The sequence below is a fragment of the Mesorhizobium sp. M0077 genome, from assembly GCF_040322955.1.
In the GTDB taxonomy this organism is placed as follows: Bacteria; Pseudomonadota; Alphaproteobacteria; order Rhizobiales; family Rhizobiaceae; genus Mesorhizobium.
On the sequence record NZ_JAMYUL010000026.1, the window covers coordinates 1 to 57,671 of the forward strand.

46 protein-coding genes are annotated in these 57,671 nt (G+C 59.4%); 21 read left to right on the plus strand and 25 right to left on the minus strand.

Going from position 1 to position 57,671, the window contains the following annotated elements; translation table 11 throughout:
- The 6 genes from NKJ57_RS29620 to NKJ57_RS29645 form a co-directional block, all read left to right on the plus strand.
- Window positions 1-1,940, plus strand: a 1,940-nt coding sequence (locus NKJ57_RS29620; protein WP_352513660.1) for an SPM autocatalytic domain-containing protein, incomplete at its 5' end; no start/stop codon positions are given.
- 72 nt (window positions 1,941-2,012) lie between these two features.
- The gene (locus NKJ57_RS29625) at window positions 2,013-2,381 is read left to right on the plus strand and encodes a hypothetical protein (protein WP_352513659.1); all 369 of its coding nucleotides are present in this window, start codon (window positions 2,013-2,015) and stop codon (window positions 2,379-2,381) included.
- Window positions 2,382-2,417: 36 nt separating this feature from the next.
- Window positions 2,418-3,173 (plus strand): lytic transglycosylase domain-containing protein, encoded by a 756-nt coding sequence (locus NKJ57_RS29630; protein ID WP_352573802.1) that lies wholly within the window; start codon window positions 2,418-2,420, stop codon window positions 3,171-3,173.
- 98 nt (window positions 3,174-3,271) lie between these two features.
- Window positions 3,272-4,471, plus strand: coding sequence for a type 1 periplasmic-binding domain-containing protein (locus NKJ57_RS29635; protein ID WP_352513657.1), 1,200 nt, complete (start codon window positions 3,272-3,274; stop codon window positions 4,469-4,471).
- Between the two features lie 13 nt (window positions 4,472-4,484).
- On the plus strand, window positions 4,485-5,192 hold the full coding sequence (locus NKJ57_RS29640; protein WP_352513656.1) for a thermonuclease family protein: 708 nt from the start codon (window positions 4,485-4,487) through the stop codon (window positions 5,190-5,192).
- Between the two features lie 165 nt (window positions 5,193-5,357).
- On the plus strand, window positions 5,358-6,110 hold the full coding sequence (locus tag NKJ57_RS29645; RefSeq protein ID WP_352513655.1) for a GGDEF domain-containing protein: 753 nt from the start codon (window positions 5,358-5,360) through the stop codon (window positions 6,108-6,110).
- Between the two features lie 319 nt (window positions 6,111-6,429).
- Here NKJ57_RS29645 and NKJ57_RS29650 read toward each other — a convergent pair whose 3' ends face one another.
- Window positions 6,430-6,840, minus strand: coding sequence for a hypothetical protein (locus tag NKJ57_RS29650; protein WP_352513654.1), 411 nt, complete (start codon window positions 6,838-6,840; stop codon window positions 6,430-6,432).
- 670 nt (window positions 6,841-7,510) lie between these two features.
- Entirely contained in the window at window positions 7,511-7,732 is a 222-nt protein-coding gene (locus NKJ57_RS29655; protein ID WP_023744445.1) for a hypothetical protein, read from the minus strand.
- 97 nt (window positions 7,733-7,829) lie between these two features.
- Between NKJ57_RS29655 and NKJ57_RS29660 the strand changes: the two genes are divergently transcribed.
- Window positions 7,830-8,090 (plus strand): SOS response-associated peptidase family protein, encoded by a 261-nt coding sequence (locus tag NKJ57_RS29660; RefSeq protein ID WP_352573804.1) that lies wholly within the window; start codon window positions 7,830-7,832, stop codon window positions 8,088-8,090.
- A gap of 2,163 nt (window positions 8,091-10,253) precedes the next feature.
- On the opposite strand, the gene NKJ57_RS29665 is transcribed toward NKJ57_RS29660, so the two are convergent.
- Window positions 10,254-10,499 carry a hypothetical protein gene (locus NKJ57_RS29665; RefSeq protein WP_352513652.1) on the minus strand — a complete coding sequence of 82 codons (246 nt, stop codon included), beginning with the start codon at window positions 10,497-10,499 and terminating at the stop codon, window positions 10,254-10,256.
- Here NKJ57_RS29665 and NKJ57_RS29670 point away from each other — a divergent pair.
- Both NKJ57_RS29670 and NKJ57_RS29675 read left to right on the plus strand, forming a co-directional pair.
- Window positions 10,483-10,881: a hypothetical protein gene (locus NKJ57_RS29670; RefSeq protein WP_352513651.1), complete on the plus strand. Its 399-nt coding sequence runs from the start codon at window positions 10,483-10,485 to the stop codon at window positions 10,879-10,881. The genes NKJ57_RS29665 and NKJ57_RS29670 overlap by 17 nt on opposite strands.
- A 352-nt stretch (window positions 10,882-11,233) precedes the next feature.
- The gene (locus NKJ57_RS29675) at window positions 11,234-11,746 is read left to right on the plus strand and encodes a response regulator (RefSeq protein WP_352513650.1); all 513 of its coding nucleotides are present in this window, start codon (window positions 11,234-11,236) and stop codon (window positions 11,744-11,746) included.
- A 1,076-nt stretch (window positions 11,747-12,822) separates the two neighbouring features.
- On the opposite strand, the gene NKJ57_RS29680 is transcribed toward NKJ57_RS29675, so the two are convergent.
- Both NKJ57_RS29680 and NKJ57_RS29685 read right to left on the minus strand, forming a co-directional pair.
- Entirely contained in the window at window positions 12,823-13,059 is a 237-nt protein-coding gene (locus tag NKJ57_RS29680) for an aminotransferase class I/II-fold pyridoxal phosphate-dependent enzyme (RefSeq protein ID WP_352573806.1), read from the minus strand.
- Entirely contained in the window at window positions 13,032-13,349 is a 318-nt protein-coding gene (locus NKJ57_RS29685; protein ID WP_352513649.1) for an aminotransferase class I/II-fold pyridoxal phosphate-dependent enzyme, read from the minus strand. The genes NKJ57_RS29680 and NKJ57_RS29685 overlap by 28 nt, the downstream gene beginning before the upstream one ends.
- 483 nt (window positions 13,350-13,832) lie before the next feature.
- Between NKJ57_RS29685 and NKJ57_RS29690 the strand changes: the two genes are divergently transcribed.
- Window positions 13,833-15,263: a coiled-coil domain-containing protein gene (locus NKJ57_RS29690; protein WP_352513648.1), complete on the plus strand. Its 1,431-nt coding sequence runs from the start codon at window positions 13,833-13,835 to the stop codon at window positions 15,261-15,263.
- A 289-nt stretch (window positions 15,264-15,552) separates the two neighbouring features.
- Here NKJ57_RS29690 and NKJ57_RS29695 read toward each other — a convergent pair whose 3' ends face one another.
- From NKJ57_RS29695 to NKJ57_RS29735, 9 genes are all read right to left on the minus strand, one after another.
- Entirely contained in the window at window positions 15,553-16,848 is a 1,296-nt protein-coding gene (locus NKJ57_RS29695; protein WP_352513662.1) for an HlyD family type I secretion periplasmic adaptor subunit, read from the minus strand.
- A gap of 71 nt (window positions 16,849-16,919) precedes the next feature.
- On the minus strand, window positions 16,920-18,632 hold the full coding sequence (locus NKJ57_RS29700; RefSeq protein WP_023681048.1) for a type I secretion system permease/ATPase: 1,713 nt from the start codon (window positions 18,630-18,632) through the stop codon (window positions 16,920-16,922).
- Window positions 18,633-18,967: 335 nt separating this feature from the next.
- Window positions 18,968-19,882 carry a class I SAM-dependent methyltransferase gene (locus tag NKJ57_RS29705; RefSeq protein WP_352513647.1) on the minus strand — a complete coding sequence of 305 codons (915 nt, stop codon included), beginning with the start codon at window positions 19,880-19,882 and terminating at the stop codon, window positions 18,968-18,970.
- Between the two features lie 71 nt (window positions 19,883-19,953).
- Entirely contained in the window at window positions 19,954-21,213 is a 1,260-nt protein-coding gene (locus NKJ57_RS29710; protein ID WP_023706595.1) for a polysaccharide biosynthesis/export family protein, read from the minus strand.
- Window positions 21,200-22,477: a hypothetical protein gene (locus NKJ57_RS29715; RefSeq protein ID WP_352513646.1), complete on the minus strand. Its 1,278-nt coding sequence runs from the start codon at window positions 22,475-22,477 to the stop codon at window positions 21,200-21,202. Before NKJ57_RS29715 ends, NKJ57_RS29710 begins: the two co-directional genes overlap by 14 nt.
- Window positions 22,474-23,478, minus strand: coding sequence for an SDR family NAD(P)-dependent oxidoreductase (locus NKJ57_RS29720; RefSeq protein ID WP_023748029.1), 1,005 nt, complete (start codon window positions 23,476-23,478; stop codon window positions 22,474-22,476). Before NKJ57_RS29720 ends, NKJ57_RS29715 begins: the two co-directional genes overlap by 4 nt.
- 44 nt (window positions 23,479-23,522) lie before the next feature.
- Entirely contained in the window at window positions 23,523-24,197 is a 675-nt protein-coding gene (locus NKJ57_RS29725) for a sugar transferase (protein ID WP_023681043.1), read from the minus strand.
- Window positions 24,194-25,345 (minus strand): DegT/DnrJ/EryC1/StrS family aminotransferase, encoded by a 1,152-nt coding sequence (locus NKJ57_RS29730; protein ID WP_023706592.1) that lies wholly within the window; start codon window positions 25,343-25,345, stop codon window positions 24,194-24,196. The genes NKJ57_RS29725 and NKJ57_RS29730 overlap by 4 nt, the downstream gene beginning before the upstream one ends.
- A gap of 49 nt (window positions 25,346-25,394) precedes the next feature.
- Window positions 25,395-26,123, minus strand: coding sequence for a nucleotidyltransferase family protein (locus NKJ57_RS29735; protein ID WP_023706591.1), 729 nt, complete (start codon window positions 26,121-26,123; stop codon window positions 25,395-25,397).
- A gap of 620 nt (window positions 26,124-26,743) precedes the next feature.
- Between NKJ57_RS29735 and NKJ57_RS29740 the strand changes: the two genes are divergently transcribed.
- Window positions 26,744-27,421 carry a LuxR C-terminal-related transcriptional regulator gene (locus tag NKJ57_RS29740; RefSeq protein WP_023681040.1) on the plus strand — a complete coding sequence of 226 codons (678 nt, stop codon included), beginning with the start codon at window positions 26,744-26,746 and terminating at the stop codon, window positions 27,419-27,421.
- A 101-nt stretch (window positions 27,422-27,522) separates the two neighbouring features.
- On the opposite strand, the gene NKJ57_RS29745 is transcribed toward NKJ57_RS29740, so the two are convergent.
- A complete protein-coding gene (locus tag NKJ57_RS29745) occupies window positions 27,523-29,241 on the minus strand; it encodes a sensor histidine kinase (protein WP_023706590.1) in 1,719 nt (572 codons plus the stop codon).
- 253 nt (window positions 29,242-29,494) lie between these two features.
- On the opposite strand from NKJ57_RS29745, the gene NKJ57_RS29750 reads away from it, so the two are divergent.
- A complete protein-coding gene (locus NKJ57_RS29750) occupies window positions 29,495-30,172 on the plus strand; it encodes a helix-turn-helix transcriptional regulator (protein ID WP_023706589.1) in 678 nt (225 codons plus the stop codon).
- 160 nt (window positions 30,173-30,332) lie between these two features.
- Complete coding sequence (locus NKJ57_RS29755) at window positions 30,333-31,469, plus strand: NAD-dependent epimerase/dehydratase family protein (protein WP_352513645.1); 1,137 nt, start codon at window positions 30,333-30,335, stop codon at window positions 31,467-31,469.
- A gap of 33 nt (window positions 31,470-31,502) precedes the next feature.
- On the opposite strand, the gene NKJ57_RS29760 is transcribed toward NKJ57_RS29755, so the two are convergent.
- The 6 genes from NKJ57_RS29760 to NKJ57_RS29785 all read right to left on the minus strand — a co-directional run bounded on the left by NKJ57_RS29760 (window position 31,503) and on the right by NKJ57_RS29785 (window position 41,851).
- Window positions 31,503-32,708, minus strand: coding sequence for an acyltransferase family protein (locus tag NKJ57_RS29760; RefSeq protein WP_352513644.1), 1,206 nt, complete (start codon window positions 32,706-32,708; stop codon window positions 31,503-31,505).
- A 220-nt stretch (window positions 32,709-32,928) separates the two neighbouring features.
- Complete coding sequence (locus NKJ57_RS29765; RefSeq protein ID WP_352500538.1) at window positions 32,929-35,097, minus strand: polysaccharide biosynthesis C-terminal domain-containing protein; 2,169 nt, start codon at window positions 35,095-35,097, stop codon at window positions 32,929-32,931.
- A 69-nt stretch (window positions 35,098-35,166) separates the two neighbouring features.
- Window positions 35,167-37,368, minus strand: a complete 2,202-nt coding sequence (locus NKJ57_RS29770) for a GumC family protein (protein WP_352513643.1) — start codon at window positions 37,366-37,368, stop codon at window positions 35,167-35,169.
- 1 nt (window position 37,369) lies between these two features.
- Window positions 37,370-39,367 carry an asparagine synthase (glutamine-hydrolyzing) gene (gene asnB / locus NKJ57_RS29775; RefSeq protein WP_352513642.1) on the minus strand — a complete coding sequence of 666 codons (1,998 nt, stop codon included), beginning with the start codon at window positions 39,365-39,367 and terminating at the stop codon, window positions 37,370-37,372.
- Between the two features lies 1 nt (window position 39,368).
- Entirely contained in the window at window positions 39,369-40,628 is a 1,260-nt protein-coding gene (locus tag NKJ57_RS29780; RefSeq protein WP_023681031.1) for an O-antigen ligase family protein, read from the minus strand.
- Complete coding sequence (locus NKJ57_RS29785) at window positions 40,625-41,851, minus strand: glycosyltransferase family 4 protein (protein WP_352513641.1); 1,227 nt, start codon at window positions 41,849-41,851, stop codon at window positions 40,625-40,627. Before NKJ57_RS29785 ends, NKJ57_RS29780 begins: the two co-directional genes overlap by 4 nt.
- 1,004 nt (window positions 41,852-42,855) lie before the next feature.
- Here NKJ57_RS29785 and NKJ57_RS29790 point away from each other — a divergent pair.
- Both NKJ57_RS29790 and NKJ57_RS29795 read left to right on the plus strand, forming a co-directional pair.
- Window positions 42,856-44,334: a M10 family metallopeptidase C-terminal domain-containing protein gene (locus NKJ57_RS29790; protein ID WP_023681029.1), complete on the plus strand. Its 1,479-nt coding sequence runs from the start codon at window positions 42,856-42,858 to the stop codon at window positions 44,332-44,334.
- Window positions 44,335-44,422: 88 nt separating this feature from the next.
- Window positions 44,423-44,635 carry a DUF768 domain-containing protein gene (locus NKJ57_RS29795; protein ID WP_023670889.1) on the plus strand — a complete coding sequence of 71 codons (213 nt, stop codon included), beginning with the start codon at window positions 44,423-44,425 and terminating at the stop codon, window positions 44,633-44,635.
- 60 nt (window positions 44,636-44,695) lie between these two features.
- Here the strand turns inward: NKJ57_RS29795 and NKJ57_RS29800 are convergent, their stop codons facing one another.
- Window positions 44,696-45,442, minus strand: coding sequence for an AAA family ATPase (locus NKJ57_RS29800; RefSeq protein WP_352513640.1), 747 nt, complete (start codon window positions 45,440-45,442; stop codon window positions 44,696-44,698).
- 342 nt (window positions 45,443-45,784) lie between these two features.
- Between NKJ57_RS29800 and NKJ57_RS29805 the strand changes: the two genes are divergently transcribed.
- Genes NKJ57_RS29805 through NKJ57_RS29825 form a run of 5 tightly spaced genes read left to right on the plus strand, consistent with a single transcriptional unit; the run spans window position 45,785 to window position 53,414 of the window.
- The gene (locus NKJ57_RS29805) at window positions 45,785-48,535 is read left to right on the plus strand and encodes an AMP-binding protein (protein WP_502902077.1); all 2,751 of its coding nucleotides are present in this window, start codon (window positions 45,785-45,787) and stop codon (window positions 48,533-48,535) included.
- Window positions 48,532-49,512 (plus strand): NAD(+) synthase, encoded by a 981-nt coding sequence (gene nadE / locus NKJ57_RS29810; RefSeq protein WP_352513661.1) that lies wholly within the window; start codon window positions 48,532-48,534, stop codon window positions 49,510-49,512. The genes NKJ57_RS29805 and nadE overlap by 4 nt, the downstream gene beginning before the upstream one ends.
- Before the next feature lie 6 nt (window positions 49,513-49,518).
- Window positions 49,519-51,546, plus strand: a complete 2,028-nt coding sequence (asnB, locus tag NKJ57_RS29815) for an asparagine synthase (glutamine-hydrolyzing) (protein WP_352513638.1) — start codon at window positions 49,519-49,521, stop codon at window positions 51,544-51,546.
- The gene (locus tag NKJ57_RS29820) at window positions 51,536-53,092 is read left to right on the plus strand and encodes a class I adenylate-forming enzyme family protein (protein WP_023753026.1); all 1,557 of its coding nucleotides are present in this window, start codon (window positions 51,536-51,538) and stop codon (window positions 53,090-53,092) included. Before asnB (NKJ57_RS29815) ends, NKJ57_RS29820 begins: the two co-directional genes overlap by 11 nt.
- A 55-nt stretch (window positions 53,093-53,147) precedes the next feature.
- Complete coding sequence (locus NKJ57_RS29825) at window positions 53,148-53,414, plus strand: acyl carrier protein (protein ID WP_023670883.1); 267 nt, start codon at window positions 53,148-53,150, stop codon at window positions 53,412-53,414.
- A gap of 54 nt (window positions 53,415-53,468) precedes the next feature.
- On the opposite strand, the gene NKJ57_RS29830 is transcribed toward NKJ57_RS29825, so the two are convergent.
- Window positions 53,469-54,161, minus strand: a complete 693-nt coding sequence (locus NKJ57_RS29830) for a N5-glutamine methyltransferase family protein (protein ID WP_023689767.1) — start codon at window positions 54,159-54,161, stop codon at window positions 53,469-53,471.
- 486 nt (window positions 54,162-54,647) lie between these two features.
- Between NKJ57_RS29830 and NKJ57_RS29835 the strand changes: the two genes are divergently transcribed.
- Window positions 54,648-55,019 (plus strand): response regulator, encoded by a 372-nt coding sequence (locus NKJ57_RS29835; protein ID WP_023670881.1) that lies wholly within the window; start codon window positions 54,648-54,650, stop codon window positions 55,017-55,019.
- 746 nt (window positions 55,020-55,765) lie between these two features.
- On the opposite strand, the gene NKJ57_RS29840 is transcribed toward NKJ57_RS29835, so the two are convergent.
- Together NKJ57_RS29840 and NKJ57_RS29845 are read right to left on the minus strand one after the other, a co-directional pair.
- A complete protein-coding gene (locus NKJ57_RS29840; protein WP_023681021.1) occupies window positions 55,766-55,951 on the minus strand; it encodes a hypothetical protein in 186 nt (61 codons plus the stop codon).
- A gap of 638 nt (window positions 55,952-56,589) precedes the next feature.
- Window positions 56,590-56,781, minus strand: a complete 192-nt coding sequence (locus tag NKJ57_RS29845; protein WP_352513637.1) for a hypothetical protein — start codon at window positions 56,779-56,781, stop codon at window positions 56,590-56,592.
- Window positions 56,782-57,671 lie beyond the last annotated feature (890 nt).

Sequence of the window (57,671 nt, forward strand, 5' to 3'; positions counted from 1 at the left end):
CCACCAACAGCCTGTTCGAGAACCTTGCCGTCTCGCTCACCGACCAGGACGGCCAGAACGCCACAGGCACGCTGTCCGTCAACATCGTCGATGACGTGCCGACATTGGGAACCGTGCAAAGCCAGCAGGCAAGCACCGATACGTCGCAAACGCCGGCCGTTGGAACACTCCACTTCGTCGCCGGCGCCGACGGCGCCGGGGCCACCATGACGATCACTGCCAACACAACAGGCATCACTTCGGCCGGCCACAACCTCATCACGGAGCAGTCCGGCAGCGTGTTGACCGCCTATGCCGACAACAACAACAACGGAAGCCATGATGCAGGCGACACGGCGGTCTTTACCATCACCGTCACTCCGAATGCCGGTACGTCGGGGCAGTACACGTTCGACCTTTTGGCACCTTTGGACGGCACTGTCAGTAATGTCTCCGTTGCATCGAGCGGCGCCTTCGGCTCCGGCCCCAGCAATTCCATCGTGGTGACGGCGGGCGGTCAGAATGTCGTGATGGTGACCGGATGGGCGCCAACGGATGCCGGCGGCTCCTTCACCTCACCACACGAGACGGCATGGCTGGCCGGCGGCATGCCATCGTTGACACAAACAAGCAACGTCAACGGTTCGTCAGCAGGTTGGGGCCTCGGCAACAACAATTTCGACGGAGGCGAGTTCATGCGTTTCGATTTCGGGACGCCGGACGACTATGACGGCCCGGGCGGCTATACGGCTCCGGCCATCACCCTCGCGACTGTTAGCTATGCCAAGTTTTCGTTCGATGCGGTTACCGCCGGCGACAAGATCGAGTTCGTCGCCCACTACACCAACGGAACCACGGCTTCCTTCACTCCGGCGGTCGGTGCGACGTTGCTGACGATCACATCGCCTGCCGGAACGCAGATCGCATGGGTCGACGCCTATGAGTCGTCGGGCAAGACCAAGCTGAACCTGACGGATGTCGGGGTCACGAGCACCACGGTCGACCATACAATTCCGGTCGCGTTGCAACTCACGGATGGCGACGGGGACACAACAACGACGGCGAATTTCACTGTCCACGTGGCGGCCGGACTGATACCTTTTGCCATTGCCGCTCCGGTCGTACTCGACCTCAACCATGATGGAATCCACACCACCGATCTGACGCACTCCACCGTTTCGTTCGACTACAACGGCGATGGCGTCGCTTCGAAAACCGCCTGGGTCGATACGCATGACGGTATCCTGGCGATCGATCTCAATGGCGACGGCAAGGTGAACAACGGTTCGGAGATCGTGTTCACCCAACATGCCGCCGGCGCTGCGACCGACCTTGCCGCGCTCGAGCAGCTCTATGACACAAATCATGATGGCAAGCTGACTGCCGCCGACCACGACTTTGCGCAATTTGGTGTCTGGCAAGATGCCAACGGCAACGGCGTGTCGGATTCGGGCGAGTTCAAATCTCTGGCCGCCTTGGGTATCGTCGAGATCGGCCTCGATAGCAACAATCAGCACTCGGTTTCGGCGGACGGCTCGGTCTTGACCTATGGCGAAGCCACCTTCACGACCGCCGACGGTCAGATAGCCGCGGTCGGCGACATCGGCTTCGGCAACTACGATAACGCTAGCTCCGGAAGCACGGCCGCCATCGCCGGCACTTCGGGAGCCGACACGTTCAAGATCGACAATCTAAACATCAAGGATCTGATCGCCGACTACCATGCCGGTGAAGGGGACAAGATCGACTTGAGCGCGTTGTTCGACAAGGCGCCGGCCGGCAACATGGCCGACTATGTGCATTACGACACCGCGACCAGCACCGTGAGCGTCGATACCAGCGGCTCGGGCAACGCGGCCAACTTCGTGGATGTCGCCGTTCTGCAGAATGCGCCTGCCACCGGCACGATCAACATCCTCTACGACGACACACAACATCAACAGCACACGGCCACGATTTAGCACTTATGCGTGGCCGTACTCTCATGCTACATATTAGCGAAACATAAAACCGCAGTTTGGAGAGGGACTTAAATGAAGCGTTGTGCAAGATTGCTGGCTTCGGCCGCGGCGCTGCTGTTGGCTGGATCGACTGGCTTCGCCGCCGACATCATCGAAGGGCCGGTGGCCGACTATTGCCGGACCGTCGGCACATCGAACCTGGTCCTGACCGACAACATCGTCGATCTAAAGTCCGAGGTGGTGAAGCTGATGGACGAGTCGGTGGCCGTCGCCAACAGCTCGGAATGGATCAATTCTTCGCGCCCCGCCTTCATCTGGGCGTCGGAAGCCAAGGTCGCCTGCGGCATGGCCTATGGCTACCTCAAGACGAACTACAAGGACGAAGACACCCTCAACAAGTGCGAATGCTTCCACGACCGCATGGTCGAGTACATGAACTGACCGGAAGGGATCCGGCAGTGCCGGTTGGCTGACCCGATGGTCGGCGGACGATTGACGAGGGCGATCGCCGGAGCGATCGCATTGACCGGTTTTGGCCAGCTTGCCACGCAAGCCCGCGCCAACTGGCTGGAACGACCTAGCCTGGAGAGACCAGCACCGTTCGGCTTGAGGCGGCCGGTTCGCTGCGACGCCGCCTCCGAATGGACTCGCGCGACATTCAAGGCGTTTGCGACATGCCAGGCATCGCTCTACGGCTTGGAACCGGTGCTGGCGCACGCGGTGATGGAGATCGAAAGCGGGTTCGATCCCGATGTGCACGGCGCCAATGGTGAGGTCGGGTTGATGCAGGTAATGCCCGCGACGGCCCGAATGCTGGGCTTTCGCGGCTCGCTCGACGAGCTTGGCGCGCCGGCGACCAACATCGCGCTCGGCGTCAGATATCTGGCGCAGGCAAACAGCCTTGCCGCAGGCGATCTCTGCACCACCGTCATGAAGTATCGTGCCGGGCACGGTGAAACCCGGTTCTCCGAACTTTCGGTCCGCTACTGCCGGCGTGCGCGTGCAATCCTGGCGAGAGAAGGTTTTGCGGTGGCCGGGCCATTGCCGGTGGCGACGTTCGGATTCTCCGCATTCCCGACAGCAGGAGACGATGGTGCCCCTGCCCCGGCGAGGCGGATTTGTGTGCGCCGACTGTTCGTGCCGGGCCCGCGATACATGAAATGCGCGGACTATCGAAGCGCCGGGCAAGCGAGAATGATCAAGGCGCTCCGGGCAAGACTTTTCGACGGCTGAGCCATAATCCAGCAATTGCAAAGAAGGCGAGGCAAGTCTGCCGTAAGATGAACGGATGAGACCGGGACAAATACCCGGCGGGATATGAGGGAGGCATCATGGATTCTGGCCGGCAGCGACACGGTTCGTGGACGTGGGCGATCGTCTTTGCGTTCGCGGGCATGGTGTCGGGCTGCCAGTCGAAAGGCAGCGTCTCGGACGCGCTCGATCCGGCGGCGATCGCCGCACCCGGAGCGCCGGCCGCCGGCGCTGTTGCCGGTCCCGCCCAGGCGACGCAATCGCTCGGCACGGGATCGACGAAGGTCACGATGCTGCTGCCTTTGTCGGCCCCGGGCAACGCCGGCGAAAACGGCAGGAAGATGCTCGATGCGACCAAGCTGGCGATGGCCGACCTTGGAAATGTCCTGCTCACGATTACGGTCGAGGACACCAAGGGCGACAGCGCGCACGCCAGCGAATTGGCTGTGAAGGCGATCACCACTGGAACCAAGATCGTCATCGGCCCGGTCGAACTCGCGGCCGCGCAGCACATAGCCAAGCTGTCGGGATCGAAGCGACCGCCGGTGCTGGCGTTGGCCGACAATTTCGCTGGCGGCCCGGGCGTCTATGCGGTGCGCCTCAACGAGGCCGACAGCGCGGCCGCGGGCGCAGCCGGCCTGGCGGCCAAAGGCAGCAAGAAGTTCGTGTTGCTCGTTGCGGCGGGCGCGAATGCCAGCGTGGTTGAAAAGCGGGTCGCCAACAGTCTCAGCATCTATGGCGCGACGCTCGCCGTCACCGTTCCGTATCGGGCCGGCGATGGCGGCACCAAAGTGGTCAATGATGCGGGCTCGCTGGTCGAGGCTCCCGATGCCATCATCATCGCCAGTGGCGACGACAATCCGGCGCCGATCCTTGCGGCGCTCAAAACGAAAGGCATTCCCGGAAAAGCAGTCGCCGTCGTTGGAACCAACCGCTGGCTGGAACATCCGATGGAGCCGCTGTTTGAAGGCTCCTACATCGCCACGCTCGACCCAACGGAAACCGGCCCGATCGCCGACCGCTTCAAGACGACCTACAATTATCCAGCCGACGCCAATGTCGCCTACGCCTATGATATGGTCGCCCTGACAGCAGGAATTGCAAGTTCGGCCGGGCCTGACGGCTTCAGCAAGCAGGTGCTCGAAAATCGGAGCGGATTTCGCGGATCGACCGGCCTGTTCCGGTTTCGGGCGGATGGCTCCAGTGAGCGATCCATGCCCTTCTATCAGGTTCAAAAAGGTGCACTCAAGCTGGTCGCCAAATCGACATCGGGGTATTGAGGGGCAAGGAACCTTGCTTGAGTTGATGGGCTGGCTGAGGCACAATCGCTTGATAGCGCTCGGAAGCCTGCTCCTCCTGGCCGGGGTCTTGTTGATCATCCGGGCCGCAGATCTGCTTCCGAACAATCGGCCGGCGCCACGTCAATCCATCGATCATAGCCAGGCAATGCGACCACCTCCGAGCGCCGCCAATACGCCATGGCGAGGACGGGCACGCAAGATTGCTCAGGACCTTATCGCGCCGCCACAGCTTGATCCGGCGCAAATCGAACGGGTCGAGCCGCGCCCGCCGCTCAGCGACCTTGGTCTGGCTTCGCCTGCAGGGATGCGGATGCCAAAGGATTGGAAAGAGGTCCTGCTGTACCAACCGGTTGCCACCTCGTCGGCAACCTTCGAATCGATGGGGCGCAAGGTAGCCATCAGCGGGATCCAAGGCATTGACCTGGATGAGACCTGTTCGTTTCGTGGCATCGCCTGGCCTTGCGGCCAGCGTGCGCGCGCGACGTTCAATTCCTGGCTGCGCGGCCGGGCGCTGAAATGCGTCGTGCCGCCGGAAATCGATCGTTTTGCCATTGCGGCACCGTGCAGCTTGGGCAAGCAGGATGTCGGCGCCTGGCTTGTTTCCAATGGCTGGGCGACGGCCCTGGCGAGTGGCATCTACGGCAAGGCGGAGGCAGTGGCCAGAGACGCGCAGATGGGGATATTCGGCCCGCCGCAATAGCCGATAATTCGGTGTCGTCCCTTTTACCGCCGTAGCCTTGCTTTTGAAGGCCTGATTTCGGGCCGATGGTAGGTGATTGCGCCATTACTAAAATTGTATGTTTCCTCGAAACTGAAAGTGCAGCACCTTGGCCTTATGACAGCCGATCAGGCGGGAGATTGGCTAATGATGACACCAATGGCGAATAGCTCGCCCCGGCAATGGAAAGATATCGCATGGCTGACTGCCCTGGGATCGGCGGGAATTCTGCTCCTCTCGGTTGGCCTCAACTATCTGCTTCTGTTTTCGGAAGTCTTGACGCCGTTTGGCCGCAGCATGGTCACAGCGATCCTGTTGCCGGTCATGGTCGGTGGCCCGCTTTTGCTGTTCATTGGCCTGCAGCGGACCGAGCTCGTCCGTTATCGAAGAGAACTCAACAAGTCGGCGACCTTTGACAGCCTGACAGGCTGCCTCAACCGGACGGTCTTCACTTCGATGGTCGAAAGGAGAGCAACCAGGCCAAAATCGTCTGGTCCAAGATCTGGCGCCTTCCTGGTCATTCATCCCGAACACATCAGGTCCATCAATCTGCGCTTCGGCCTTGGCTGGGGTGACGAAGCCTTGCGGCTCATAGCCTCGACCATCCAGTCATCGGTACGCAAGGAAGATCTGGTGGGCCGGATCGGAACCTCCATGTTCGGGGTCTTTCTGCCCGGTGCGACAGAAGACGACGCCAGGGAGATCGGCGAGCGTATCCGGGCGCGCGTGGCCCAAGCCTATTTCGCGCCAAAAGGAACCGCGGACACGCTGACCATCAGCGTCGGCGGCGTGGTGTTTGAAAACGAGTTGGAATTCGAGGACATGTTCCGATCGGCGGAATCGCTGTTATCCGGCGTGGAGCACCAGCCTGGACTTCAACTGTCGCACCTCCACAACTAGCTGAGACGACTCGTTGCCGGAGGAACACCGCCGCAAATATGTCTTGCCGCACGGCTGCGACAGCGATCATCTTGCCCTTGTTGCCAAACCGGACGATTGACCCATGGGGCGGTTTCAACCCGTGGGAGGTCTGGCTCCTGACGGTGCTGATGGCATCGGCCGCGCATCGCTGGCAGTATTGCCGGACCGATCAAGTTCTGGTTGCCGCTGGTTGCAGCAACCTTGATCGCCTTGATGGCCGGCTATGGGACCATGCTCCTGCCGCCGAACTCCTGACAGGTCGAGACACCCGCCGCGCGAGTAGCATCAGGTTCGGCGCTCAGGGCACGAGCGACAAAGCTTGAGGGCGCACAGATAGCAGCTGGATCCCCACGGCTCTCTCTTCATCCGTGGGGATCACAAGCACGTCGACGTCGGAACCAGCAAGGCTGATGACCTCGTCGCCTCGTCCATTCAGCTTGTGGTCGATATTAACCGCAAGCCAGCCGGCCACAGCCCCGGCCCTCTCTCGAATATATGGCGCGTTTTGGCCTATGCCTGCCTTGAACACCAGCGTGTCCAGTCCGCCTATCGCAGCGGCCAGCGACCCGATCTCGCGTGCGATACGATAGACGAAGAGATCGACTGCTTCGGCGGCAAGAGGATCATCGGAGTCGATTAGCGTCCGCATATCACCGGATATCCCTGACACTCCGAGCAGGCCGGATTGCTCGTAGAGAAGGGTGACCAATTGTCCGTCTGCAGCTTCCGGTCATTCAAACTTTGAGAATTAAGCGTAGTCCATTGATGTAGTAAGTTTGCAGGCCCGGAGGGTCAGCGTTTTCTACAGGAAATCAGTACGTTAGTGGATGGTTCGCCAAGCCGTTTCTCTCGTATTATCTCGTATGGTCTGGCGAACCAAAGGACCAAGAAGACAACTAGTTCCATGCGAGCTGCATTTGACCATGGTAGTATGAGCGCGGCCGCGTTTGGCCGGAAGTTGACTGGCCGCTTCTGGCGCAAAACGATAACGGACGTTTAACCTGGTCTGGTTCAAGCACCGTTGTCGGGTTCAAATCGCGTGACCACCCCAATGGTACTCCAGTATGGCGCTTCGGAACCTCCAGGTTGCGGGGCCTTGTGATCGCAAGTAAACAGTCGCGGAATTTGGTCACACGAAATGGCCAATGACCGGTTTCGAACGTCCGCAATTCGTGGCGTCAACGATATATTGCACACCGACGGGACTTTCTGACCGATGCCGGCCTGCTCGCCTGGAGGCTGGCGAGGAGCGGCCCGGGGAGTCTCTGGGCCGGCGTCGGTCACCGCTGGCATTACGCTGTTGCCGGCGGAAGCTGACAGTCATTGTGATGAGGGCAATTTGCCCACCATCGTCGTCGAACTGCGCGGCCGTGAATGACCTACTGCATTCCGCGGAGGGAATTCACGTCGGCGCAGAACTCGGCGTAGGGCTTGCTCATTGCCGCGTCATTGCATTCGCGCATGATCATTTCGCGCATGGCCTTAGGCTTGGCCATGAAGACCGCCTTGAACTCGGGCATGGACTTCAGTGTCTTCATCGAGGCATCGGTGTAGAATGGCACGATATTGTCGACGACATCAACCGCGCCGGCAACTGCCATGCTCCCTAGATTGCCGGCCGAGCACCCGCCGCGTGAACGTGCTGCTCAGGGAGAACAATAGCGAACGCGCTCATTGCCTCTCCCTTCGCTGCGCGCTTTGCCCCAGCCCGGCCACGCGCCTTTCTCGTTCGCCGGGCTTTGGGCTTACAATTCCAATCTCGACATAACCAGCTGCACCATCATCACAGAGCCTGCCGCAGAACCGATGAAGCAGTTGCATGATCAACAGCCTGTCATTCTCTACCAGGCATACTATGACGCCTGGCTGGACCCGGGGACCAAAGGACCAGCCTCAAGGACATTCTCAGCCACGACATCGACGGTCAGCTGCAGTTCAACCGCGTTGGACGTGAGGTGAACACGAGCGCCGTCAACAAATTTCCCAACGACCATCCCGGCCTGGTCGGGCGGAGCCGGCGACTTTTTCTGTTCGCCGAAATCGTCAAGCACGCCCCTGCTGGGGCGAAGCTTTCTAAAGCAGCTCCGACCACATATTTTAGGAGGGCGGGATGACAGAGCGTGAGCAAGAGATCGTCGCGAATGCATGGGCACTGGCTACGGGCGCACAACAAATCCTAGAGGCCCTTCTCATCATGCTGAAAAAGTCGGGAACGTCGCGCGACCTTCGATTGCCGGGTAGTGGACCATCAGTTAAGGGTCCGTAGCTAGAGCGTGATAAAGCAGCAAACACACTATCATAGAAACGGCGCTCTGCCTAGCAGCTGGTCTGCCGTCAGGCCGGAAAATAGACAAGATGAAACGCCACCAACGCTCTACCAATCACTACCAATCACTGCCGAAATAACCGTTAGTCGGCGCTAATGTTTCGGTCTGGACTCGCTACCGCTTTGGAAGCATTCTGCACTCGGGGGAGAGGGCGTGGGCAAAGTCCAGCGTCATCAAGGTGCGGATCAGGCCGACCGCTGGCGCAAGAACGCAAAGGGGCGGTGGATGTGGCGACGGCAATATCTGCCGGCGCTGGTGATGGTTCCCTGACCGGTTTTCAAAGTGAACCCAAGCTCTCGACAAGCTCGTCGGGCTCATCCCAGCTGGCTGGCTGAGTGGCACCCGCACGGCCGGCGCGGGGAGCTGCGATATCAAGGGCAACATTTCCACCAGTACCGACGAGCGATTTATCACGTTCCAGGGCAGGAGCATTACTGCGAGACGACGATCAGTTTCAGTACAGCGAGCGCTGGTTGTGCAGCGAGGCTAGGCATGGGCCGCAGGCTGGCGCAAAGCAAGGCGGTAGCGCGGTAGCCACCACCATGTGCAGGCCCACCAGCCCGTCATCATGGTCCGAACCTGATCGCACCCGCCGACCTTGGTCTCAACGTCGTTGATTGGCACTGCCACGCGGCTTTCCTTCATTCGCATGGTTCGCAGACATTAGCATGATCGCATACTCTCATCATCCGGCGTCGTCTCCCTCACAAAGCAGCGCCGGTAAGGCTCGGCGCCCTTCTTGTTTGTCCCATGTGCCAAAGGAGGTCGCCGGGCCTGCCGTTGCTCATCTTTGCGGGTTGCTTCTGATGGCTCCGCTTGGCGCCGTGGCCCTGCGTCTTCCTTCGGGTAAGGCCGGCGAGGCGCTTATCAGACGGCCTGGCATGTAGGATTATGGTCCTCGTTGCGGCGACGCCCTCAATGGAGAGCGCCAATGGCCAGAACAAACCTTCCGAACAGCTTTCCCGGGCTGAAATCGAAGCGCTTCCTGGCGGCAGCCGAAGCGATGCACAAGAGCATCGCCGGGCCGTTCCTGGCGTACCACAGGGAGCGCTGCCAAGCTCTACCTGAGGCCCATGGACCCCTGTTGAAGTCGATTGAGACGGTCACCTGCCAGCAGGCGCAGTTCATCCGCTGGAACGGGACAGGACCGGCACAGCCCCGGAGAAGCCTCCGGGCTGGTTCTCCTCGCGCAACTCTCGCGCCGCATCACCTCTAAGAGCAGTTCGAAGACGCTTTCGATTTCGCCGTTGATTTGGTCGGCAGGGATGCCAGGCTTCTCGGCCGCTGTCATCAATTGGTCTGCTAAGTCGCTGGCGGCGATCGGATCGCCCCGCGTCACAATCGCGGCGCAGAGGGGTTTTATTAGCTCCCCCTCATCTTGACGCCGGTGCCGGCTGCTCCAAAGTCTTGGGCATGGCTCGGGGAAGTATCAAAGTTGGCGACGAGGTCGCAGTCACGGCGATTGTGCGCGGCCGGGTGACGCCCGATCGCATAAGCGTGACGATCCCCTCCTACGACTTCCCGCATTCTGTTGTCGATTCGACTTCGAAGGCTGTAATTGGCCAGCATATGGAATTGATCGGCCCTGTCACACGCATCGACGGGGGACAAGGTAACCGTCAGCCTCCGGCCATTGGTGACTGTCGAGGCCGAGCACGTGCGCCTTGTCGAAAGACATGTGGCACTTCCACGCGGGCGAAAAAAGTCGCTGGTTGACAAGGCTTAAACTTCGTTGCCGACCCCAGGAACAGCCCACTGAAACTTTCCCCATCACATCGGCTCTGGTCGCCTCCCGCTAGCTGCCGGCGCGTTGCGATATCGGCGCAGTAGACGGGTCGGCATTTTCCGAACTTTCCGACATCTCGTCGCGATGACGTTCGCGAAGGCGCTTCAGTAGTTCGCGTGAGGCTTGGATCGCCCTGCGCGATTGATCCATGTTCTGGCGAAACGTGGCGCGTTCCTCCATGGACTTCTGCCACTTCAGCAAGGTAGCCGTAGTCGCAGTGGCCGCTTGAGCGATATCTATGGGCGTTGCAACCATCGCATCCTCCCAAAAAGGCAATGGTAAACGCAATCTTTATAGGCCCGCCGAAACCCTTTCTTCAATCAAAAACGACCGTACAGATTCATACGCCAAATGGCTATTCGTCGGGGCGCTCGACGGCGGCTTCGTCGACCTCGGCCTCCATCTCGTCGTTGACGGTTTTGGTCTGCCAAAACCGTCCATCGCCACACCGTCAAAGCCCTGCAGCATGTTCCTGCCAGTAAGCTGGCACCTCACGCTCCTTGCCATCCTTGCGCGCTTGGGCGCCGTACATCCAGGCGTAGGTGGCGCGTTCCTGATCTTTCTTAGGCATGGCCATTTGCATCATCCTCCCGGAAATCCAGCAGCCTTGCGTGCCGCAGCTTCTCTTCGCCTTTGAGGGTCTCGACCCAGCCAACCAGTCCGGGCTTCAGCCACTCGGACACGATCCCAAAGCGCTTGCCGCTCAGCGGCATTGAAGTTGACGAGTGCGCCACCTTTGTAGAGGCCCTTTTCAGCCATGATCACCTGGGTAGCTTTGCCGCGCTCGCGCTGTGCACCGATGATTTGCATTTCCTTTTCCTCAAAGCACTTGATCTTGCGCCAAGCGCTCGTTTGCCGCTGCGATATGGACTGCCCTTGAGCTTCGAGACCATGCCTTCTAGCCCGTCTCGTCGACCAGGTGGCAAACGGCGTCACCAGTGCGGCATCGCTCCGCTGAATTGAATGCGCCCGCCGGCAGGGATCATTTCGTGCAGGATCTCGCCGCGATCTTCGGTCGGCATCCCGCGCAGCTCATGATGCGTGGAACCCTGCCGGTTGCTGACCGTTCTCCGTCAATGGAAGCCCCGAACCAACAGAGCCAAACGATCCTCGTGGTTGACGGCGACGTCATCGCCCGATGCGTCATCGCGGACTATCTCCGCCACTGTGGCTACAGGGTGATTGAGGCCCATTTCGCACGTGAGGCGCAACAAGCGTTGAACTATGCGGAGTTCGGTGTGGACACCGTCTTGTGTGACGTTGACCTGCCGGGCAACATGAACGGGTTCCAACTGTCGAAGTGGGTTCGCGAGAACAAGCCCGAGGTCAAAATAGTGCTTTCTGCCGCAGTAGAACGAACTGCGATCGCGGCGGGCGACCTTTGTCAGGAAGGCCCGCACCTTGCGAAGCCGTATGAGCCGGCCAACGTAGTGGACCATATCAGGCGACTGCAGCGTGTTTGGAGCTTACGATCCAGGAACCCTGGTGCAAAGCGCAATTGATCTCTGTCCAGACGCCGAGAGGCTCGTCTGCATACCAATGGTGATTTAGCCCTGCGAACTGGACGCCGCTCAAAGGAAGAACGGCGTATAAGCCGCAGTCCTGCGTGCGGCCGCAACAGTGGACGGTTGTCGCGCGCAGGACGGAGGAAATTCGCCCTCCTGCCGCGGGCGGTGAACGGGATACCGTAGGAGCGTCAGCATAGCGCCGGCCACAGGACGGGACGCGGCACCGACTGTCCCCGCCCGGAAGTCCGCATGTTTTGGCGAGGCCGACCGGCTGAGATCGTGCGCATTTTGGTTCTCGACGGTACGGCCGCTGATCGGCGATGATGCGAGGACCGAGTTGCCTGGAAGAAATCGATCTGGTCTTGCACCTTTTTTGCTTCCTCATTCGCGGGGCAGCTTGTGATTTTCCAGCCTGACAGACCCTCCCCTGTCTATAAGAAATTCCCGACGCATGAGCGCACGTCCAACACAGTGCGGGCTCCAATGCTCACCGGCTGCGCGAGAATGGTAACCACCTACCTTGAGGGGAGCGCCACGTGCGTAATCAACGATGCAGGCGCTGCCAACCTCGGCATCCCCGGCAGTAGCAGGCTTATAAATGAATATGTCGTTGATCAACGCTATCGGCGCAGCCGCCGGGAGATGGACAGACCGCGTTTCAGCTAGCTAGGGTATCGATGTTCCAGGCTAAAGGCATTGGCATGCCCGAATTAGAAAAAAGACCTGAATCCCGTAAAGCAGCAACAAAATGCCGAAAGCTATCCAGAAGCCGGGTCGCGTAAGCAATGCCAGATCTTTTCTTAGCTGCTCCATTCACATCAACTAACATGGCCAAGCGTCGTTCCCGTCCGCTGGGGACAAATTTCAACTGAGCTGATAGGCTTCGTCGCATAGTGCCGCGCCACTGCGGATCGAGACACCTCAGCGCCCCGCATGAGCACGCGCAACTCGATCGGAGGCGCAAGGAGAAAGTTCGGAACGGTTCCAAGAACCCCAAGCAAATTGAGCGCCGCAGCGGACGATAAGGTTCACGCATATCCCGGCGAACATCCGCACAGCAATGGTCAATATCAACGGCAGAAGGGCGTCCGAAAAGAAACGCATCTCTGCGTCACCGCCTCATCGAGAGTCACCGCTGCGGCATCCTGAATACAGGTCGGCGACCCGAAGAGCATGCATTGCGCAAGATTTTCCAGATGAACTGATGCCGAGACCGGCCCAAGCGTCCACCCTAGCCTCCAGCCGGTCATTGCATGAGACTTCGACAGGCTGTTCACAATTATCGTCCTCTCATTCCGGGACTGAATGCTATTGAGAGGAACTCGCCGTCGAACACTGTGCTGCGGTAAACCTCATCGCTGATGATCCATAGATTGTGCCGCTCGGCAAATGTGGCAATGGTTTCCAGATCCTCCTTGCCGAACACATATCCGCCGGGATTGTTTGGGGAGTTCAGCAAGATCGCCCGCGTTCGATCTCCTACCGCTGAACGGAGAATATCCTCGGATGCCTTCCGCCGCGCATTTTGCAGCGATAGTTTGACGGGTCGGACCACTGCTCCATCGGCGCGTATTGCCGCTTCGTATGTAGATACCAAGGCTCAAGGCAAAGCACCTCGTCGCCAGCTCCGGCAACGGAAGCTTAGTGTGATTGAGCGGCCAGGCGGCCGGTCCCCAATTCGTTCGAATGATGCGCTTGCCTCGCCAATGTCGCATGGTGAGTCAGCCGGCAAACCAAAAACACTCAACCGCCGGTTAGGCCCGGCCGCCTGATGCGCCCCACAAGAGGCTGTGCCGGGCCGTTCGTCGGGGCTTCTGCACCTGAGTTGTTAATGTGCCCAGGCAACACACCATTGACGCCAAGACGATGGCAAGAAGGGGAGCCGCGCAGTCCTCAAGAATAAGTCAGCAGGCACCTAGACCGATGTAGGGCCTTCCGATCGCAGCTCTCGGCTCCTCGCGGCGCCGGCGCCCTGGCATCGTTTGATTGAACGAAGACGCTGAGTTGAGCTCTCGATACAAAAGCATCTCAGTCCTCGTGCCTCAATGGTTCCGGGCATGCGGCTGCAGGGGATGAAGTCATGAAGTTCAGGGATTTGATCAGACGCGCCGAGGACAATGTGGAGAGGTCGTTTGACGATCTCGAAGCTGACTTGGCTAACGCTGTCGACCAGTGCCTCGATTTGGAGGATGTCGCCGACGTGCCAAACATGGCAGGCGAAAACAACGAACAGGATGACAGCGTACCAAGCGAGGACGGTGCCGGCGACGACGATGATAGCTCGCCGATACCAGCGCATCGGATGACCTCACATACGCAGAGCCGAATTGCTGCCGTGAGCTCGTTTAACGGCTTGTTCCACGATGCCAAGCTCCATTTCGAGGAGATCAACGCAAAAATCTCCGAAATTACAAGCACATGTCAACTGACGTTCGAGTTTTTTCACATCCTTCACGCGGACATTCTCCGTGCCAACGAACTGGAGTTGGCGAATCAAAATCTGATCGCAGATCAAAGGAACTTGTCGGAAACACTCAATGACCTGAACAGACGGTACTGTGAGCGTCAAGGCACCGTCGAGACATTGCAGCAGCGCCAGGCAAGCCTTGTTCAGGAGTGTGAAGTGCTCCGTGGCGCGTTGGCCGCGGCAAGGCTGGAGCTGGTCGAAGCGGCGAACACCACCACAAAGAACGAAGCGGAATTTGGCGACCTCACGAACATGCTTGCCGCCGCAAATGTCGAGGCCGACAGGCGCTCCCGAGAGAACAAACAGCTGCGTGAAAAGAATGTGAGCCTGTCTATTGACCTGGAAAAGGCCATGAAGCGGGAGGAAGAGGCACGGCATAGGCTGGATGCCTTCTCCACGATCCATGCCAACGAAGCTGCGCGAAATTCCGAAATGCTGAGTGCGCTCGGCAAGAGCGAAAAAGAGGCAATCAAATTGCACACCTCACTCGAGGTTGCGCAGGCGAAGCTATGGGAGGTGACCGAAGCAGCCAGGATTATGCAGGCGGACATGGATGGCGAGCTTAAACGCTGCCAGGCTGAGAACCGAGGATTGCGCTCAGAAATTCAAAGTCTCCAAGCGCGCTTCGAACTCGCCTCAAACGCAAACAACGAGGCCGCGGCCGAGATCGCCAGGCTCCAGCTACAATGGAGCGACGCCCTGGCCGAAAAACAGGTGACCGACGAAAGGTTGGCCGCACTCACCGAGGAGGCCGAAACCAACAAGGTGAACCTTTCCAAGATCGCCGCAGATTTTGCACAGCTGTCCATGCAGCAGGCGTCCGATCAGATTGAACTCGATGTGAGACGGCAGGAATGCGAGGACTTGCGGGTCGAGATTGCCTCGGTCAATGCTCGGGTCAGGGAATTGCTGCCCTACAAGAGGTCGCATGGAAGCGCGAACGCCTTGCCGCATACATCTGACGTGGCAAATGTAGCGGTGACTGCAGACCGAACGGTGCATGCCGCACGCCGTGTCCGCCGCAGGGCCCTCGCCGCGTCGTAGGAGTAAAGAACCTCTCCTCGTGAGGCAATTGCCCATGTCGATGATCGTGGAACGGTATGCGCTGTTTGTTGCGCGAAAGATGACAGGACACTAACGCTGTTGTTGGGGCAGGACTTGGTGAGGCGGCCAGGAAAATCCTGTTGGGGCATCCTTGTAGCCGGGACAATGTCCCAGACGAGCCTCGCGCGTCGGCCGCAGGCGTCACCCCTGTGGCATCACGTCGCCTACCCTAATATGTCAGCAAGCACGCCTGCCGTGTTCCCGCGGTCGACCGCTCACAGCCGCCATGTCATTCCCGGAAAGCCCTCGACATCTGGTCGGTAAGCGGCTTCAGCAGATAAGACCAGACGCTGTGTTCGTCCGTACTTATGTGAACCTCCGCTGGCATACCGGGTTTGAGCACTTTGGCATCGGTCAGACAGGTGGACTTGTCTTCGACATTGATGCGCGCCGAGAAATAAGAAAGCTGGCGCTGTTGATCTTTTATCAGGTCCGCCGAGATGCGCTTGACAGACCCTTGGCAGGCAGGCGTAGTGCCGGCGTCGAATGCCGGAAACCGGATCGAGACCCGCTGACCTGGACGAACGTCATCTATGCGCGACGGCGCAATCAGCGCGTCGACGACAAGGTTGCCGGTGTCAGGGACAATCATCATGAGAACCTCGCCCGCGGCAATCACGCCGCCGATCGTGTGAATGGAAGATTCCTGTACCGTTCCCGATTGCGGAGCGCGGATGGTGGTTTTGGCCAGTTCGTCCTGTGCCACAACCTTGCGCTCGCTGAGTTCGGTTTGCTTGGCTTCCGTTTCACGAAGTTCGCTCGTCACGTCACTACGCCTTTGTTCATCGAGCTGAAGAATCTGCAATTCGGTCTCGCTGATCCGGGCCTGCGCCTCGGCAACTGCCGCCGCGAGGCGCCCTGATTCTCCGTGCGCCCGGGTGGCATCCAGTCTGATGTTGCTAAGTCGCTCTTTGGACACCAGTTTCTTTGTAAAAAGCGCCTGTACATCGACAAGATCGCCATCCAGCAGGACCACGGATTGTTCTTCCGCGGTCTGTTGCGCCTTGAGGCCCTCAACTTGGCGTTCGAGTTGCTTTGAGCGGCTTTGCAACTGTGCCTTCTGCCCCTTGAGGGCCGTAGCGCGGCTGTCGAACAGCGTGCGCTCACCGTTCACCAGCGCAGCCAGCTCCGGCTCGCCCATTCGCGCTTGAAGGCTGAACGGAAGCTGCATCTCCGACAGGCCTTGCCGCTCTGCCTCCAGCCGCACAAGCCGAACCGTTGCCCGATCAAGATCCTTGCTAATTATCTGCAGATTGGCCCGTGTCAGCGTGTCGTCCAATCGTGCCATCACATCGCCGGCCCGTACATGATCCCCATCTTGCGCGAAGATGCCCCCTATCGTGCCGCCCGTCAGATGCTGGACCTTCTTTATGTTGCTCTCGATCACCACGGTCGCCGGCGCAATTACCGCGCCAGCAATCTTGGTCAGTCCGAGCCAGAGCCCGCCGCCGGCAAGCAACATAAACGTGACCGCCGCACCCAGGATCAGGTTGGCCCCGATTCCATCGCGCGTGCCCGAAATCATCGCGTTGCGCCGGCTCCCATTGCCGATCGGGGCCGATGGAGCCATCGTCGCCTCAGACAAAAAAATATTCCTCATGCGTGACCGCTCACCCCTTTGTGCATCGCGACGGCCGCTGCCGGGCGTTCAACAGGCGCAGCAAAGGGGCGGATGACGTTGGCCAGGACCTCCTCGCGTGAGCCGAAGGCGTGAAGCATCCCATTGGACATTACGAGTACCCTGTCGATGTTGGTAAGGGCAGAAGGACGGTGCGCAACTACGATGACGATGCCTCCACGTCTGCGCACTGCCAGGATCGCGCCGGCCAAGGCGGTATCGCCATCGACGTCCAGATTTGAATTCGGCTCGTCCAGAACGACGAGAAACGGATCGCCGTAAAGTGCCCTGGCAAGCCCGACGAGTTGCCGCTGTCCAGCCGACAAGGCTGTTCCTCCCTCGCCCATGCGTGTTTGAAAACCGTTCGGCAATCGCAGGATCATTTTGTCGACGCCCGCTGCCTTGGCAGCTGCAAGCACGCCCTTGGCGTCGCCCTTCCCGCCAAATCGCGAAATGTTATCGGCAACCGTTCCATCAAACAGTTCGACGTCCTGGGGCAGGTAGCCAATATGTGCGCCAAGGTGTTCTTGGTCCCATTGGTCAAGCGAGGCGTCGTCCAGCCTCACCGTGCCGCGAAGTGGCTGCCAGACGCCCACCAGCGCGCGCACAAGCGTGCTTTTGCCAGAACCGCTCGGGCCGACAACGGCCATTCCCGTCCCTGCAGCCAGGCGGAAGCTGACATTGGCTACCGTCGGTTTTTGCTGGCCCGGTGGCGCTATAGTCAGGTCCTCGACCGCAAGCTCCGCTTGGGGGCGCGGAAGTTCCATATGTTCGTCCCGGTCAGGAAAAGCGGCCAGGGCCGTTGCCAGTTGCGAATAGCTTTGCCGGAACGCGGCGAAGCCTCGCCAGTTCGCGATAGCGGCGTCAACAGGAGCCAATGAGCGGCCCAGCAAGATGGAGGATGCGATGATCACGCCTGGCGAGGCTTCGCCTCCTATCACCAGGTAGGCACCCAGTCCAAGAACGCAGGACTGCAAGGCCAAACGCAGTGCCCTAGAGAGTGCCCCGGTCGCGCCGACGACGTCGGAAAGCCTCTCTTGGTGCCGCAGATATGCGTTATTGATCTCGCCCCAGCGGTGGGCAAGCCGTGCGGAAAGGCCCATCGCGCGTACGACTTCCGCGTTGCGGCGTCCGGATTCGGCGAGATTGCGTTGCGACACCAGCGTCTCGGACGCGCGTGTCACCGATGTGCGGCCAAGAACTTCCGCCATGACCGTGAGCAGCACGACAATGATCGCACCGCTTGTGGACAACAGACCGAGCGCAGGATGCAGGAAATAGATGATCAGCAGGTAAAATGGAATCCACGGAGCGTCGAAGATGACAGTCGGCCCCATTCCGGAAAGGAAGCCGCGTAACTGATCGAGATCACGGAGGGGCTGTATCCGGTTCGCATCCTGCCCGCCAATGAGCGGCAAGGACAGTGAGAGGCCGAACACCCTCTGCTTCAAATTCCTATGGACACGATTGCCCACTCGAACCAGCAGGCGCAGCCGCACGAAATCCAGCAGCCCGTAGACAGCGTAAAGACCCAGCATTCCGATCGTGAACCCGACAAGCGTCGGAACGCTCTGCGAAGGTAAAACGCGATCGTAAATTTGCAGCATATAGACCGAGCCGGTCAGGGCGAGAAGGTTTATGACTGCCGAGAAGACGCCGACGCCTACCAGGCCAGGCACGGTCCCAAGCATTGCGCCTCGCAGATCCGACGAACTCCTTCCACCAGGGTTCATGGGTTTCGACCTCCCGTGAGAGATCGTTGCGCAAGCTCACTGGCCCCACTGGGCACGGACAATCTCTTGCTGTTCAGGAGCGTATCCCCTTAGCCTTCTAATATTACGCCCCACTAACATGCTTGGACTTTAGTCAAAATGTAGCAAAATCGTGGCGCTGACCCGAGAAACCCGGAACCCACATGTTAAATCGGGGGAAAACTGCCGTTCCACCGTATTTGGGCGGGGCTTCATGCGGCGGAGCGGCCCAAGAAAACCGCCCCCTGCCCTTTTTTTCGGGGCATTTTCGCGCTTTAGCGCTTCCTCGCAATAACCAGGAAGTGTTGCGCCAGCTGGCCAGGAACGCAAAGCCTTCTGCAGGCCTTCTCGACAGGCTGCATCATCATTTCACAGAACCCTGGCAACAGGTTTCCCGGCCGAGGCAGAAAACCGTACGGTATCGTCTGATCGACGGTGAATCCCGAGGCAGTCAGGAGGGCCTTGAACCTCGCTGCGCTCAGCGTGTTGCGAATGGTGCGTCCAGACACCCGATTGAGCAGCCGGCACGCCAGGCCGACGGGCGACGTCGCATTCATGTGAACGTTGCACACAAGCCGCCCGCCATCTTTCAGGTGCTCATTGATCGCCTTCAGTGCATGCCATTTCAGTTCATCCTCTGCGTTCAGGAAAAAACGAAATGCCGCTACCACATCGAACGTCATACCGAGCTGCTCCCTTGTCAGGTCGACGTGACGCAAACTCACATTGGGCGGTACTTGCGCGCTGTCGAGCATCGTTCTGGAAACGTCGGCGCCAACCACCTCGCTGAAGAGGCCGGCGGCTACCTCGGCGATGCGGCCTGTTCCGCATGCGAAATCGAGGCAGTTTCGGCTAGCTCCGCTCAAGGGGCGAAGAACGTCGAGGATCAGCGGCTTTTCGATGTTCTCCCAAAGCGCGCCATAATAGCCGGACCTGTGTGTTTTGTTGTAATGTTGGCCGTAGCCGGGCGCGCAATGGCTGGTCCTGTAGCCGTCCGACACGAAGCCGCCCTGCGCATTGCTCTCCTTGCTAGACGCAAATTCCTGCCAATTTCCGGACTCACCGGCGCGCGACCTGGACCGCACAATTCGCGCTGACGGCATATGGAAAGCATAACTTGACGACTGCGTCACCTGATCCGCGTTCGTTGAGGGTGTCAGGGTCGCTCCCTGGTTGAAAATGCGCCTCACCTTGGATCTCCGTTCAGTTGGGTTCGCCCCCCGATAGAACAGTAAGCTCCGCACGGACTGCAGCTGACGCCCTATTGGACTGCCACACTTTGCAGTTCACTGCTGAATCTGGCTTCGACAGTATCCCCCGGCAGCACAATCGCATCTTCGTCAACCAACAGCTTGCGCCATTCATTGCCGATCTTGCGTACGATGGTCACCTGGGCCCGTACCGTTTCGCCGGCAATCGGCAATGGCTGTGTGGATGCTCCGGTCGGCTGCAGCTTCTCGCTGGCGGCATGGAGCCTGGCGGTGACATCCGCCAGCCGGGCGTTGGTGTCCTTCAGATCCGTCAGTAGGCCAATCCTCCTTTGATTGTCGTTGCGTTCGTGCTGTCTGACAAAGTCCTCCTGCTGGCGCCGCGCCCTCATCAGTTCGACCGAGGTTTGAAGCGCGCCGCTTGAAGATAAAAGCAACGCGCGCCTGACATCCGCGAGCCGGGTGTTGGTCAGATTGCCTGCATCGAATGCCTTCGTCACTCGCGCCAAATCTTGCTCATCCGCCTTCACGCTCTCGCCCTCGACTCGTTCGCGTTTCTGCAAAACGCCAATTTGCTCGGCAGCGTCCGTCCGGCCCTTCTCCAGAAAATCCTGCTCTTGCCGGAAATCACTCAGCGCAACCTTCAGCGCCTCTGCTTCAGCCTGTGCCATCGCGGCTACAACGCTCGGCGAAAGAGGTGATCCCTGTGGTGTCTTCTTGTCGAAATCCGCCTGGCCCTGAAGCTCGGCGCGAATGCGGGCGGCGTGAAGGTATTCTTTCGTGTAATCTCCCCAGAGCATTTCGTAGTCGCGCTTGAGATCGACCGGATCAGGCCCGGCCTGGCCTGCCCGTGATCGCAAAAGACTGAAGCCGCCGGAAACGGCCAGCGCCTGCCGTACAGTCATGAGCGGACGGTAGGCCTGTTGTCCCGGGGTGAGCACATCGCCCGTTACATAGATCGGGCGATAGTCCGCTATGATCGCTGTGACATCGTCGGGCTCGACAGTAACTGTCTGCTCCCGTCCATCAGTCAGACGCACGTGAAAAATCTTGCTTGGCAAGACCTCTTGCATGCGCCTTTGCAGTTGGGACGCCGTCAGGCCTGCGACCATGATCATTCCAGCCTCCGGAAGGGCGATATTGCCATCCATCTGGACTACGGCGCGCTGCGTCCGATCAGGGATCGGCGCTATTCCTATCTCGACCGTATCGCCAGGTGAGAGTTGATAGGGCTCGACCTCGCCTGCGCAAGCCATCGAGGTTAGCGACATCATCACGACTGCGCCAAGAACGTATCGTCTACTGAAGGTCATTTGCGACAATCTCCTTCCGGTCGAACACCGGCTTCAAAGGCCATTCAACACGAGTAACGAAATCGTATACCGGGCCACCGGGCACGCCCCAGTTGCTGGACCAGACCACCTGGGTGCCGTCCGGAGAGGGAGAGGCATGCGTCTCGCTCCAGTAGTCGAAGGGCGCGTTGTGCGTGTCTGCGACACGGCGGACCTCTCCACTGCCGTCTAGACGCAGAGCAATGACTTGCTGAGCGTAAGGCGCCCAATCCGGGTGCTGCGATAGTTCGGCTGGCGTGCCGCCATAACTCAGAAACACCCAGCCGGGCCTGCCGAGCGACCTGAGTGACGCATGCATGGCCTCGCCATATTTCATCAGCGAGGTAGCCTTGCCATCAGCCAAGCGGCGCTTGATCACCTGATATTTGTCAGGATCCGATTTGCTGATCCCGACATAGATTTCGCTTCCGTCGGAATCGACCGTCATGTCGCCATGGCCCGGTCGATGGTGCTCCATCCACTTCTGGCGCAATATGCCGTCGATGGAGAAGACGAAACTCGCTTCGATTCCGTCCGGTAATTGCTGGGAACACACTATGTTGATTCCGAGTGGTGAGATCGAGCAGGAGCCGGTCGTTCCCGGGAATTCGGCAAGATCGATATCCGGGAATTTCCGCCGTTGCTTGAGATCGTAGCCAAAAACCACCGCTCGGCCGTCATTGTTCGTTGCACGCACCGCAATCCGGCTGCCGTCGCGGCTCGGATTGCCTTTGTTGGGTCCAAATTTGAGGTTGGAGTACGCTCCGGAGGCGAACACGACGTCCTCATGATCGGTACGTGGGGCCCATGTCGCAATCTGCCGGCCCCCGACGCAGATCATCAACTCGGGATCAGTGGGATGCCATTCGCATTCGGTCGCGCGGTTGCGGTGGAACAAAGGCAAGTAGGTTTGTCCGTCGAGAAAGCACAGGCCACCGCAGCCATTGGCGATCAGGAGCAGGCTCTGGTCGGCATTCCAAGCCTGTGCGCTTGAGTAACGGTGGGTGCAGTACTTCTTCCCGCATACACCCGCCCGGCCGAGAACGCCCGGTCTGGTGATCCGTGCGAAAACCATGCCAGACCAAGGATCCCTTGTTTGGCGCACATAGCCTGGCAGGTTGTTCACGACCGCTGTGGCCGCCACCTCCGCTGCCTTGCTTTGACGGCCGCCGGCAACGTAGATGTTGGGAGATATGGCACCGGCAGCCAGCAACAGCGCCAACGCATGACGGCCGCCCAGGGTCATGTCATGTAACCCACTTCGCGCCGTACCCGGCCTTCACTAAGGCGCTCGCGCCACCACGTGATTGTTCGCTCCAGCCCATCGCGCAGGCTGGTCTGTGTCCGCCATCCAGTCTCACGTTCAAAGCGCGAGGAGTCGGCGAGCAAGGCGCGAACTTCGGAATTTTGCGGCCTCAGGCGGCTTTCATCACGACGGACCGGCTTTTTGCAATCGGTCAACTCAAGAACAATGGCCAATACGTCCGAGACGGTCGCAGCGCGTTGGCTGCCAGCGTTGTAGGCGTGGCCGAACTCGAGCTGGGCGAGACCTGCGGTCAGGAACGCTGTCGCGGTGTCTTCGACATAGGTCAGGTCGCGGATCGGGCTGGTATCCCCTACCATGATTGCAGGACATTTCGGGTCGAGGACCTGCCGGATAATGGTCGGCACGATGGCGCGTTCACTCTGGCGCGGGCCGTACGTGTTGAAGGGTCGCATGATCACCACAGGGACATCGAACGACCTGGCGTAAGACTCCGCCATCATGTCGGCGCCGATTTTGGATGCCGAATATGGTGACTGTCCCTGCAGGGGGTGTGTTTCGCCGATCGGCATGGTTTGGGCAGTTCCGTAGACCTCGCTCGTGGAGGTATGGATCACCCGCTCCGTCTCCCATAGGCGCGCCGCTTCGAGGACGTTCACCGTGCCTAGGATGTTGGTTTCCACATAGGACTGGGCAGCGGCGTAGGAATATGGAATCGCAATAAGCGCCGCCAGATGAAAAACCGCGACTTGGCCGCGCATGATCCGGTTAAGGAACGCACTGTCGCGGACGTCACCACGGACGAGCCTCAACTGGCTGCGGATGGTGTCCGGCAGATCGTCTAGCCATCCATGGCTGTCGAAGGAATTGTAAAGGGCAAGGGCTGTGACATCTGCCCCGTTGCGAACAAGCGCCTCCGTGACATGCGAACCGATGAATCCGTCCGCGCCGGTCACCAGGACTTTCTTTCCATTGTAGCTCATCACTGCGCATTCCCTTGGCTGTTTGGAACGCTTCCCTTGGATATTCAAACGTCGATCGGCGGTACCGGAACCCAACCGACCACTGCCAGCACTCCCCGCACCATCCACGCGAGGTCGGAGACGATGGTGCGTCGCGGATAATATGAGAGGTCCAGTGTTGCCTTGGCGGGGAACATGACCTCCCGGTAGAACACGATCGGATCTACGGATTGGGGGAAGTAATGCGCTTCGTGCCGAAAAACGACCTGGGCTGGTCCCAGCAGGCCCGGCTTGTATTGCAGCACGGCCCTAAGCTCGCCCCGGAAACAATCGGCGAAAGCCAGGCTCTCGGGCCGTGGGCCGACGATCGCCATTTCGCCTTTGAGGACATTCCACAGCTGCGGTAGTTCGTCCAGCTTCGTCGCTGCGAGAAAGCGGCCAACGGTGGTCATGCGTGTATCGCCCACGACCGTCAGCGCAAGGCCTTGAGAGCCGCAGTTCACACCGAATTTGCGAAATTTGTACATGCGGAAGGTTCGGCCGCCGGCCCCGATGCGGGTCTGAGCGAACAAGATCGAGCCACCGCCCTCGAGCAGAAGCGCTCCGGCGATCAGCAGCATCAATGGCGCCAATGCGACGGTAGCGATGCCCGCCACCGCAAGATCGATTGCGCGTCTCGCAAAGCCGTGATCAGGATTTGGAACGAACATCCGGTGAAAGGCAGGGTCTAACGCATTCATGCAGCAGTTCCTCTTTGGGCGCCTGCTTTGAGCGCGCCTGTTTTGAGCGCGGCTGCCAGGGCAGCCACGACTGATTCGGCGGCGGCGGAAGTGATCTGGGGGTGCAGCGGAATTGTGAGCTCTCGCTCAGCGAAATCCTCTGTTCGGGGCAAACTCACGCCGGGAAAGCGCTCGCGGTAGAACGTCATTTGGTGCACCGGCGGGTAGTGGATGGTGGTCTGTATGCCCTGTGTCCGCAGCTCGTCGATGACATCCTGCCGGCTCGCGTAGCGCGGCAGGACGATCGGCATGATGTGGTAAGCCGACGTCCGGGGTTCGCTAAATGGAATGACAATGGCTGGGCAACGGTCCGCGATCAGGCGTCGGTACAAGACAGCTATGATACGCCTGATTTCGTTCCACTCTTGCAGGTTCTGCAACTGAACCAGCCCTATTGCCGCTCGCATCTCGTCCATTCGGTAGTTGAACCCGAGCATCGTGACATCATATTGCGGCGTACGACTGTTCAGCCGCTGATGCGTCCCCGTGGTCATTCCGTGCCCGCGGGCCAGGCGAACCCTGTCGAGCAGATCGGGGTCACGTGCAATCACGGCGCCCCCTTCGGCCGTTGTCATGTTCTTGTTGCCATAGAAGCTGAACGCGGCCGCGGCGCCGAAGGTCCCGACTTCCCTAAGCCCGGGCGCGTGCGCAGCGTCCTCGATGATATGCAGCCCGCGAAGCCGGGCGAACCGCTGCCATTGTTCCCGATCGGGGAGATACCCGGCGAAGTGAACGAGAATGACCGCTTTCGTGCGCGTCGTGCACCGCGCTTCGGCTTCCGCAACCGAGATCAACGGCACGTCGACGGACTCGATATCGACGAAGACCGGCGTCGCCCCTACATACAGCACCGCATTCGCCGTCGCCACGAACGTCAGCGAAGGAACCAGTACTTCGTCGCCAGGGCCGATGCCCAAAGCATGGAGGAGAAGATGGAGCGCTGCGGTGCAGGAACCAACCGCAACGCAATCTCGCGCGCCATGCATGCTGGCAAAGGCCTGTTCGAACTCTCGTACCCTGTCCCCCATCGTAAGCCAGCCGCTATCAATCACCTGCGACAGGGCTGCCTTCTCTGGCACGCCTAGGATCGGGGCGCTCACCAAGAGCATCTTGACCTCCTGAAAGCCTTGTTAGTGGCTAGACCTCTGCATCAGACTTTCATGCGGCTGCAGCGGCAGCCGCGACCTCGATTGAGGACGACTGATCTTCCCAGGCAATTGCCTGTGCATTCTGGAAGTCATCGACACGACCGATGTCGAGCCAAAGACCGTCATGCTTGTAAACATGCACGGTCGTGCCGCCCTGCATCATCTGCAGCATCAGGTCATCGAACCCAAATGGGATCCCGGACGGAATGAACCGCAGGACATCTGGGTTCATGCAGTAAATCCCCATGCTGACGAGATGGGAAAGCGTCGGCTTTTCCCGGAAGAGCTGGACGGTATTGTCGATCTCGTCGATGACCCCGAAGTCCATCTTGATATGACGGCACGCCGTGGCGATCGTAACGGGATCCCTATGCAAGCGGTGCGCGGCTACAAACCGGCTCAGGCTTAGATCTGTGAGGACATCGCCGTTCAGAACGACAAATGTTTCGTTCAGTTCATCCCTAATCAGAGAGAGAGGTCCGACGGTGCCGAGTGGCTCCATTTCCTGGGTATATTTGATCTTCAAGTTCCATTGCGATCCGTCGCCGCAGACGCTACGGATCAAATGCCCTAGATACCCTGTCGTAATATACACGTCTTCAATGCCGTTGCGCCGCAGCCACTTCAAAAGCAACTCAAGAACAGGCCGGGCCCCTATCGGCATTAATGGTTTCGGCAGGACCGATGTAAACGGTCGAAGGCGCGTACCCATCCCACCACATTGAATCACCGCTTTCATTCGATCCTCCTGATCTGCAGTTGGCTTTGTTCGGGATCGGTGTTCCATTGTCCGGCCAGGGCATACCCTCAAATCCGGCCAAACCTCGGCGGCAATCCGAACATCATATGTGAAAAGGTATGTGACAGCCGGGGCGGCTGTCGTCGTGCATTCGAATGGTAGGGATTCAAAACGTTCAAGGTATTAGATGGCCACGAGATCAACAGCCGATAGAAGCGCGATTGGGCACTGATCATGACGGCGATAAAACGAAAGCAGTTGCTTTCAAAAAAGCTGCGATCCGCCCGGGCCGGGCCGGCCTACAGGTCCAGCGACAGCGGGTGGCGACATAACAGAAATGGTCCTGAACAGCTGGCTTTGGACCCACAAATGGGGAACCGGCATCGTTTTGCGGACAGGTACCGCACGCCAGGGTTAAAAATCTATGGATGAGCTTCGCAATTTAGTATTATATTAGACGTTCTGGATGTGCGTGGATGGGACGCTGCGGACATCACTGTGATGCGCTGACCAGTGGATGGCCGCCATTTTAGGACCACCACGGATTGTCGATCATAGGCGAATGGGAGGTTCCAGCGGGTTTTCTCGTCGGGAACCGAGTAACGCGTTGGGGTAGTTGCATGGCTCGGATCGTCATTGCCGACGATCACGGCTTATATCGGCGTGGTCTCCGGCTGGCACTCATGGCTGGAATTCCAAGCGCCGAAATATTCGAAGCTTCGTGTTTCGATGCCGCGGTCAATCTTCTAGAGGAGCAGGCGTCCATCGATCTTGCGATCCTCGATCTGAACATGCCTGGGCTGTTCCATCAGGAAGTGCTCAGCGACTTTATGGCTGCCTATCCTGACACTCGCTTTGCGATCGTTTCCGGGGATGATTCCCGCTCGGAGATACTGACCGCGCTTTCGATCGGACTTCACGGGTATATCGTCAAATCGCAGAGCGACGAAGAAGTCGTGCTGGCTGTAAACGAAATCCTCGCTGGCCGGATCTATGTGCCATCTCTCCTATCTCGAACGTCTGCCGACCAGAGATCGCATGCCCCCCCACCTCCGGTACAAAATGCCAGCCGCCGGCACGAGGGCTCGGGCGACGTCGCTAGGCTGACATCTAGACAGAAGGACGTCCTCAAGCTGATGGCAGAGGGGTACTCGAATAAGGAGATTGCCCGCAATCTGGACATTGCCGAGGCGACAACGAAAATCCATGCCGCAGCCGTGCTGCGTGAGCTTGGGGTTAGAAACCGTACCGAAGCAGCTGTGTTGCTCCAAAGCTGGCTGACGAGACAGGCAAGTTGACGTATGCCCCTCGAACCGGCCCGAGTTTGCTTGCAGGAAATCGCAGCAAAGGGCCCACACCATCCGTTAATTGGCCAATTCGGCTTCGACTTGGAGGGGCTCTATTGCAATCCAAATTCCTCAATTTCTTTGCGCGACACACGCAGCGAATATCGAAGGCCATCTTCGGTTATTTCCATATTCGGGGAATGACCGACAAGCGGCGTGCTGTCCACACCGATTATCAGTGACCCGAACCCGCGGCGTACGACTTTTGAACTCTTCCGTCGGCCCGATTCCACCCAATCGAACACGAGGTCGTCACCTTCGTCCTCGGATGCAAATCGCCACTTAACTTCGACCCTGCCATTCGGGTCACCCAGCGCACCATGTTTCACCGAGTTTGTCGTCAACTCGTGAAGGATCATCGCCAAGCCCTCGGCGGCGCCGCTTGGCACAGTGAGGGAAGGTCCACTGATCGTTATGTCGCGTGTCTCCTTGAAGGGCTGCAATTCCCGGTCCACGAGCTCATGGAGCATCCCTGACAGGTTGGCGTGACGAGAAAGGATGCGATGGGTCGCCTCCAGCGTTCGAATCCAATCGATCAACATCTCCTTGTATTTGGCAACGTCATTGTCGGGAATATCGATCATGTTGACCAGAGCTCTGATCACTGGAAACACATTGCTGAACCGATGGCGCTCTTCGCGCATTATGCGCTCGCGTCTCTTTACGGCGGCGCGAAGCAAAGTTGTTTGTCGACGTTCGGTCAGATCCGCCGCCACCCCGATGCGCATTTTGCGGTCGCCGTGCTCTTCCTGCCGTCCACGCAAAGCAATCCAGCGTGTGTGACCATCCACTTGCCGGACACGGATCTCGACGTCATAGTTCAATGCCGATGAAGGCTTTGCCGAGGCGGACAGCTTCGGCCAGTCGACGGGATGGATTACAGCCGAGAGTTCTTCCAAGCGGCGGACTGGGGCCGGAGGCAGACCAAGAATGTCCCAGAACTTGCTCGAGCCGGCGACTGTCCCATCGTCAATGTCTATTTGCCATGTTCCCAGGCGCCCGGCAGACACGGCGAGATCAAGCCATTCCTTCTGAGCCCGAAGGGCCTCGCGTGCCGCTTGTCGCTCGGAAATATCGTCAACCACCACGAATACGCTCTCATTTGGCGCCTCGTCCGGCCGCGACGAAGACAGGGCCAGGTGAGCCCAGAATGCCGTGCCATCCTGGCGCAAAACGCGGATATCCGTCGCAGACGCGGTCCCATTGCCCAAATCTTCCAAAAGTTTCCGCACAGTACCTCGATCGTCGGGGACAATGAGTTCCTGCAACTCGAGTTGGGCAAGTTCCTTGTGCGCGTAGCCGGTCATCTCCAAAAGCCGTCTGTTCGACTGCAGCAGTTCGCCATGGCGATTGGTATTAGCAAAGCCCAAGGCGGCAGCGTCGATGGCAGCGAGCCTCGCTTCTGCCACCCTGAGCGCACCGTGCAGATCTTGTCGCAGGCGGTGGAACACAGCTGCGATCAGGCTACCCGAACCCAGGAGGAAGACGGCCCCGGTCCAGTCTCCACCAGTGAGGTGACCGTCCAGCAGGTGTCGCATCCACAAGCCGGCGACCGCCATCAGAAGCGTTGCTGCGATGGCAACAAAACGGCCCTCAAGATACACGATGACAACGGTTATGGGGATAAACGCAACAAGCGGCAACGGCTGGCCGCCATATACCGTACTTATCGCCTCGAATGCTATCGATGCTGCAAACACCAACAGCGAAGCTAGATGAGCCAACGTAGTGCTCGACACATTCGATTTGAGCCAGCGCAGGTCCGAACCCATGCGCAAAGACTACAACTTTCGGTCTAGTCCGTCGAGACTAGTCCGAAGGGGTGGCACCTAATCCCAATGCCCGATTGCCATGACTTTGCCGGCGAATAAAATCATGTGTCAGGAGCGCTCTTCAGAAAGGTATATCCAAGAGACGCTGCGGAAAAACCATTCGCAGATTTCTCGCAGTATGTGGAAATTCAAGTTGAAGCAGCAACTTCAACCGATTTGAGTTGCGTCAGTAGCAATGGGTTGGGTGGAAGCGATGACACTGATTGAAACGCGAAACGATACGCTCGCAGGCAGGCAATACATTGTATTGAACGATACCCGCCACGAACGGCCGATAAGCCTTGTGGACCGACCGGACGCAAGGGTCGGCGGATCTCGACGACGCAGCCTGGAATCCATCACCGGCATGCTTGATCGTATGGGTTGCGGCTATCTCGTCCTGGACCGAGACAAGAAAGTAATAGAATGGAACGCTGCCGCTCGGGACACCCTCGCACGCCAGGGCGAAGCAACTGATACAGCCGTCGAGCTTGCCGCCGGGTTGAGGCGGCTGGTCGCGAATGTTCCGGTCCACCTCCAGCCGGGCTCACTCTCATGGGTAGTGATCCACAGCAGAGGCGACAGGCCGGTGACCATGAACGAGACGGGCGTCGTTACACCGGACGGGACAACCGTCGTCGCATTGCTGGACCGGGATAACAAATCGGCGGCCAACCCTCGCACGTTGCAAAGGATGTTCGGTTTGACCAGCGCGGAAACGCAGTTGGCGCTACGCCTCGCCCATGGCGACGCGCCCCTGGAGATCGCCCGCAGTTGGCATCTCAGTCGCACGACTATCCGCTCTCAGCTTGCCTCACTGTTCGCCAAGACCGACACGAGGCGTCAGGCGGAACTAGTGGCTCTTTTGGGGCGCATTTCGGTTTTGCCATGAGAAATCGACTGCTGTCTGCATCCGCTTTGATTCAGACAGCGGCGGCCCGCATTGAGCGCGCTGTCGCGTAGATCACAAGGCCGGCGGCGCCATTTCCGATCGTTCAAGGCGCTGCCGAGATAGCGCAGAACGCGGAACCTGGAAACGGGAGTGACTTGCCATGGCCGAAGCAGATTCGAAGGTCAACAAGCTGGCGGATATCGTTCACGCGCTGCAGGATGGTGCTGCGTCGAACCTTACGCACACGGGGCCGATCATCGTCACGGGCGCCGCTGGGTTCATCGGATTTCATGTTGCGTCACGCCTTTTGCGGCTCGGCGCCGAAGTCATCGGCGTCGACAACTTCACGCCTTACTACGACCTGAAGCTGAAGGAGGCGCGATTTACACGGCTCTGCGCCGAGCCGAGGTTCACGCCGATGCGCTTCGACCTGGCGGACCGGTCGCTGGTGAAAGCGCTGTTCTGCGAATTCCAGCCATCGCACTTCGTGCATCTGGCCGCCCAGGCCGGGGTGCGTCATTCGCTCGTCGACCCGCATGCCTATGTGGAGTCAAACATTGTCGCATTTCTCAACGTTCTGGAGGGCTGCCGACACGCCGGCGTCAGCCATCTCGTTTATGCCTCGTCGAGCTCCGTATATGGCGCCAATCGACGCATACCCTTCTCCGAACATCATGGTGCCAATCATCCGGTGAGCTTCTACGCCGCCACCAAGGCCGCCAATGAATGCATGGCGCATTCCTACAGCCATCTGTTCGGCTTGCCCGTAACCGGATTGCGCTTCTTCACCGTCTATGGTCCCTGGGGCAGGCCCGACATGGCAGTATACACGTTCACCCATGCCATCGCCGAGGGCCGAACGATCGAAATCGCCAATGCCGGGCGCGTATGGCGGGATTTCACCTATATCGACGACATCGTAGAGGGGGTTGTTCGCGTGCTCGCCAAACCACCGTGTCAGGATCCCGATTGGGACGGTCGCGCTGCCGATCCTGCCACCAGCTCGGCGCCGTATCGGCTCTACAATATCGGCAATGATCGGCCTGAAGAAATCAACCATCTGATCGCGCTCATCGAGACGGCCCTTGGCCGCCGCGCCCTTCGCGTCAACGTACCTTTACCACAAGGTGACGTCCTGGAAACCCGCGCCGATGTCAGGGACCTCCGCCGCGCCGTTGGCTTCGCACCGGCGACAACACTGGAGGACGGCGTGCAACGTTTCGTGGAATGGTATCGGGAATTCCATGCATGCCCCGTCGGACAGGTGCGACCAACCGGCCTTACGGCAACGGCATAGTGAGCACAACAGCGGCAGGGTCGCGGCTCGCCTTCAATCTGTCTTGGGATACGCCGGCAATGGAAGGGACCCAAGCTGCCGTCCTGTGCCGTGCCCGACCCCCAAAAGGCGCCGCGCATAGCGGGTGAGCGGCTTCTCGAACAGACGGTGGATGATAAATGCCACGCCCAGGGTGATCGCCAAGGCGGAACCGATGAAGGCCCACGGGCCGAGCACAAAGATCAAGCCTGTACGCCAGAACAATATGCGCATGGCGCGGATCACGAATGGATGCATGAGGTAAAGAGCGTATGACGCATCGCCAACGCCAGCGGCCCACCTCGCCGCCAGGCTGTCGTGCCTCAGTTTACCCGGGGGTGCCAAGGCAGCACTCCAAACAATTAGAGACGCCGGAATGCCATACACAACAGAGCGACCAAAGCCGGCCGAGATATCAGGAAACGCCGCCGCAAGCATCAGGGCACCCAGTCCCGTTGCGGCGACACAGGCCCTGATTGGGCCGGAAGGCCGCAGGCCCGAGGCGCACATGACCCCGATCATCGCGCCGAAAGCGAATTCGAGGATGATCGGATTGGTCCAGAAACCCCAAGGCTCTGGCAAAGGAGCCCCAAGAGCGCCCGAGAGCACCATCGCAACCAGGATCGTGAGCAGGACCGTAACTGCCCACCGCATGGGCAGCACGATCGTCGCCGTGAACAGCACGTAAAACAGCATCTCATAATTGAGCGTCCAACCCAACTCGTAGACCGGCTGAACGACGCCGTCAGGGCGACTGGCCGGAACGAATAAGTAGGATTCGACTACAAACCTGAAATCGACGTAGCTCTGGTTGAGAAGATTTGGGGCGGCCACCGCTACCGCAATGTAGAGCGAGGTGAGCGCCCAATATAGCGGGACAATTCGCGCGATCCGGCGGGAAATGAAGAGACGCGCGCCCCCGGGCTTTGCGAACAGCTGTCGCGACGTATGCACCATGATAAGGCCGGAAATCACGAAGAAAATATCGACTCCAGCGCTCCATGGTATCGGATTCCAGCTCTGAAAGGTGCGGCCGGCCTGTAATTCCAGGGTGGCCGCATCATGCTGGGCGTGTCGCAGCGCGACCGAACTAGCCGCGAGGGCGCGCAGGACCTGGACCTGGGTGAGGGTTTCGCGTTGGCTGCGCTCGACAGGCGTCGATCTCTCCGAGCGACGGCGCACTGCAGGCGCCGAGGCGCTCGCCATTCGGGCTTGTTCCATGGATGCTCCGCAGATTGTGAGCACACCGTGGTGCACCTCCGAAACTGATGCATCCTTCAAATGACGGACACCGCCCGCAAAGTATCGGCTGCCCGCGGGGAGCGGGTGTCCGGAACAGGTATACGCCGAAGCGTCTGCGCAGCCCTATGGCCTTTGTGCGATCCGGGCTTCGTGACTTCCTGCCCGAACGACGGCGATCACCGTAGCGAAAACAGTGGTCTCATTTGCTCGCCCTCAAGAACCAATGCCATTGACGGGCATCGACCGCGCTCGGCCTCATCGACAGCAAGGCAAAAACCAAGCCTGGCATGATTTTCAGTCGCTTGCGGATATAAACGGCCATGGCAATGCTCCAGATGCTCAGTGCAAGTGCCACACCCACCGCAGCGCCAAGCAGGCCGTACACCGCAACTCCGGCTGCACAGGCAATTATATTGGCCACAGCACCCGCTACCATCGTCGTTGCCGCAGCCCATTCATTTCCAGTCATGGTCAGGAGATTCTGTTGGGGCCCGCACAGCGCGACAAAGACATATCCCAAAATCAGAACCCGTGCGATCGGCGCTCCCGCGCTATAACCCTCACCGAAATAGCTCAAGAACGGCTCGACTATCACCATCATTGGGACGGCCACCAGGATGGCACCGCCAGCAGAAAGCAGGGTTGCGCGCGCGAACAGCTGTTGTAGGCCTCTGCGATCGCCTCTGACGTAGAGATCGGCTGCTGTTGGCGAAAACATGGTTGCCACGGCGATACGGGACAGGCCCACGAGCATCGCGACATTCAAGGCCAGCGCGAAAATACCCGCTTCAGCAATATGGCTTGTCCAGCCCAAAACCAGGACTCCTGCCCGACTGACGAAAACATCGAGCCCAGTGATGAGCATGAGCGGGGGGACGGCAAGCCACCATTCCCTCGAGGCATAACTTGGCTTGGCGTGTCCCAGGCCGGGTGGTTCAAACCTCCTAGCGATGATGAACACCAGCGCCGCTGTGAAAGCGGAACTCACAAGCACCGCCAGCGTCACCGAGGGCGCATCCACTGTTCGAAATCCCGACAATGCCAGGAGCGCTACCAACACGAGCAGGAGCCCGTCTCGCATGATGCGCTCCGGCAACAACGCCGAGACAACGCCGCCGAAAGCACGCACAAGCGTGGCTCCGAGAGCATAGGCCGTAACCAAGGGCACAGCCATCATGCCGAGCACGATGCTTGTCTCAAGCCCTCTTTCCGTTGGATCTGAAAGGAACAGGACGGACGCAGCGCCGATCATCCCGAACAAGGTTGCCGCTATCAGCGATCTCTGCAGCGCAAATCTTATCACGCCGCGGGCCAGATCAAGCCTGCCACTGGCCCTATAGGCCGGGAGGAAACGCAACAATGATACATTAAAACCAAGCGTTGCCAGATAGGCGAGCACTGACGTCCAAGCCTGAACGTAGGAATAGATGCCGTAGTTGTGAGGTCCGATAAGGCGTGCAATTGCCAACTGGGCAAGACTGGTCAAACCAGCGCCACCAATATAGATCAGCAAGGCGAATATGCTTGCCCAAGCGAGCCGCGAGCCCATGTCCTTGTTGCGCGGCGGTGCGGTTGCTGAACCAGTTACATCTGCGCGATGAGCTGGCAACTCAATTTGCTTTTCGCCGACCGCCCTATCGAAGCGCGACAATGCAGAAAGTATTTGTCTCTCAATCCGACAAATACTTTTAAAGGTCGATGGACCATCGGTGTTTTCGACGGAGATGATTTCCCGGCCAGATGTTGTCAGGAGGTCATGCATCGCTTCAAAAACGGCGAACGAGCGCATGTTCACGTTCAAGTCGGCCTCGAAAATCCGTTCCGCCGGCGGCTCAAGCTCCATCCGCCGACGAAGGCGACTTTCCACGACCGCAGCTGGCACCAAGAGCCTGACGGTGAGATCGGCCGCCGGTGCGAGGCTGAGCGCCTTTTCCAGCGCTCTGGGGTTGGTGCTCCCATTGAACATCGCAAGCGAACCAATCGCTTGAACATATCCTTGATCGAAAATTATAATTTCGGGCGATTGCTCAGCAGACTTCCAGCAACGCGAAAGGTGCAGGATGTATCGCCAGATTCGCGCGCGCCAAATTCGGTTTCTTGGCGGTATCATCCTCACCATTGCAAAGGAATTGGAAATATCATCGGCTCGCCCTGCCGAAAAAAGCAGTATTCTGGAGGTTGAAAATATCGCCGATACGATCCGTGATATGAATAGCAAGATTCCGAGGTCATATTTGGCGGCCCTGGTGCTTGGCTTGTAGCTGAGAGCGACCTTGGCGTGATAGCCTTTCCCGCGCAGCTGCTGCGCAAGCGCATGTGCGAAGGTTGTTTTGCCGGATCCTGGAGGTCCGAAAAATTCAATGATCATCGTGTAGCTGGCTCGATTTAGGGGCGCGATCGCTCCCTGGAGCTTCTGTTGAAGATCGCACACGCATCTTCAAACCCTCTCCAACAGAAGATCGGCGTTGTCTCCGAGCCTGGAGCCGGCTAGCCTCTTCAGGTTCACCCGGGTGAGCACACTCCCTACTGGAACGGTGGCGGATCCGCCGGCCCCTATTGCATCCAGAGCACCACGGGCAATGCTGCGCCTCGTCCTTGCCCAGCGAACGGCAAAAAGCACCGAATCGGCCCAGCGCTTAAGCAGCCTGGTTTCAGGCCCCCCGAGGCCCAGGGGACCGTTCATGATGACCACGTCGTAGGCCGAACGCAGCTCCTCGGTGAACTGGCATTTGTCGACGGTGGACAGAAGCGTCAGGAGATCATCGGAAGGTGCTGGAGCGGCCATGAGGTCGATACCGATTTCCGGCATCCTCGTAATTGCATCCTTCAGCACGCAACGTTCATTCACATAGTCGCCGAAGGAGTTCCGGGCCTTGTCGGTGCTGAATTCACCACGAAACCCGTTCGTGAGCCGTACATCCTTGCGATCGAGATCGAGGAAAAGCACTCTTCCTCCCAGCCGCGTTGCCGCCAGCGCCAGGCTCCATGCCAACTCGGTCTTGGCATCGTCCTGGATGCTGGACGTCACGAGAATGATATGCGGCGGCTGCCCCTTCCCCTGAGTTGGCGCCGCAGTGACGAGCAGCGAAGTCACGGCGCGGCTGAACGGCAAGTTCTGCTGGCTCAGAACCAGATGCCGCAGCTTTCTGGCATTAAGTCCCGCAACCCTGGGAAGCAGTCCTACGCACGGGACCCCAAGCTCGGCCTCGGCTTCGGCTTCACTGCGCAAGGTTTGGTTGAAACCGTTGCGGACCAGGACAATGACCGCCCCCATGAGACCAAAGACGACCATGCCGGGGGGAATCAGGAAAATCGGCGACAATGTCACGGGGGTCGACGGCGGCCAGGCGGTCGAAAGGACCGCTACGCCTGGCGAAGGAGCGGCGATGCGACGTATCAGATCCTGCTGCCGGCTCAGGAGTTCGTTGTAATGCTGCGTCACGATGGCTACCCTAGGCTCAAGGGAACGCAGCCCCGAAAGTTGGCTCGCCGTGTCGGCCACGGCCGCGTCGAGCATCGCCTTGCGACTTTCAAGAGCCGTAGCCTGAGACCGGTAGACATTTGCCTCGGCAGCGATTCGGGCAACGCTTTGCTCCATTTCGCGGGCGATCGCGTTGCGCAGATCGCCGTCGGCGGCGGCACCCGACTGGCGTGTCACCAGGTCCGTCAACACGGGCGACCCGATTTCTTCAGCGATGGCCGTGACCGGGGCGCCCGCCTTGCGCAGGTCCTCAATACGGCGAAGGCGCGCTTCCGACGCGGAAAGACTGGCTTTCGATAGGAATATCTGCCGGCCGAGTTCCGCTGTCTCACTGGCTGCGTTGTTGGCCGCAGTCTGATCGACGGCGCCATGCGTGAGCCGGTATGTCTCCAGCCGATCTGTCGCTTCGACAAGATCCCTTTGTACTTGCGGAAGGCTGGCGACTATCGAATCCAGATGAACCTGATCCGATGCCCGGCTTTTTTGTACCAGATCTTGAATGTAGACCTGGGCAAACGTGTTCGCGACAAGTGCCGCACGCGCCGGATTTGGATCGGTGAAGCCGATGGTGATGACGCGCGATCGCAGCTCTTGTCCGACCCTCATTCCCTTGCGTAGCGCCTTCAGCTCGGGCGCGTCCGCTGCGTCCGGATTTTCCGCCACTGTCTTATCCTGTCTCCAGGCCCTGTTCAGGAGGTCGATGAGGAACGAGCCAGCCGCGGGCGGGACGGCATTGACGACGCTCTTTCCGTTACCGTCGACTGGTTGGGCTTTGCGCAGTGCTGCCAGGACCCGACGCAGGTGGCCTTGCGAGGAGAGCATCGTCAGATGATCATCGATGTTCGATTCCAGCGAGTCCTGGGCGGATGCCACGCCACCCGAAGCACTGCTGCTCGGGGCGTCGATAATGACCTGCGTCGTTGCCTCGAACAGCACCGGGCGGGTGAAGCCTGCCAGTCCGGCCAGGATGCCGCCCAGAAGGGCCATGGCAAGCAAGAACCATTTTCGCGTCGTCAGGATGATGACGAGCTGGTGGAAGGGTGACGATTGCGTTGGCTCGCGTGGCGGCCGCATCAAGCGCAGATTGGTTTCAAGTGTCCCAGCTTCCATCTGCTTGGCGCGCGGACGCCGGGCGCGGTTGGCTATGGAACCTTCCATCTCAATCCCCTGTCAGTTCGATATGGTAAGAAGGGTGCGTGGCGACCGTCGATGGCCGCATGGCTTCGTTGCGCCACGCCTGAAACATGAGCACCGGCCACAGGTCGCGGAAATTATCTTGGGTTCCATGCAGATGATTGCGCCAGCATGCGTCGACCTTCTCACGGTCGATGACCCCGTCCCCGGAGCGGCCGATCGTGGCAATGATATCGGTTGCCCAGCCGCGCAAGGGCCCTTTCAACCAAGTCCCGACCGGAACGTCGAAACCTTGCTTGGGCCGGTCGACCAGTCGGCGTGGTACATAACGATCAAGCAGTCGGCGAAGCAACCATTTGCCCTTCCCGTTTCGGACTTTGGCACGGGCTGGCAAGCGCCAGGCGAATTCAACGACGCGATGGTCCAGGATCGGGCATCGCCCCTCGAGGCTGTTGGCCATAGTGGCTCGATCGAGCTTCACCAAAATGTCGCCCGGTAGGTAGCCTGTCATGTCGGCGAATAGGAGACGCGAGAGCAGGCCGTCGAGCTTTGTCGTGTCGGTAGGTGCTGTCGACGGCTTGCGATGAACAAGGTCGTTGGCTGAAGATTTGGTCAGTTGCAGAAGGAGTTCGTCCTCATCTCGCGCCGCGAGCAGGCGGGCAAGGCGAGCCAGGCGGTCACCGCGCAAGCCATGCCGCATATTCGATGAAAGCGGCAGATTGCCGAAGATATCTTTCTGAGAGGCTTGGGCCAGCAACCCAGCCCCCGATGCCAACAGCCGGCGAAATGACAATGGCAGCTCATGCTGCTTTGTGAGGCGGGCTGCCAGGAAGTGTCGAGAATAGCCTGCGAAGCACTCGTCGCCACCATCGCCTGAAAGCGCCACGGTTACATGTTGCCGCGCGAGCCGCGACACCAGCAGCGTCGGTATCTGCGATTCATCGGCAAACGGCTCGTCCCAAATCCGGGGCAGCTCCGGAATGACCTCAAGCGCGGCGGCCGGCGAGAGATGAAGTTCCGTATGATCGGTGCCCAGATGCCGAGCCACCGCGGCCGCATGGGGAGCTTCATCAAACCCACCTTCGCCGAACGCTATGGTGAACGTACGAACGGGGTTTCGGGACTGTGCCTGCATCAGCGCGACGACAGTCGAGCTGTCGATTCCGCCCGACAGAAAGGCGCCCAGCGGCACATCTGCAATCATTCGTTCCTTGACGGCCAGGCGGAGCAGGCTGTCGAGCTCGGTTGCGAGGTCCTCGTCGCTGGCAGCTATCGGATCGCGCTGTCCCTTGCAGGCGACATCGGCCAGCGACCACCAAGGGTGAATGCGATGCGCAAGCGAACCGCTGCCTCGGGCGTTGGCGAATTGCGCCGCAGTGACCGACAGGACTGATCCAGGTGGCAGCTTGAACACGCCCTGCCAAATGCAACGGTCATCCGGCACCCAGCCTTTGGAAACCATTGTCGTCGCCGCATCGACATCGAGTTCCGGGGTGAAGCCTGGGAAGCAAGTGATCGCCTTCAACTCCGAGGCGAAGACGAGCGCATCACGTGTCAAGGCGACATAGAGTGGCTTCTTGCCCATTCGGTCGCGGGCAAGCTGAAGCGTTCGGTTCTTCAGGTCCCACAGCCCAAAAGCAAACATGCCAGCGAAGCGCGCGAGGGCTGCATCAAGGCCCCAGCTTTCGATCGCGCACAGCATGACCTCCGTGTCGCTGGCGCCGCGGAAATGATGGCCCGCCCCTTCCAGTTCACGGCGCAGATCGCGAAAATTGTATATCTCGCCATTTAAGGTGATGACATACCGACCGCTCGCGGAGAGCATTGGCTGGCGACCCGCTTCGGACAGGTCGACGATGGCCAGTCGCCGGTGGCCGAAGGCTACCCCCCCTTCACGGCTCACCCAGAAGGCCTCACCGTCAGGTCCGCGATGACGAAGCGCCGTCGCCATCGGTCCGATGGCCCTGAGCGCACTTGCGTTGGCTGCATCGGGCGCCAACAAAATTCCGGCGATCCCACACATTCTAGCATCTCCTCTGGCGAACAATCGCGGGGATCGCTTCCGGCGTCCCAGCGGCAAGGCAGAGGGTCAGACAGAACCACACGATCGGATGGCGGATGACCAAATGCGGAGCACTGAAAACGGCGATCGATGCCACGAGCGCCACCAGAGCGTCCAGCTTCGCCCGCCAGGCGGACAACGCAGCCGAGCCGAAGATCCACATCAGGGCTAGAACCGAAATCAGGCCGCCCTGAGTGTAGAGATCCAGGATGGTGCTGTGCGCCTCGAAGGGCCGCGGCAAAAACTGTTGATTGACCACGGGCGGACTATCTAGGTGCGGGCCCGGACCCAGTCCAAGCGATCCCGATCGTGCCCCCTTCTCCAAGGCTGCATTCCAGAGGTAGAGGCGAAGCGCCGCGGTTTGGGCAGTCGCTTCCCCGCCCTTGTCTTTGGTCAGGCTCTTGGCGAAGTCTTCGGCGCTGGAGGCTTCGCTGAGGGCATAGGGCGCTATAGACAGGGCCAGCGGCAGGAAGCCAACGGCCATCAGGACGGCAAGCTGCCTTGAAAGGCTCGCCTTATTGCCGTCGCTCGTCAGCCAGGCCCGGACCCGCAGCCCGAGAAGGATCAGACAAGCCAGGACCGTGGTATAAAGGTAGGTATCGCTTTTTGTCAGCCTTCCGACGTAAACGGTGAATATGAGGCTGCATAGGGCAAGGCATCTTCCCCATTTATTGCTGGTGGTTGTGGCAAGATGCAAGGCCAGTGGACCGAGTAGGGCGCAGTAGAGCGCAAGCTGGTTCGGATTGTCGGACCATCCGCAGAAGCGGTCCCAGTACCAGGGCTCGACCCCAGCCTGATGGAGCCAGCCGAAGCCAAGCCCTACCTGGATGATGAAGCCCGCATTCGCGATAGCAACCATCCACCAGGCGATACGACGCAAACGGAAAGACGCGTTGGGCTCCGCAGCGGCCAGACAGGTGACGCACGCCAACAGCACATAGGCCAGCGTGTCGTGCAACAACGGATCCAGGAACAACGTGGTTGTCAGAAAACCGATGATGTAACCCACGCCCATGGCAAGCGCCAGGATCAGCCAGAAAAGCCCAAGCTTGGCCAGGGCCGGCGTAACCTCCAGTTGGCCGCCAGCAAGGATTCGCGTCATCGACAGCATTATCCAGAGCGTGAGGCATAGTTCGCTGTAGCCGAAGGGCAGCCCTGGGATGCTGAGTTGCGCCGCGTAGGACATCGCGACGCCGAAGGCCAGAAGCGCATCACGCATCATTGCCGCGCCTCGCCCAGTCGATGGGGGCTCGGCACCGCCTCTTCCCTCGGATTCGCCTGCGCAGCTTGAACAAGCCTGCTGCGATATCTGCCACCCAGGATTGTCTTGTACAGGTCGCAATACTGGTCGATGACCCACGACAACGAGAACCGCTCCCGCACGAATCCGACGGAACGGCTGCCCATGGTCTTGCCACGGGCGGGGTCGGAAAGAAGATCGACTATCCGGGAGGCCAAGCCATCCGCATCGCGCGGCGCCACGAGATAGCCGTTCCAGCCATCCTCAACCACATCGTTGCAGCCCGGCATATTCGAGGCGACGATCGGCAATCCGGACAATCCCGCCTCCAGCAGGACACGCGGAATTCCCTCGCGATATTGCGTCGGAAATGCAAACAGATCCGCCATCCCAAGGAGGGCTGGAATGTCGCGCCTTGGCCCCAATGCGACAACGTGGGGAACATGGCGCTCGATATCGGCTCTGCTGACGGCAAACGGACCTTCGGAGTCTTGCGGGCCGACAAGTACGAAACGCGCGTTGGGCCTCTCGCGGATAACGCGAGGAACCGCCTCGATGAGGGTTGGAATCCCCTTCTGCCGCGTGAGCCGGCCGACAAATATTATGACCTGGGCTGATTGTAGGCCAAGTTCCTCGCGCATCGTGGCAGCCGAAGGACCACGATACCTTGCCATCGAGAATGCATCGGGGTCGATGCCAGAACTCCGGATCAGTCGCCCTTTGCCGCGAGCCACCAGCCGGTAGCGCTCGAAGAAGGCCTGATCATCACTATTCTGGAAGACGGTCATGGCTGTCCAACGAGACGCCACCCCCTGAAGGCCGCAAAAGAAAGGACGCAATGCCAGGGCCCGCGGCTCCCGCGACGAGAATGTCCAACCAAGCCCGTTGATGGTGCGAACGACGGGAACGTGCCCGCGCACCGCCAGTGGAGTTAGGATATTGGGCTTGGTGTCGAAACTTTGAATGATGTCCGGACGCAGTTCGGACATCAGTTCACGGATCGCGCTGACAGCACCCCATTCTGCACCGCCGCTGCCAAAGCGGTCGAACCCAAATCGGCGATGGGCAATGCCATGGGGTGAGAAGGCGGCTCCGAGATCACTCGAAACGGCAGTGACTTGAAAACCCCTTTCGCGAAGCGCCAAAAGAAACGGGATTCTTAGTCTATGATCCTCGCCTCCAACGCAAACCAGATGCGGACTCATCCTGTCGCTCCTGGATGCGATACCAATCGCTTAAAACAGCTGATCCTATCCGCGGTTTCCATGGCCGGTTTCATCGCCCCTGAACACACAACAGCCAGTCCCACGCTAGGAGCAGGCTTTCGTGCTGTCCTCGTCTGTTTGCATGAAGCAAGCTGATCAACGATGCGGCAATGCAGCCACAATCGCTGTCACCTCGGTCAGTGAGTTGGATTCATCCCGTCTGACGGTGCAATGACGGCACCTTCGCGTACGACACGGCGGGCCGGATATAAAAATGGCTGTGTTCGAAAGGTCCGCGCGCAGCGTTCAAAGCAACTTCCGCCCGCCTTCTCACGCCGGATCAACATCGCGCCCAGATGGTGTGATGACTCGCACCGCCAGTTCTCCCGACCGCTTCGTCTGGAACAGGCTTTCACCCGGTCTCTGGATATGGTCGGACCACCAGCCGCCTCTTCCCGCGGATGGGCGACCGCGTTGCCATGCTCGCCGTCATTCGGACCGGCACGCCCGCCTTTCCGTTGAACCCGGTGGGATCCAGTTCAGTGCCTCTCCGCAATTGCCAGCGGCGCGCGTCTCGCATGACCTTTTGGAGTACTGCCTTGCTCATTTTGGCGCCGAGGCTTTTCACGAGGAGCATTGAGCGGCTGCAATGGGAGGGCTTCGCCAGGACGCGATTCCTTTGCTGCCTGGGCTCAAATAAATCCTGCGGAAGCGCGCATTTGGGCGGTGCTCGCGCAACCGAAGCGCGCATTGGCCGATTGCCGCCACTGCAAACGCACAAGGCGCTCCGGCAGACTTCGCTGCAATGCTTTCGTTGCAGGCTTGAGCACCCCATACTTAGATCATCTACATACCTCTGAGGCAAGCGTAGCATCGAGGCTGTTGTGTTTTCCGGACGATGATCAAAGATTCTATCAAGGGACGCCGGTATTTGATTTGTCGCTAATGGATCCTTTCCCTAGGCAGGTGTGGGGCGCCTACCGAATCGGACGAAGGGTATGTCAATGACAACACTCCATTACGCCTCGGGCGGGTCGGCCTCCGAGGTCGCGAAAGCCGGATTCAATCTTGTTGATGTATCTTCCTTGGACCAGCTCAACGCCTTGCCGGCCGGCCAGAAAGGCCTAGTGTGGCTCAATGAAGCAGATGGTGCAACCTCCTCCTTTATCCAGAAGGTCACGCCCTTCATCGGCAATCCGAAAGTGTTTGGCTTCTTCCTCGTCGATGAGCCGGACCCGACCGGCAAATGGGGAACTTATGCCACCGCCGCTGATCTGAAGGCGGAGTCAGACTGGATCCACAGCCACCTGCCCGGCGCCAAGACCTTCATAACAATGATGAACATGGGGTCTTCCGCTAACCCCGACTTTTCAAACACCTTCAATCCTGCCAACACGCATATCGACTATTACGGCTTGGATCCCTACCCGGTACGGACCGGAACAAGCACGATTGATTACAACATGATCGACAGGACTGTGGCGGCGGCCGTCGCCTCGGGCATCCCGCTCAGTCAGGTCGTTCCCGTGTATCAGACCTTCGGCGGCGGCGACTGGACGACCGACACGGGCGGTCGCTATGTCCTGCCCAGCGTTGCTCAGGAAAAGACCATGTTGGACCACTGGGCCAAGGTAGCGCCTTCGCCGGCCTTCGACTATGCCTATGCTTGGGGTTCTCAACAGGGCGACACGGCGCTTGAGAGCTCGCCGACGCTGCAGGCTCTGTTCCTTCAACACAACCAGAGCACCGCAAGCGGTCCTTCGGCCAGCGAACCGACGCCGCCGCCTACCAGCACAGCGCCTCCGCCCACAAGTGTCCCTCCGACCAGCACCGGCGATCACATTTTCTACGGCACGGGTAGCGCGGATGTGCTTCGCGGCACCGCTGGCGCGGACACGATGATGGGCCGCGGCTACAACGACACCTACTATGTCAACAACGCCGGCGACAAGGTGGTGGAACTGCGGCACAGCGGCAACGATAGCGTGCTGGCATCGGTCAGCTACGCGCTGTCGGCCGGCTCGCAGGTCGAGCATCTTGCGACCACCAGCAAATTGGGAACTGCCGCCATCAAGCTCACGGGAAACGAATTCGCCCAAACCATTGATGGCAATTCCGGGAGCAACACTATCAACGGCGGTGGCGGGAGAGACGTTCTGACGGGACATGGCGGCAACGACGTCTTTGTCTTCGATTCGGCTCTCAAGGTCGGCAATATCGACAAGGTCACCGATTTCAAAGTGGGCCACGACAAGATCCAACTCGACCACACCGTGTTTGCCGGCCTGCATACCGGCGCCCTTCCCTCTTCGGCGTTCTACGCCGGCAGGGCCGCGCACGACAGCGGCGATCACATCGTCTATAACAGCACGACCGGCGCGCTTTCCTTTGACAGCGACGGCTCGGGCGGCGCACATCAGATCCAATTTGCCACTCTATCGCCACATCTGGCTCTGACGGCGTCCTCGTTCATCGTGACGTGACCGCGGGAACGCCAGCCTGAGCAAGATGGTCTGATGTTCTTGAATAGGGCTGACGGAACCAACAAGCCCCGCCGAGCTTGTACTTGGTATGAGCGCGCGCGGCATCGAATTCCTGCAGAAATGGGTAGAGGATAAGATCCCACTCTACACCAAGGCCGATCCGGCTCTTGCGGCGAAACTTGCGGACCAAGCAACGGCGGATGCCATCAGAGCGGGAATCCGCCCCGAGGAAATCTCTGAGGAAGTCGGAAGCATGTTGACGACCATGCTCGAAGTGCTCGATCAGCACGATTCGACATGATTGCGCGCTTGGCGGCAGATGCTGCCCGGCTTGGCGCCAAATGCATAAATGTGTCATGGATCATAGGTCATGGGCCAGCCTGGGGGTAGCATGACCAACATGCTCTCCCAGAACGCGCGCGACGACCCCGTCCACGTCGTGAGGTTTAGCACCATTGACTTGTATCAACGGCCATCGGTCCTGGCGCAGGCACTCGCCGACCTCTCTTGAGATTTCGGCCTGCCTTAATCCTTTGTCCACGCCAAGTTCGAACAGCATAACCTCGAGGAGCGGTTGCTGCGCATGCCTATCCACAAGACGGCGGCGTAACGTTTCCTGCGGCGCGTCGAGTTGCACAACGAGATCCGGCCGCGGCAGAAACGCCAGGCACTTGCGGACCGCGTCGAGGCTTGGAGTTCTAGCCAGCACACCCAGCGCACACAAAGCCTGAATCATGCCCTCTTCGAAGATGAAGCAACCGGGCGACTCCCGCGCTTGGCGCCAGGACTGGCACAGTTGGGCGATGTCGACCTTCATTCGCCATGACCACACGCGGCTTCGAAGAGGGATCGATGCCAGAAGCCGGGCCGCGACACTGTCCTTTGGCAAGGTCGACAGCAAGATAGGAGCGGATGTGGCAATCTTCTTGCCAATTCGCCCTATGCCATGGCGGATTTCCGGAGCGTCATCCTGAGCCGATCCAGGTTCAATCAGGCGATACCCATTTACTGTCTTCACATTGATGCCGTGTCTCGCCAGCCCTTGGCAGAGGCCGCGAAGCAGCGTGGTTTTACCCGCGCCAGGCGGCCCAAACAACTCGATGATCATATGCTCAAGCGTCTCCGAAACGAGCAGTCATTTCCCTACGGATCAAGCTTAGCCGGATTTCCGATCACACCAACGTTCATTTGAATGATTGTTCCAGTCAGTGAATCTGGGCACCGAGCCCGGATTCTAGCGGAGATGCCGATCGCTCCGTTTGCCTGGGCAAGCCGTCTTGCGCTCGACGGAGCTTGCAAGGAAAAACGACCGGTGCTGGACACAGATGGCAAAACTTCTGAAGGACGCTCGGGAAGCGCTGGCTAGGCAAGATCGAGGCATCATCCGAATGATTGATGAAAAGATCTCCGCGGCGAGCGATGTTCGACCGTCAGCTTGGCGGGGCCCTGAATGTCCTCAGTGTGTTTGCATTCGGAAGTGGCAAATCAAAACCTACAGGTGGATCTGCGACCCACCCGAAAGTGGTCAGTCGTTCCCGAATATGATCTTGACCAAGGGGGGCCAGTCTGGCGCCGTTACCGACAGATGGGTGCCAAATTTGCGGACACTCCAATCTTCGACCACCTTGGAGATGTCGCCAGGCGGTATCCTGACAAGCTCGCAATCAGCGACGGCGCGAACCGCCTGACTTTTTCTGAGCTTTTCCGGGCGGTCGAGACGCTGGCAACTCATATCGCTGCCGTCGTCCCCGAAGGGCAGGCCATCGGCATCCTGCAAGCAAACTCCGCTTGGTATCCTGTGACGATGTTGGCGACCATGGCGGCGGGACGGCCTTCGGTTCCGCTCAACACAAGAGATCCCGCCTCTCGCATTTTCGATATAGTCAGTGCCGCGGGGCTCGGCGCAATTATAGGCGCCGAAAATGTTCGCCCGGTCGAATTGGCCCAAGAGATCGTCTGGATCGATATTGCCGCCGCCGTGACGCCCAACGATCAACACCCGGAACAGCAGCATAAGCCCCCTATCGTTTCGGTCGATGCGCCTGCATTGGTGCTTTACACTTCGGGCAGCACCGGGCGCCCCAAGGGAATCGTCAACAGCCAACGCAGCCTGCTATGGCGGGTCCGGCAATATGTCGATGCGTGCCATATCAGCGCGGATGACGTTTTCCTGCCGCTGACCGGGCCAGCCACGATCGCCGGTTGCCGGGAGATCTTTGCGGCGCTGCTGACGGGCGCCACGTTGCATCTTCTCGAGGTGGAGGCTGTCGGCCTGCGCGCTACGCGCGCTCGATTGCAGTCCGAAGGTGTGACGATCGCCTATCTTGTGCCGGCACTGCTTCGAGCCCTCCTGGCTGAGGCGCCCGCCGACGCTTCCTGGCCGCTCAGAGTGGCCCGGATCGGTGGGGAGAAAGTGTCATGGACGGACATCGCTTTGCTGCGCAAAGCCGTTTCGGACCAGTGTCTGATCCAGATCGGCTACTCATCGACTGAAACCATCGGTTCGCAATGGTTCTTGCCGCCTGACTGGCCCGAGCAAGACGCGTCGGTTCCCGTCGGCAGGCTGCTCCCTGGTATGACATTCGCTATCGTCGACGAAGCGGAGCGCAATGTAGGGCCAGGCGAAAGTGGAGAGCTTCTTATCAAAAGCCGCTATGTCCTGCTTGGTCATTGGGAGAGCGGTGTGGTCGTTCCCTCGCAGCCGGACCCCGACGATCCCGAGGCTCGGCTTTTTTCGACCGGGGACCTCGTTCGGCTCGACGATGATGGCATCTTGAGGATCGTCGGCCGCAAAGGGCGCCAGATCAAGATCAATGGTCGACGCATCGAGCCCGCCGAACTCGAACGGGTCTTGCGTTGCGCGCCTTCGGTGGCGGATGCCGTGGTGATGGTAACTGCCGCGCAGGAACTCATCGCCTTCGCGGTTCCCCAGCGCTTCGCAGGCGGCGCTTTTGCAGACGACCTTCGCAAGCTCCTCAGAATGACCTTGCCGGCACCATTGCGTCCCTTGCGATTGCACACCGTTGACGCAATCCCACGCCTGTCGGGAGGTAAGGTCGATTTGGCAACACTGGCCGAGATAGATCGTTCGCACGGAAGGAGGGCGCGAGCCGCCCGGTCGTCCACTCTCGATGCTCCGCCCGCCGGAGGAGCAAAGGACACGCGTCAAATAGTGCAGCACGCGTGGACGCAGGTTCTCAACACAGGCACTGCCACGGGAAACTGGGATGATGCTGGAGGAGATTCGCTGCAGCTGCTGCACTGCGTCATGGCGATCGAAAACGCCATCGGGCAAGAGCTGGGCCTCGAGGCATTCACCGTCGGCATGAGCTTGGACGAGATGGTTGAGGCGGTCGTCTCTGCACGGTTAGGCGAAGGGCGCGAAAAGAAGCACCACCCCCCGATTCTTTTCCTGTTTCCAGGGTCCGTTGGCTATGGTCCGAGCCTGGCTGCGTTCGCAGCCGCCATGGGGAAAGTCGCCCGTGTAAACCCCATCCGATATCCGAGCCTTGCGGCGATACTGGACGGACACAACACCCTCAGCGCCATGGCTGGCGCCGCACTCGAGCAGATAAGCCGCATCCAACCTGCGGGCCCCGTGCGACTTCTCGGCCATTCTCTGGGTGGCGCGGTTGCATTCGAGGTTGCCGCACGGCTCATGAAGGCCGGGCGAACGGTGCGGTTCCTGGGCATCCTCGACACGAGCCTTCTGGACGAGCCGAGCAACCGTTGGGAGACTCTTACCCGTACGTTCTATCGTATTCGCACCAACCGCGTATCCGCGCACCGGATGGCTTGCAGAGCCCTTGCGAAGATCACCGTCGCCGTGGGCGGCGAAGCGCGTCTGGCCAGGATTCTGGACAGATTTGCCAATGGAGAGTTCAACCCGACGATCTTCAGGACCAAACTGGAACTGCAGGAGGTTTTAAGGGCGAAGTCATTCTTCCAGTGGCTTGAGGCACCGAAACCGGCTCTGCCCCTCTCCGGTACCTTGTTCCGATGTCGCAGGGAGGGAATGCCGCGGGCCTTGGGCTGGGACAGCGTCTTGGCACACCTGGACGTCATTTCGATCACGGGCAGCCACATCGACCTTGTCGTCGAACCAAACCTTGCCACCAACCGTCCGCTTATCGAGGCGGCCATCGTGCAGACCTATTCCCCCGCCGAATCTCGCAAAAGGGAGGACTTGTCATCGACATAATTCCGGAATTCAGCAAGGACATGCTGACGCTCGATGCCCGCGCGGAGGTCGATCGCATCGTTGACACCTTGCGCACTCAGGTTCTCGGCACCCTGCATCGTCGCGGCGTGGTTGTCGGTCTTTCCGGCGGTATCGACAGCTCCGTCGTCGCGACCTTGTGCATGCGCGCGTTCGGGAAAGACAAGGTCCTGGGACTGTTCATGCCGGAGCGGGATTCTTCCGGCGACTCCCTGAGACTTGGCCGCCGCGTCGCGGCACAGCTTGGCATTGAAAGCGTCCTTGAGGACATAGCACCGGCACTGGAGGCCATTGGCGCCTACCGCCGGCAGATCGATGCGATCCAGACCGTCGTTCCCGACTATGGGGAAGGGTGGAAATGCAAGCTGGTGATCGCGTCGGTTCTGGAGAGCAGCGGGCTCAATATAACCCGCCTCACGGTCCAGGATCCGCAGGGTAAAGTAGATAACGTGCGTCTGCCGCCAGCTGCCTATCTGCAGATCGTTGCTGCGACAAACTACAAGCAGCGCCTGCGCAAGATGACGGAATACTATCACGCCGACCGCCTCAAATACGCGGTTGTCGGCACTCCAAATCGCCTCGAGTACGACCAGGGCTTTTTTGTCAAGCAGGGCGACGGAGCCGCCGACGTGATGCCGATCGTTCACCTTTACAAAACCCAGGTTTATCAACTCGCGGAATATCTCGAGGTGGATGATGAAATCCGGCGGCGGCCACCGACCACCGACACTTTTTCCATGGCCCAAAGCCAGGAAGAATTCTATTTCGCGCTGCCCTATCACCTGATGGATCTATGCCTCTACGGCCTGAACCACGGGGTCGCCAGCAATGAGCTCGCGGCGGTTGCTGGCCTCACCGAGCCCCAGCTCCAGAAAGTCTTCAAGGACATCGAAGCGAAACGAAGGGCGGCCCACTATCTTCACGCGCGGCCTTTGCTGTCCGCCGAAGGCGGAGATTGACCGAGCATGTGCGGCATCGCTGGAATCGTGGCGCTGAATGCCACAGCGGCTTCTCCTTCGCGGCAGGCGCTGATGCAAATGATGGGCGCGCTGGCGCATCGCGGCCCCGACGGGCGCGGTCTCTACCGGGACAGACGCGCGGGGCTGGCGCATGTGCGGCTGTCCATCGTCGATCTTTCCAGTGGCCAGCAACCTATGGCGGACAGAGGCGATACGACGTGGATCGTATTCAACGGCGAGATATTCAACTACGTCGAACTGCGTGAAAAACTCACGGCGCTCGGCCACCGCTTCCGAACCCGCAGCGACACGGAGGTCGCGCTACACGCCTATCGTGAGTGGGGAGAAACGGCCTTCGAGCGGATGAACGGCCAATGGGCAATTGCAATCTGGGATTCAGTGGCCAATCGTCTCGTATTGTCGCGCGACCGCTTCGGCATTTGCCCGCTGTATTTCAGCGAGCATGCGCACCGGCTTTATTTCGCCAGCGAAGTGAAAGCCATTTTCGCGGCCGATCGAACCATCCCTCGCGCCTTCGATCCCGCCGGCATCGATCAGACGTTCACGCTCTGGACGGTCGTTCCGCCGCAAGGGGTTTTCGACGGAATCAACGAACTCGAGCCGGGTCGTGTCCGCATCTATCAGGATGGCACCGTTCGTGAGCGGATTTTTTGGCAGCCTTCCTATCCCGACAATTTCGGATCGCGGCAGGGCGAGTTCACCGGGTCCTGCAGTGACGCGGTGGACCGCGTATCTAGCGCTCTTGAGGCCGCGACGGCGCTCAGAATGGCGCGCGCAGACGTGCCTGTCGGGTGCTACCTCTCCGGAGGGCTGGACAGTTCGCTTGTGGCCGCGCTCGCGAGGCGCTTCGCGGGCGAGCGCTTCCAAACCTTCTCCTTGCGTTTTGACGACGCCGAATATGACGAGACCCGCTTCCAGCGAATGGTTGCCGAGGCGACCGGCAGTGAGCACCATGAAGTCGTCGTTTCGCGCAGAGATATCGCCGGAATCTTTCCTGAGGTAATCCACCACACCGAACGCCCGATACTGAGGACGGCCCCGGCGCCACTCTTCCTGCTCTCGCGCCTGGTGCGCGAGCGTGGCATCAAGGTCGTGCTGACCGGCGAAGGCGCTGACGAAATGTTCGCCGGCTACGACCTGTTCCGCGAAGGCAAGGTCCGCCGCTTCTGGGGGCGCCAGCCGACCTCGACACGACGCTCTCGGCTCCTGGAACGCCTTTACCCCTATCTCACCCGCTCGCCGGTGCAACAGCAGGCGATGGCGCGTCAGTTCTTCGGGCGAAATATTCAGGCTTACGACGCGCCGGGCTTTGCTCATGAAACCCGCTGGCAAACCACCAGGGCCATCAAGCGCTTGTTTTCGGCCGACATGCGCGCTCGAACGCAGGGCCGCGACGCCGTGTCCGAGTTGCTCGCCCGTCTGCCCGCGCATTTTGCCCGTTGGGGCCCTCTTGCGCAGGACCAGTATCTCGAGGTCCAAACACTGATGTCGGGCTATCTGCTCTCCTCGCAAGGCGACAGGATGCTGATGGCTCACTCCGTCGAGGGCCGCTTCCCGTTCCTGGACGATGAACTCGTGAGGCTCGCGAATTCGCTGCCGCCCTCCTTCAAACTCCGCGGCCTCGACGAGAAGCACGTGCTGAAGCGCATGGCGGCACCCATCCTGCCCTCCGAGATCGTAGCCCGCAAGAAGCAGCCCTTCCGCGCGCCCAACGCGCTTTGCTTCGTCGGCGCAGACGCTCCGGATTACGCTCGCGAGGCGGTTTCGCAGAAGGCCCTGCGCGAGGCGAATGTCTTCGATCCAAAGGGGGTCACGCACCTGCTTGCCAAATGCCAGGCCAGAACTGGCGATGGCGACCTGTCCAATGCCGACAACATGGCGCTGGTCGGCGTGTTGTCGACCCAACTTCTTCATCAGCAGTTCGTCGCGGGTTGTCCCAGTGCAACGCTCGAATGCACGCTCAGCGTCGACGTCGACTGCGAACATCGGGAAGAGCGCCTGTATGTTGCATGATGCCGTACCATTGCTGCATGACTACCTCGCCCATTCCGCCGTCCGACACGGAAGTAAGGTGGCGCTGGTGTGCAACAGGCAGCGTGTCACCTACCTCGAACTCGAAACGCGAGCCAACGCGATCGCCTGGGACCTGTCCGCATCCGGAGTCGTTCGCGGTGATCGCGTGATGATCTTCGCCGACAACACCGTCGAGACGGTGGTTAGCTTCTGGGCGGTGCTAAAGGCGAATGCGGTGGTGTGCATCGTCAACCCGCTCACCAAGAGCGACAAGCTCGATTATCTGCTCAACGACTGCCGGCCGACGGCGCTCATCACGGACGGCCATCTGCAAGCGATCTTCCGCGAGCCGGCGCGCGGCTGCCCGTCACTTCTGCGGGTGATCGTATCGGGACCGATCGACGACGTCGAACTCGCCCAGCTGCCGTTTGCCGTGCGCTGGGACGCCGCCCTCGCCAATGGCGCGGATACGCCGCCGGCACGGCAGTGCATCGATGTTGATCTGGCAGCCATCATCTACACGTCCGGGTCGACGGGCGAACCCAAGGGCGTGATGCTGACGCACAGAAACATGATGGCCGCGTGCGCGTCTGTCGCTTCCTACCTGGCGATTGCCGAGGACGAGGTGATCCTCAATGTCCTACCCCTCGCCTTCGATTATGGACTGTACCAGATGATCATGGCTTTTCGTACCGGCGCCCGGCTGGTGCTCGAACGCTCGTTCGCTTTCCCGGCACAGATCCTCGGGTTGATCAGGCAGGAGGGAGTTACGGGCTTTCCCGGCGTGCCCACAATCTTTGCCGCACTCTCCGAACTCAGGTCCCTCAAAGACCAGGATTTCTCGAGCATCCGCTACGTCACAAACACTGCGGCAGCCCTACCCCTCAAGCATATTTTCATGCTTCGCGAGCTGTTTTCGAGTGCACGCATCTATTCGATGTACGGTCTCACCGAATGCAAACGTTGCACCTATTTGCCGCCAGAGGACCTCGAGCGAAAGCCATTGAGCGTAGGGATCGCAATCCCGAATACGGAGATGTGGATCGTTGACGAGCATGACAGGCGGATAGGCCCAGGCGTTGTCGGCCAACTCGTCATTCGCGGCGCAACGGTGATGAACGGGTATTGGGGCAAGCCCGAGGCAACGGCCAGGAAACTCAAACCCGGCCCGCTGCCCGGCGAGCAGGTCCTATACACCGGCGACTACTGCCGGATGGATACGGAGGGTTACCTCTACTTCGTTGGCCGTGGGGATGAGATCATAAAGTCGCGAGGCGAGAAGGTGGCGCCAAGGGAAGTGGAAAATGTACTGATGGACATTCCAGGAGTCCGAGAAGCGGCTGTCATAGGTGTTCCCGACGAGCTCCTCGGGCAAGCGGTGAAAGCTTTTGTGGTGATGGAGCATGGAAGAGCCATTGGCGAAAGGGAACTGCAGAAGGAGTGCCAGAAGCGTCTGGAAAACTTCATGGTCCCGAAATCCATCGTCGTTGTGGCGAACCTGCCGATGACGGACACGGGAAAACTCAAGAAAACTGCGCTGTCATGATACGGGGCCAGAACCAAGTCGCTGATTTAATGGTGACGCCACGGAGGACGAATTCATGTTGACCATCAAGGAACGCACCGGAATCTACAGCGAGCAGATTCGTAGTTTCTTGGTTTCGAATTTCTACGTCAGCGACGTCAAGGCATTGCTGGATGACGCATCCTTGCTCGATCAAGGCATTGTCGACTCGACGGGTGTGCTTGAGATTATCGGCTTCATCGAGGAGACCTTTGGCATTACCGTCGAGGACAGCGAACTTCTGCCTGAAAACCTCGATTCCATCCAGGGGATCGAGCAATACATCATCCGCAAAATGAACTGATGGGTGAGCGTAACGCCCAGAGCAGCCCCGTATTTGGTCTGACTGTCGCAGGATTCATGCCTGCGTCTTGACTTGCCCCAGAACCACCCGGCCCTCGCCTGCTTCGTTCGAGACCGAACGGATGTTCTCGAATGCCTTGCTGCGTTCCAGCAGACCCGCTACCTGTCGGTCTTGGCCAAGCCCGACCTCGAAGAGCAGGATGCCGCCACGCCGCAGGTATCGCGGTGCGTCTTTCAGTACGCGCATATGAATGCTCAGGCCGTAAGGGCCGGCTGCGAACGCCTCGCGCGGCTCAAGCTCGATCAGATGGGCGCGGTCGCCCTCGAGCCGCTTTTCAGAAATGTAAGGCGGATTGCAGACGATTACGTCGATAGTTCCGTCTAACCCAAGGCCGATGAGAGAGTCGAACAAGTCGCCCTGAAGCACCGAAAGACGCTCAGCCATGCCGTGATGTGAGGTGTTGCGGCGTGCCGTTTCGACGCATTCATCGGTGAGATCGCTTGCCCAGACAAGGGCGCTGGGCACATGGTAGGCGATCGCGCACGCCAGATTCCCAGTGCCGCAGCACATATCAACTATGCGCGGAGCCGGCAGGTTCATCTGATGCAACACACCAAGCGCGGTCTTGCCGAGCAACTCGGTCTCAGGTCTGGGGACGAGCGCACCGGGCGAAACCAGCAGTTCAAGTCCCATGAACATGGCGCGGCCGGCGCCATAGGCATCAGCTACACTGAACTCTTTGCTCATGGCCGACCCCATCGCTTGATCTCCCCAGTATAGATCTGCGGCGCTCATGCGCCAGCCAAACCTGCTCCGAAATCATGAATTCTCAAGCCTTTCCTTCGAAAAACTGCAGGCACAAACTCGGTGCATCGCACTTCTGACGCTCATTGACCGATTGCAATCTCAGGTCGCCAAAGATGGAGAGAGAGGTGCTGCTCATGCTTTGAAGAGCCAATGGCGCGGTACGGCGGCTTTTAGATTTTGTGGATGGTGGAGAGGGGTAAACGCCTATCCAACTCTGATGGAGCGGAGGCGCGGACCGCAGCTCCATTGACGCGCTAATCTTCGGCTCCGGTAATTCAGCAAGTGGTCGGTGGAAGCGCCTCCGCTCCAGCATCAGCCTCACCTTGCTGCATGGAGAGGTTACCTATAGGTTTGCGGACATGTCGAAACAACTGTCCGAAGGTCTCGGATCGACATCTCATTTCCGGTCAATCGCAGAGAGGGGCCGTGAGCGAAAGCGTGAGTGTTCTGATTGTTGAGGATCAATGGCTAGTCGCGCAGGACACTGCCGCGCGGCTGCGTCGCGCCGGTTATCAGGTGGTCGGACCTGTGCCGTCGGTATCCGCCGCTCTGCGTCTTGTCGAATCGGACAAGATTGACGTGGCGTTGCTAGACATCCAGCTGAACGGTGAAACGGGTCTGCCGGTGGCGAGGATATTGCAGGCGCGAGGCATCCCCTTTGCCTTCTTGTCGGGATTTGGCCCCGCCGACGTTCCCGCGGCTTTCCGCGACTGCAGATTCCTGCCGAAGCCGGCAACCGATGCTGTCATCCTTGCTGCTGTCAGCGAGTTGGCGTCCCTGCGCACAGCTTCGCGCTGACATTCGCTCCGCCGCATTATTACCGGAGTTGCGCCCTGGCGACCTGGTAGGCCGGACGAGGTCAGTCTCACAAAGGGCAACATTGGCGCTTTGGCCATGAGGACGGCGGACTACGACCGGCGAGGACGGAAATTCAGCGTTCAAAAAGCATCCGCCGGGGTTCCACTTCTCGGCCTGTTGGCGGCGATTTGGACTTAGGTCCGATCCCGGTCGCCAGAGGTCGGATTGCGGAACATCTGCCAAGGACCCACGTTCGGGGTTTGAGCACGGAGGTGCCGGCCGATCTCGAAGCGCAAGTTTCACGGGCAACTGTTGGGGAGTGTCGTAGTGCCGATTTCAAACGATATGGGGGACGAGTACCTGGAACTGGAATGTCCAAACTGTTCTCATGTCATCATAAAAAAGGGATCGTGGTTGAAGGTGATATCCAACTTCAACTGCACCCAATGCCATGCAAAAATCAGAATTGGTTATATGACCAAGCTCGCGCTTTTCGAGAAAAAAAGGCAAAGCATGAACCCGGCTGCACGGTGAGAGTCCTAGCGGCCCGACAGTCGTTCGGGTGGTGCGTTGAACCGTCGGGCCTGACCGGCCCGATGGCGGGGGAGCCAGGCCGGCTGGGTGAATCGTATACATTAGATCGTGCTTATCAAGCCCAAATCCGCGGCGCGACATCGCCTGGTGGGCAACGGTGAAACCCGCGCCCGTATACGCGCTAGGAGGAACGTCGGCGGTCAACATGCCGCTCATTCGTAGAGAGTGCGAACAGCTTCATCAAACAGCTCCACCTCGGCTTCAACCTTTTCAGCCGCTTTATCGACCTTGTCGAAACGCTTCAGCATTCGGTTGTGGAGCATGGACAAGCGTGCGGCATGGTAGACCACACTGCGCTTGTAACCTTCAGAGTCGAGTGGTTCGAACAACATTGTCATGGCAGCAATCCTCAATGTTTTCCGTCCTGCAATCCTTCCCTAGTAAATCGTCAATTAACTCTTTCGTTCCGCTGGTGATGCGAAGGCGCCCGAATGAATAACTCGTTGCGCTGTCTCCAGACTGCACGAGCGTGATTCGTCTGTCCGAGGTTGGGCCTCAAGGCTTGCGCTTGCCTCGCCTGTTCGGCTCGTGCTGCGTCAGTCACGATGGACGGCCAGCTTCAGTTTTCAATCGCGTTGGGCGTGAGTTGAATACCGGCGCTGCCAAGAAATTGCCGATGATCAACCTGCTCTGTGGGACCGATCAACCCGTCAGGAGCGACGAACCGAGCCGGCTTGTATGATCGGCCCGCCGCTGGGACGCGAGCGGATCGAAGATCACGTCGGCAGGTGCTCTGCCCTCTCTAGGACGACGGCGCCGCGCGCAGTTACTGAAAAAACCCAAACAGAATAAGAGCGAGAAAGGCAAACAGCAGCGCTGCAGCCGCTAGCAACACACCTTTGTTGGAGCCCCGCCGAGGTTGAGGGTCAGGCACGAGTTTTTTCCGGTTTGGGAGTTCATTCATTGGACATTAATTTGCGGCTGCAAATTAGGTTCCGCTCATGCTTGGATGCCTACAATGCCGCCCCACAGCGCCCTACAGGCGCACGACCTTCGCTAGCCCTAGGCGTATCCGCTGGCCTTCTGCAAAGGATAACGCGAACGATTCCTGATTGAATGACCGGGCAATTTCCTGATCTTTCTCAACCACGCGGACGAACCATTCGCCGCAGGTTTCTGTCACTTCGACGCAAGGGACGGCCTTGCGGAATGGAGCCGCGTTATCCATCACAGCCGACCTACGAGCAATGGCAGCATCAGTTTTATAAGGCCACCGAATTCGGGATTTCAATGCAAAAGTCGATACGTGATCATGTAATTTACGGGATCAAGTAATTAGTGAGCAGCGGATCGCATTTGAAGTGCGCTAACGATCACCTATGTGCTCACCGAAGCATTGGGGTTCGGCCGACACGGTGATTTTGAACGCCTACGGCAATTCCTTCTCTGAGAAAGTCGCTGACCGGCATGATGGCGCACTGAACCAAGATGGCGGGCATGGGGCCCGGCTGCAAGCTGCATGGACTTCGGAAGACGCTGGGGAAGTACCTGGCCAAGGAGGGCGCGACCCCGAAACAATCGGCAGGCATTCTCGGCCACGACGTCCTGGACCACGTAGAGCTTTACAGCAAGGACGGAGCAGGAGCGGCTCGCCGTGGATGGCATGGCGAAGCTTCTGAAGCGGTTTGTCTAACCCACTGTCTAACCAGGTTGTCTACCCTCGACGCAAAGCCTTGTGCATGAAGGCGACTGGTGGGCCCGGAGGGTGTCTAAAAATCGTTGATTTTCTTAGTTTTTTCTTGGGCCAAAATCAGAAATCTTCCCGTATCGTTCCGTATGTTTCCCGTGACGCTATGAAGTCCACTCCAGCTAACCTCGTTTGAGAACGTTCTGAGGCATGCTCTAGAACGGCCGCAGTGGTGCGGGAAGCATTACGAGTTTTTGGACGTACCTGCTGAGGCAGTTGCTGCGTTCAAAGCTGCCTTGCCAAGGGCGTCTATTTTAACAGCCACATCCGCAATCGTTATGCAGTCCGGCTCGCGCCAGAGCGCTGACATCTGGAGACGCCGGGCTTGTGCAGGGATGGCCCGCGCCTGCTTCCGAGCGCGGGCCGACCAT

Excerpts from the sequence above, each read along its gene's own strand:
- NKJ57_RS29730 (WP_023706592.1), bottom strand. The coding sequence starts at position 25,345 with ATGCTCTTGGTGAGCGCCCCGATCCTAGGCGTGCCAGAGAAGGCAGCC.
- NKJ57_RS29645 (WP_352513655.1), top strand. The coding sequence starts at position 5,358 with ATGATGACACCAATGGCGAATAGCTCGCCCCGGCAATGGAAAGATATC.
- NKJ57_RS29690 (WP_352513648.1), top strand. The coding sequence starts at position 13,833 with ATGAAGTTCAGGGATTTGATCAGACGCGCCGAGGACAATGTGGAGAGG.
- NKJ57_RS29725 (WP_023681043.1), bottom strand. The coding sequence starts at position 24,197 with ATGAATGCGTTAGACCCTGCCTTTCACCGGATGTTCGTTCCAAATCCT.
- NKJ57_RS29840 (WP_023681021.1), bottom strand. The coding sequence starts at position 55,951 with ATGACAATGTTGTTCGAACCACTCGACTCTGAAGGTTACAAGCGCAGT.
- NKJ57_RS29625 (WP_352513659.1), top strand. The coding sequence starts at position 2,013 with ATGAAGCGTTGTGCAAGATTGCTGGCTTCGGCCGCGGCGCTGCTGTTG.
- NKJ57_RS29760 (WP_352513644.1), bottom strand. The coding sequence starts at position 32,708 with ATGGAACAAGCCCGAATGGCGAGCGCCTCGGCGCCTGCAGTGCGCCGT.
- NKJ57_RS29720 (WP_023748029.1), bottom strand. The coding sequence starts at position 23,478 with ATGAGCTACAATGGAAAGAAAGTCCTGGTGACCGGCGCGGACGGATTC.
- NKJ57_RS29765 (WP_352500538.1), bottom strand. The coding sequence starts at position 35,097 with ATGATCATTGAATTTTTCGGACCTCCAGGATCCGGCAAAACAACCTTC.
- NKJ57_RS29755 (WP_352513645.1), top strand. The coding sequence starts at position 30,333 with ATGGCCGAAGCAGATTCGAAGGTCAACAAGCTGGCGGATATCGTTCAC.
- NKJ57_RS29770 (WP_352513643.1), bottom strand. The coding sequence starts at position 37,368 with ATGGAAGGTTCCATAGCCAACCGCGCCCGGCGTCCGCGCGCCAAGCAG.
- NKJ57_RS29845 (WP_352513637.1), bottom strand. The coding sequence starts at position 56,781 with ATGGATAACGCGGCTCCATTCCGCAAGGCCGTCCCTTGCGTCGAAGTG.
- NKJ57_RS29715 (WP_352513646.1), bottom strand. The coding sequence starts at position 22,477 with ATGACCCTGGGCGGCCGTCATGCGTTGGCGCTGTTGCTGGCTGCCGGT.
- NKJ57_RS29665 (WP_352513652.1), bottom strand. The coding sequence starts at position 10,499 with ATGGTTGCAACGCCCATAGATATCGCTCAAGCGGCCACTGCGACTACG.
- NKJ57_RS29700 (WP_023681048.1), bottom strand. The coding sequence starts at position 18,632 with ATGCTTGGGACCGTGCCTGGCCTGGTAGGCGTCGGCGTCTTCTCGGCA.
- NKJ57_RS29635 (WP_352513657.1), top strand. The coding sequence starts at position 3,272 with ATGGATTCTGGCCGGCAGCGACACGGTTCGTGGACGTGGGCGATCGTC.
- asnB (WP_352513638.1), top strand. The coding sequence starts at position 49,519 with ATGTGCGGCATCGCTGGAATCGTGGCGCTGAATGCCACAGCGGCTTCT.
- NKJ57_RS29710 (WP_023706595.1), bottom strand. The coding sequence starts at position 21,213 with ATGACCTTCAGTAGACGATACGTTCTTGGCGCAGTCGTGATGATGTCG.
- NKJ57_RS29750 (WP_023706589.1), top strand. The coding sequence starts at position 29,495 with ATGACACTGATTGAAACGCGAAACGATACGCTCGCAGGCAGGCAATAC.
- NKJ57_RS29630 (WP_352573802.1), top strand. The coding sequence starts at position 2,418 with ATGGTCGGCGGACGATTGACGAGGGCGATCGCCGGAGCGATCGCATTG.
- NKJ57_RS29695 (WP_352513662.1), bottom strand. The coding sequence starts at position 16,848 with ATGATTTCGGGCACGCGCGATGGAATCGGGGCCAACCTGATCCTGGGT.
- asnB (WP_352513642.1), bottom strand. The coding sequence starts at position 39,367 with ATGTGTGGGATCGCCGGAATTTTGTTGGCGCCCGATGCAGCCAACGCA.
- NKJ57_RS29800 (WP_352513640.1), bottom strand. The coding sequence starts at position 45,442 with ATGATCATCGAGTTGTTTGGGCCGCCTGGCGCGGGTAAAACCACGCTG.
- NKJ57_RS29670 (WP_352513651.1), top strand. The coding sequence starts at position 10,483 with ATGGGCGTTGCAACCATCGCATCCTCCCAAAAAGGCAATGGTAAACGC.
- NKJ57_RS29820 (WP_023753026.1), top strand. The coding sequence starts at position 51,536 with ATGTTGCATGATGCCGTACCATTGCTGCATGACTACCTCGCCCATTCC.
- NKJ57_RS29735 (WP_023706591.1), bottom strand. The coding sequence starts at position 26,123 with ATGAAAGCGGTGATTCAATGTGGTGGGATGGGTACGCGCCTTCGACCG.
- NKJ57_RS29825 (WP_023670883.1), top strand. The coding sequence starts at position 53,148 with ATGTTGACCATCAAGGAACGCACCGGAATCTACAGCGAGCAGATTCGT.
- NKJ57_RS29745 (WP_023706590.1), bottom strand. The coding sequence starts at position 29,241 with ATGGGTTCGGACCTGCGCTGGCTCAAATCGAATGTGTCGAGCACTACG.
- NKJ57_RS29805 (WP_502902077.1), top strand. The coding sequence starts at position 45,785 with ATGTCCTCAGTGTGTTTGCATTCGGAAGTGGCAAATCAAAACCTACAG.
- NKJ57_RS29830 (WP_023689767.1), bottom strand. The coding sequence starts at position 54,161 with ATGAGCAAAGAGTTCAGTGTAGCTGATGCCTATGGCGCCGGCCGCGCC.
- NKJ57_RS29655 (WP_023744445.1), bottom strand. The coding sequence starts at position 7,732 with ATGGCAGTTGCCGGCGCGGTTGATGTCGTCGACAATATCGTGCCATTC.
- NKJ57_RS29795 (WP_023670889.1), top strand. The coding sequence starts at position 44,423 with ATGAGCGCGCGCGGCATCGAATTCCTGCAGAAATGGGTAGAGGATAAG.
- NKJ57_RS29740 (WP_023681040.1), top strand. The coding sequence starts at position 26,744 with ATGGCTCGGATCGTCATTGCCGACGATCACGGCTTATATCGGCGTGGT.
- NKJ57_RS29780 (WP_023681031.1), bottom strand. The coding sequence starts at position 40,628 with ATGATGCGTGATGCGCTTCTGGCCTTCGGCGTCGCGATGTCCTACGCG.
- NKJ57_RS29790 (WP_023681029.1), top strand. The coding sequence starts at position 42,856 with ATGACAACACTCCATTACGCCTCGGGCGGGTCGGCCTCCGAGGTCGCG.
- NKJ57_RS29785 (WP_352513641.1), bottom strand. The coding sequence starts at position 41,851 with ATGAGTCCGCATCTGGTTTGCGTTGGAGGCGAGGATCATAGACTAAGA.